This is a genomic window from uncultured Methanobrevibacter sp., assembly GCF_947170395.1.
Lineage (GTDB): Archaea > Methanobacteriota > Methanobacteria > Methanobacteriales > Methanobacteriaceae > Methanocatella.
In genome coordinates this window covers 1-57,671 of the sequence record NZ_CAMVTE010000008.1, presented here as the reverse complement: position 1 = coordinate 57,671, position 57,671 = coordinate 1, and the positions used below count along the sequence as shown (strand labels likewise).

At 35.9% G+C, this 57,671-nt stretch carries 25 protein-coding genes (1 of these 25 running past the window's edge); 10 read left to right on the top strand and 15 right to left on the bottom strand.

Going from position 1 to position 57,671, the window contains the following annotated elements; translation table 11 throughout:
* The 4 genes from Q0W04_RS03415 to Q0W04_RS03400 all read left to right on the top strand — a co-directional run.
* A protein-coding gene (locus tag Q0W04_RS03415; protein ID WP_298500470.1) for a bile acid:sodium symporter family protein crosses the window boundary here: on the top strand, positions 1-897 show its 3' portion. The gene continues 45 nt to the left of window position 1, outside the view; 897 of the gene's 942 nt are visible here — the last part of the coding sequence; the start codon falls outside the window, past its left edge; the stop codon is at positions 895-897.
* Positions 898-1,069: 172 nt separating this feature from the next.
* A complete protein-coding gene (locus Q0W04_RS03410; protein WP_298500468.1) occupies positions 1,070-3,055 on the top strand; it encodes an ABC transporter transmembrane domain-containing protein in 1,986 nt (661 codons plus the stop codon).
* A 318-nt stretch (positions 3,056-3,373) separates the two neighbouring features.
* A complete protein-coding gene (locus tag Q0W04_RS03405) occupies positions 3,374-19,645 on the top strand; it encodes an Ig-like domain repeat protein (protein ID WP_298500465.1) in 16,272 nt (5,423 codons plus the stop codon).
* Positions 19,646-20,087: 442 nt separating this feature from the next.
* Positions 20,088-20,636 (top strand): DUF2115 domain-containing protein, encoded by a 549-nt coding sequence (locus Q0W04_RS03400; protein ID WP_298500463.1) that lies wholly within the window; start codon positions 20,088-20,090, stop codon positions 20,634-20,636.
* Between the two features lie 350 nt (positions 20,637-20,986).
* Here the strand turns inward: Q0W04_RS03400 and dusB are convergent, their stop codons facing one another.
* Both dusB and Q0W04_RS03390 read right to left on the bottom strand, forming a co-directional pair.
* Complete coding sequence (gene dusB / locus Q0W04_RS03395; RefSeq protein ID WP_298500461.1) at positions 20,987-21,967, bottom strand: tRNA dihydrouridine synthase DusB; 981 nt, start codon at positions 21,965-21,967, stop codon at positions 20,987-20,989.
* Positions 21,968-22,014: 47 nt separating this feature from the next.
* Positions 22,015-22,860, bottom strand: a complete 846-nt coding sequence (locus Q0W04_RS03390) for a DUF1002 domain-containing protein (protein ID WP_298500459.1) — start codon at positions 22,858-22,860, stop codon at positions 22,015-22,017.
* Positions 22,861-23,056: 196 nt separating this feature from the next.
* On the opposite strand from Q0W04_RS03390, the gene Q0W04_RS03385 reads away from it, so the two are divergent.
* The 3 genes from Q0W04_RS03385 (at position 23,057) to Q0W04_RS03375 (ending at position 37,181) form a co-directional block, all read left to right on the top strand.
* A complete protein-coding gene (locus tag Q0W04_RS03385) occupies positions 23,057-27,904 on the top strand; it encodes a cobaltochelatase subunit CobN (protein WP_298500457.1) in 4,848 nt (1,615 codons plus the stop codon).
* A gap of 174 nt (positions 27,905-28,078) precedes the next feature.
* Complete coding sequence (locus tag Q0W04_RS03380) at positions 28,079-32,701, top strand: right-handed parallel beta-helix repeat-containing protein (protein WP_298500455.1); 4,623 nt, start codon at positions 28,079-28,081, stop codon at positions 32,699-32,701.
* A 184-nt stretch (positions 32,702-32,885) separates the two neighbouring features.
* A complete protein-coding gene (locus Q0W04_RS03375; protein ID WP_298500453.1) occupies positions 32,886-37,181 on the top strand; it encodes an Ig-like domain-containing protein in 4,296 nt (1,431 codons plus the stop codon).
* 261 nt (positions 37,182-37,442) lie between these two features.
* Here the strand turns inward: Q0W04_RS03375 and dnaJ are convergent, their stop codons facing one another.
* From dnaJ to Q0W04_RS03360, 3 genes are all read right to left on the bottom strand, one after another.
* Positions 37,443-38,585, bottom strand: a complete 1,143-nt coding sequence (gene dnaJ, locus Q0W04_RS03370; protein WP_298500451.1) for a molecular chaperone DnaJ — start codon at positions 38,583-38,585, stop codon at positions 37,443-37,445.
* A gap of 140 nt (positions 38,586-38,725) precedes the next feature.
* The gene (gene dnaK / locus Q0W04_RS03365) at positions 38,726-40,600 is read right to left on the bottom strand and encodes a molecular chaperone DnaK (protein WP_298500449.1); all 1,875 of its coding nucleotides are present in this window, start codon (positions 40,598-40,600) and stop codon (positions 38,726-38,728) included.
* A gap of 45 nt (positions 40,601-40,645) precedes the next feature.
* Positions 40,646-41,197, bottom strand: a complete 552-nt coding sequence (locus tag Q0W04_RS03360; protein ID WP_298500447.1) for a nucleotide exchange factor GrpE — start codon at positions 41,195-41,197, stop codon at positions 40,646-40,648.
* Positions 41,198-41,654: 457 nt separating this feature from the next.
* Between Q0W04_RS03360 and Q0W04_RS03355 the strand changes: the two genes are divergently transcribed.
* Positions 41,655-42,221: an ArsR family transcriptional regulator gene (locus Q0W04_RS03355; RefSeq protein WP_298500445.1), complete on the top strand. Its 567-nt coding sequence runs from the start codon at positions 41,655-41,657 to the stop codon at positions 42,219-42,221.
* Between the two features lie 50 nt (positions 42,222-42,271).
* On the opposite strand, the gene hypF is transcribed toward Q0W04_RS03355, so the two are convergent.
* Positions 42,272-44,512 (bottom strand): carbamoyltransferase HypF, encoded by a 2,241-nt coding sequence (hypF, locus tag Q0W04_RS03350; RefSeq protein ID WP_298500443.1) that lies wholly within the window; start codon positions 44,510-44,512, stop codon positions 42,272-42,274.
* Between the two features lie 52 nt (positions 44,513-44,564).
* Here hypF and larB point away from each other — a divergent pair, with 52 nt between their 5' ends.
* Positions 44,565-45,326, top strand: coding sequence for a nickel pincer cofactor biosynthesis protein LarB (gene larB, locus Q0W04_RS03345; protein WP_298500441.1), 762 nt, complete (start codon positions 44,565-44,567; stop codon positions 45,324-45,326).
* On the top strand, positions 45,319-45,888 hold the full coding sequence (locus tag Q0W04_RS03340) for a GNAT family N-acetyltransferase (protein ID WP_298500439.1): 570 nt from the start codon (positions 45,319-45,321) through the stop codon (positions 45,886-45,888). Before larB ends, Q0W04_RS03340 begins: the two co-directional genes overlap by 8 nt.
* On the opposite strand, the gene Q0W04_RS03335 is transcribed toward Q0W04_RS03340, so the two are convergent.
* The 9 genes from Q0W04_RS03335 to Q0W04_RS03295 form a co-directional block, all read right to left on the bottom strand.
* Positions 45,878-48,457 carry a CDP-glycerol glycerophosphotransferase family protein gene (locus tag Q0W04_RS03335; RefSeq protein WP_298500437.1) on the bottom strand — a complete coding sequence of 860 codons (2,580 nt, stop codon included), beginning with the start codon at positions 48,455-48,457 and terminating at the stop codon, positions 45,878-45,880. The genes Q0W04_RS03340 and Q0W04_RS03335 overlap by 11 nt on opposite strands.
* Before the next feature lie 12 nt (positions 48,458-48,469).
* Positions 48,470-48,985, bottom strand: coding sequence for a hypothetical protein (locus tag Q0W04_RS03330; RefSeq protein ID WP_298500435.1), 516 nt, complete (start codon positions 48,983-48,985; stop codon positions 48,470-48,472).
* An 8-nt stretch (positions 48,986-48,993) separates the two neighbouring features.
* On the bottom strand, positions 48,994-50,472 hold the full coding sequence (locus Q0W04_RS03325) for an ABC transporter ATP-binding protein (RefSeq protein ID WP_298500434.1): 1,479 nt from the start codon (positions 50,470-50,472) through the stop codon (positions 48,994-48,996).
* Positions 50,473-50,485: 13 nt separating this feature from the next.
* On the bottom strand, positions 50,486-51,253 hold the full coding sequence (locus tag Q0W04_RS03320; RefSeq protein WP_298500432.1) for an ABC transporter permease: 768 nt from the start codon (positions 51,251-51,253) through the stop codon (positions 50,486-50,488).
* Positions 51,254-51,273: 20 nt separating this feature from the next.
* Positions 51,274-51,564: a phosphoribosyl-ATP diphosphatase gene (hisE, locus tag Q0W04_RS03315; RefSeq protein WP_298500430.1), complete on the bottom strand. Its 291-nt coding sequence runs from the start codon at positions 51,562-51,564 to the stop codon at positions 51,274-51,276.
* A complete protein-coding gene (locus Q0W04_RS03310; protein WP_298500428.1) occupies positions 51,565-52,371 on the bottom strand; it encodes a CBS domain-containing protein in 807 nt (268 codons plus the stop codon). It abuts the gene before it with no gap.
* Between the two features lie 9 nt (positions 52,372-52,380).
* Positions 52,381-53,739 carry an Asp-tRNA(Asn)/Glu-tRNA(Gln) amidotransferase subunit GatB gene (gene gatB, locus Q0W04_RS03305; protein WP_298500425.1) on the bottom strand — a complete coding sequence of 453 codons (1,359 nt, stop codon included), beginning with the start codon at positions 53,737-53,739 and terminating at the stop codon, positions 52,381-52,383.
* Positions 53,740-53,881: 142 nt separating this feature from the next.
* Complete coding sequence (locus Q0W04_RS03300) at positions 53,882-56,095, bottom strand: hypothetical protein (RefSeq protein WP_298500422.1); 2,214 nt, start codon at positions 56,093-56,095, stop codon at positions 53,882-53,884.
* Positions 56,096-56,438: 343 nt separating this feature from the next.
* Entirely contained in the window at positions 56,439-57,419 is a 981-nt protein-coding gene (locus tag Q0W04_RS03295; protein ID WP_298500420.1) for a radical SAM protein, read from the bottom strand.
* Between the last annotated feature and the right edge of the window lie 252 nt (positions 57,420-57,671).

Here is a 57,671-nt window from a genome sequence, read left to right as displayed (position 1 = left end):
ATATTGTTGGCAGTAGCTATTTCTTTAGTTTATCCCAATTCATTCAAATGGGTTTTAAGTGAATATAACGGCATCAACATTATCAATCTGCTTTTAAGCATAGTTCTTTTTACAATGGGAACCACTTTGAAAGCGGATGATTTCATTAATGTAATCAAAAATCCTAAGGCAATTGCAGTTGGAATTTCAGCACAATACATCATAATGCCCCTTATGGCCTTTACTCTTGCAAGCGCGTTTTGCCTTGACACCGCTTTGACCGCCGGACTCATTCTTGTTGGGACCGTGCCTGGAGGAACCGCATCTGACGTCATTACTTTTCTTGCAAAGGGAGATGTGGCATTGTCCGTTTCTTTGACTGCAGTTTCTACTGTGATTTCACCAATATTAACCCCAATAATCACATTATTGTTAATAGGAAATCAAATTCAATTCAATCCGGTTGACATGTTCATTTCAATTGTTGAAATAGTAATCGTCCCAATAATTTTAGGTTTGATTCTGAATTACAAATTCCCTAATTTTTGTGAAAAATTAAAAGATTATTTGCCTACAGTATCCTCCATTGTGATTTGTTTAATCGTTGCAGGAGTAATTGGAGCTAATAAACAAGCTATTTTAACTTCATCTACTGTAATACTCATTGTCATTGTCCTGCAGTATTTCCTTTCAATGTTAATTGGATTTGGAATAGGACGCCTTGCAGGAATGAATAAAAAACAGATAATTACAGTAGCCATTGAAATCGCATTTCAAAATTCAGGTTTGTCAACCAGCCTTGCAAAAACCCATTTTCCAAACTTGTCCCAAGCAACAGTTCCCGGAGCGATTTATTCTGTCTTTCAGAATTTTGCAGGCTCAATTCTTGCCTATGCATTCAGAAAATATCAATCCTAACTATGGGTTCTTATAGTTATGTACAAATCTTTCTTAGCAAAACCTTCGCTTCTGTGAATGCTATTTACATTTAACTCTCAACTGGGAGTATGGTGTTTAAAAAGAAATTGTAAAATTCATTTTCCAGGGGTTATGAAATAGTATATATTATATTTAAAACTAAATTATATTCATGAGAAAGTTTTTGAAGGTTTCACTGAAATTCCAATGGAAGACAATATTGGTTATTTTCGCTTTGATAGTCATTCAGACATTCTTTCAAATGGAGATAATTGATTTGTTCAGTGCGGCTTTGACTGGAGTTAAAGAACAGAATATCGATTTGCTTGTCAAATCCGGATCATACATGTTGATGTATACGGTCATTTCAGTGATTGCCATTTATGTAATTTCATTTCTCTCAACAAAAGTGGCTTCAAATGCCGCATATACTGTCCGTGAAAAAATATTTCATATACTGATGAACCTGCCTAGTGAGGAGCTTGAGCAATTTAAAATTTCAGGGCTGGTTACACGGTCAACCAGGGGGATGTCCTCAGAACAGGGTTTTATAGTGATAATACTCACACAATTAATGCTCGTTCCAGTTACACTCGTAGCAATTATTTATGAAATAGCACTGATTGATACGACTTATGCGTTATTCTTCTTGGCATTTGTTGGAGTTCTTAGCCTGATTCTAATTTGGAGAATGAAACAAATCGTAAAAATATTTTTCAGGGCCAAAAAGACATACGGAAAACTGAACCTTATGTTTTTATCCAAAATCAGTGATATTTCTGGCAGGATTCCATTCAATAAACAGGAATATGAAGCTGAATTTGAAGAGGCATGCGAGAATTCCTATGACAAGAATGTCACCTATATTTTAAGCCAATATTATCTCGGGCCAGTATTGTTATGGGGTTTATATGCCATTGTTCTGATTACATTTGCAATGGTTAATTCCGGATACACCATTGGTTTTGAAACCGACAGTGTAGTTGATTCATTCGTTATTCTTATATATGTTGCCTACTTCGTCAGCACATTAACTTTCCTTCCGGCATTAATTGACAGGTGGCCACGTGCATATGCCACTTCCGTGCGTTTGGAGGAAGTCCTGAATCTGGAAGATAAAACCATAAAATCCAAAAGCACTGATGATCCAAAAACAATAGAGATTGTAGAGGAGGATGTATCCTGGCCGGATAAGGGCATATGGGCTGAAAGAAAGGAAATCTCTCAAAAATTCACTCTAATTTTAAAGGATGATAGGATTAAAGTAACACTATCAATGATTTTGCTTACGATATCCACATTGTGCATGGTTTATGCCCCTAAAGTTGCAGGAAAGACGGTTAATTTATTGAGTTCCAATGCGAATTCATTCAACGATGCTGGCGTCTACTTTAACCTTGCCTTGCTTTTCGTATTATATTCTGCAGGGTATCTCTTAAAATTAACTCCAAAGAGAATCATGGGGATTCTCGGTGAAAAGGTGGCCTATAATTTAAGAATGGGATTATTTGACGGAATTGATGCTGTCGGATCCGGTTTCATTAAGGAAAACTCAAAGGGTCTCATCTTGTCCAGACTAAACAACGATGTGATGAACATCCGTGAGTTCGTCTCTTCCCGATTTTCTGAAATTTATGCCCAAATCCTATCGATAGTCCTTGTAATAGTACTGATGATGACTACAGACTTTAGATTGAGCTTAATTTATCTGGTGATACTACCGATTTATATCATTTCCTTTTCTTTATGCGATTATAAATCTAAAGCCTATTATGATGGTCATCAAAAGCATTTGGGGCGATTGATGAGCTATTTTGAAAGAGGCCTCACAAATCGTGATTCATTCCATGAAAAAGGGTTTAAAAAACTAAACCAAACCGTAATTGACTATTATGCCAAATCCAGAAACGTTACTAATATTATGGATCCTGTTACAACCCTTTTGACAAATGTAAGTAATATAACTGTTTATATGGCGGGAATTTACTTTTTATCAGTTGGTGAAATACAGCTGGGAACCCTATTGGCGGTTATCATGTATGGACAGTTATTGACAAAACCTATTAAAAAACTAAGTTCATCTATGGCTTCTATTGAAACTGCATTTTCAAGTATCAAAAGGATATTTGCGATAATTGACTATCAAAAAGCGGAATGATTGGATTTTCAGTCATGTTAATGTATGAAGGTAACTTTTAAACCTTTATTTATTTTTTTAATTCAGATGACTCTAACATTAATGGGAATTGTATACTTATTGTAAATTTCGCTTTTGCTTTTTTTACTTTAAAACCATTTTTGGTATGAATTCATTTAAATCATCACTTCAAAAAAAATGGTATATATTTATTAATAATCAAAAATAAAACTATATATCAAGTATTGTACTTATTGACAATATTTATGTATGTATTATTGTACAGAACGAACGTTCTGTTTGATTACTTGATTTTTAGACAATATGGGGTAATTAAAAATGACGAAAAAAAGGATGGTAATATTGCTGATGCTACTCCTTGTAATGATTATGAGTATCGGTGCAATTTCAGCGGCCGATGCTAATGAAACCTTGCAAGGAGAAGTTAGTGATACAAATATCGCTTTGACAGATGAAGTTGGTGATACAAATATCGCAACAACTTCTTCTGATTTGAAACAAGAGGTCAATGACACTTCACCTGCTATTGAAAGTGTCAATGATGTTGATGAAATTAATGTAGATGATAGTCGAAATGAAAATCATAAGGTGGGAGATGCATCCCCTGCTTCAGATGATGTGCTTTCCGCTTCAGATGATGATTTACTTAAACACAATGAAAACAATTTTTTTTATGGTGGAACTTGGTACTATGATTTTGAAGATGCCCTTTCTGCAGCTGAGAGTAATAAAGGAGGAACAATAAAGATTTGGAGGGGTACATATAAATACACTTCCGATGATGATGATTTTCAATATAAGATTAATACGGAGGGTACATATACAATCCAGCCTTACGGCTCAGACCATCAAGTTATTTTTGACGGTGAGAATAAAGGTTGGTTCTTGCATATAACTAATGCGAATATACATGTCACCATCAGTGACATCACCTTTAAAAATGGGAAAGGAAATGATGGTCCTCTGGAAGTTGAAGATGGTGCACAATTGACCTTGTACAGATGTATATTTGAGGGAAATCATGCTTCTTCCGATGGAGTTAGTTATGGATTGGGTGGTGCCATAATTGTGGATGAAGGTTCACTTGTGGCCAACGACTGTAAGTTCATAAACAATAAGGCTGATAGACACGGTGGTGCCATCTGTATTGAAGATTCAGGTTCAGTTACACTTAACAACTGTTATTTTAAAGACAATAAAAAGGGCTCTGATGAAGCAAACGACTTTGAGGATTATAGTATAGATGGGGGTGAAAGTGCAGATTGGTCTTTTACAAATTGTCTGTTTGTAGGAAGCGGTTCTCTTGATATTGACGTGGATGCTTCTGAAAAATCAGTTTCAATAACTCCTTGGGTTGATGATAATATAAATTTGGTGGTTTTATATAAAGATGGTAAGTTTTATGATGATAATCCTGGGGCTAGTGGCCGTACTACAACTTTCACAGACCTTGAAAAAGGAACCTATACAGTTTACATGATGAAAGATGATGAAAAAAGATATGAGTATAGCGGCAGTACTTTTACAATTATAGAACCTAATTTTATTTTAGATGATGATAAAGTATTTGAAACTTTAAGTGCTGCCATAGATGCTATTCCTAATGGTGGAAGCGGCGAAATTGCTGTTAAAGGCGGAAATTACACAGGTTCTGGTAATCGTTATGTGAAGATTAACAATAAAGTAGTTACAATTAGACCTAAATCTGATTTGGATCATGTTACTTTTTCAGGAGACCGTGTTTTAGATTATACAACCCCCGCTCCAAGTTATTTCTTGACTGTAGGTTCTAATTCCAAACTCACTATTGAAGATATAACTATAACAGGCTACTTTGAAGATTCAGCATTAGAATTCACTGCTGGTTCAGAGGGTTACATTTCAGGTTGTGAATTTAACAATATTAAATATATTAATAATCAACCTGTAAATCCGATTAATGCGCAAAATTCAAATCTGGCACTGTATAAATGTACTTTCGAATCAAACGGTCCAACACTATTTAAAAGCACTATTGTAAATATAGATGAATGTACTTTCACTTCCAATTCAGGTACTCAGGGTGGAGCTATCAATGCTGATTCTTCCACAAATTTAAATGTTACCAACTCAGAATTTAACATGAATGAGGCCAATGAAGGTGGGGCAATATATGCTACTAATCTTGAACTCCATGGTAATGAATTTATAGGAAATTCTGCTAACTTGGGAGGGGCTGTTTATATAACCAGTCAGAGTGAAAGTCTCATAAACATGACATACTGTGTTTTTGATACAAATTATGGAAATTACAGGAATGTATACTTCGAATCACTTACAAGGAAATTTAATTTCGAGTTTAATGAATATGATTTGAATTTGACAATACGTTTAGATGATATTTCCTATGGTTCTGATTCTATTCTTTATGGTAACTTTGACTGGGGATCAAATTTAAATAATACTTATACTCTTTTAACAGGAGTTGCAGATGAGGAAAATATCTTTGGAGATATGGTTACTGTTGTAAATAAAAAATTTGAAATGAATCTTGGAGTACTTCCTGGCGGAACACATCAAATAGTAATGGAAGGTATGTATAATCAGGGAGACAGTAGGGACCATTTCTGGCAACAGGACTACTATTCTGATTTATACCAAAATGAATTCTATTTAATTAATCCGGCATATGCAAAAATTGGAATTGACAAGGCTAAAATATCATTAACTCTTGAAGTAAAGGATGTATTAATACCTGAAACACCTGTTTTAAATGTTTATGCCGATAGGGATTTGAATTACACTATTTTCATTCAAAATAAATATTATCAAGTTCAGGTTGTAAACGGTAAAGGCAGCATGCAACTGACCGGCCTTGATTTGGGCAATTATACTGTTGTTGCTATGCGTGACTCTGATGATAACTATGAGCTTGCAATGAATTTCACTACATTTGCAATTGCTAAAACATACAGCAACTTCCTTGTATTAAGTACAAATGTGGAATATGATACCTTAAATGAGGCAGTAGCCAATTCCAATGATGATGATACTATTCATGTTAAAAAAGGAACATATAAAAACACTGGAATAGTGATATCCAATAAGACTCTCGAGATTATTGCATTGGAAGGTGCAGTCTTTGATGCTCAAGGCGCCGACGCCAATTTCATAATAGTCAATGAATACGCTGTAGCCGATATATCCGGAATTACATTCAGAGGACTTCACAACAGAAATACCAATTATGGTGCTATAGTCAATCACGGATATCTTTCACTGACTTCATGTAATTTCACAGACAATAAGATTACAAAGACCACATTTGCTGAAAATGGTGGGGCAGCAATATTCAGTGACGGAGATTTATTGGATATTGACGGTTGTAATTTCATAAACAATGTCGCTCCTTTAAAAGTAGGTACTGCAGCAGTCACATCACTGGGTCATGAAGACGTTTCAATTACAGATTCCAAATTCATAAATAACACTGCACGTGAAGGTGGAGCATTGCACTTCAAAAACATAATCCAATTTGAAGCAGCAGTTACTTCATGTGACTTTGAACGCAATACTGCTGTTAAAGGATCTGCAATATATGTAGGCAACAATTCCAGATATATATCAGTCACTTACTCTGATTTCAAGAAAAACGACATCAAAAATAATCTTGGAGAAAAAACTCAACTTGAGGGTGGAGTAATATATGTCAACGCCGACACTAATGACGTAACCCTTGATATTAGTTTATCCAATTTTGAAGACAACTCCAACAGCAATGTTGATGGTGGAGTCATATGCCTTGACGGATCTTCAAAAGCCACCATTGAAAGTTGTGTCTTTACCAACAATAGCGGTAAGGTGGGTTCAGTAATTTTAATCAAAAACCCTTATGATAAAAAGCTCACCTTAATTATGGATAGCAGTGCGTTTACAAATAACAATGCGACAACCGGAGCCGTTGCAACATCTCCTAAAGTTACTGCATTAATCGATGAGTGTGTTTTTGCAAATAACACTGGAGAAAACAGACATATCTACAGCAATGGATTTACCGTAGTCCATGATTCCATGTTTGATGTTAAGGATGCTAAATTGAATGCACCTTCTGTTCAATATGGTGAAAGCTCAACAATCACTGGTACAGCAGATATCGGTACCAATATATATGCGGCAGCCAATTTAACAGTAGCTGGTAAAAACAACATTGCGGAAATCAAAAACAATGCATTCACATATGATGCAGGCATATTGAGTTACGGCAAATATTATGCTGTTTTAAACAATATTGTTGATAACAATAATAATATATATCAGATGGACAGCATCACTGAAATTTTCAGAGTTACCCGCGGTAGTATGGAATTAAATGTTTCAGTTGACAATATTACCTATGGTGAAACCCTTAAAGTCGTTGAAAGTATACCTTCAATCGCTACAGGTACAGTTGATTACCAACTGAACGGAAAGTATTATACAAAAGATGAAATTGAGTCATTGAAACTGGATGCAGGAAAATATACTCTTGTAGCTATCTATGACCATGATGATTTCGCATTCACATCAACTGCTGTTAATTTCGAAGTTTATAAAGCTAATCCGACCATATCTGTACCGGATGTAGATGTAAAATATAATGACAGTATTGTTATAAACATAGAATCAGATGTTGCATCAATTTATACAATAGAAATTGAAGATTACAGAAATGTCGTATTTGTCAATGGCAGCAGATCTATTGTAATAGATAAAACATTGAATCCGGGTAATTACACAATCAAGGTGACTTCACAGGAACGTGTAAACTACATATCAAATTCCACTGAGGCAATTTTGAATGTCAATGGAAATATTCCTGTATTTAGCTTAAGTATCTCAAACGCTAATATGGCTGATATTGGAACCGGCAATGTGGGAGAAACTGATTCTGCAGTTGATGTTTCCAATAATGTTCAATCCAAACCTTTAATGGCAATTAGGTATTTTGCAATTGATGATACTAAATCAAAAGAACAGCTCAGTAATTCTCCAGATAACAACCTCGGTGAGGAATATGAGGAAGGCAGATTCCTTTTCCAATACGATGAGGATGATGATTATGACTACTTTGATACTTTAGAAGATGCAGTCGATGAAGCTGTGTTATATGGCTCAGGTATCATTACAGTTAGAGGCGGAACATATCCTGTATATAGTATTGATATTGAAGGAGAAGTGGAATTAACAATCAAGGCTTATGAAAATGAAGAGGTTATCTTTGACTGTGGTGGCGAATATTACTTCATGCTTTTAACATATGATACTGAAATGGAGTGGGTTCAGGTACCTCCGCCTCCACATCCAGAGTTTGAGCAGACAGACGGTCCTACCGTCACACTTGAAAACATTACAGTAATCAATGGGGTTGCTAATTATGGTGGGGCTATTGACCTGAGAGCAGGTACTTTGGTCTTGAACAACTGTAATTTCCACAATAACCATGCTAATGATGAGGGCGGAGCCATATATATTGGTACATGGGATGCAGAATATGATGCAACTCTCATTGCAGTAAACACTACCTTTACAAACAATTACGCAGAAAGTGAAGGTGGAGCAATCTATATTGCATCCGACAATTTGGACGGTCAAACAACATCAGCTTCATTTATGTTATGTACCTTCTTAGACAACTACCAAGGTGAAGATGAAGAGAGAATGAGGAATTACTTTGCTGGTGGTAATGCTGATGAAATAATTTGTCAATATTGTATCTTTAACGCTAATGGGGAAATATACAATTTCACTATGGATAAAATCAATCAGGCTGTCTATGTAAATGGTACATCTAATGATACCTTTGATTCAGTGGTCTTATTGTACTTCGATACAGCACCTTTATACACTATTAACAACAACGGTTCAAGTGATTTCAGCATCACTTTTGAGGATGTTATGGGCGGAAACTATACAGTAGGTGTAATGAACGACCATGACTTCAATACATATATCTTTGATGTCAAATTTGAAATGAAAGTGCCGAATTTCATCATATCCGAAGATGAAGTATATGAAAACTTGACTGACGCTATTGATGCTGTTGCGGAAAATGGAGTTATATATGCAAATGCAAATTACTATCTTGAAGAGCAAATGGGAATTGATATCAGCAAATCATTCACTCTTAAGAATTTCAGAGGCCGTGATGTTGTTTTCGACGGAAACAGTACAACATGGTTCTTTACAATAGCTGAAGGATGCACTGTTGCATTTGAAGGCATATACTTTACTGACGGTGCTGTAAAAAATCATGCAAGCATTGAAAATTACGGTACTTTAGTAATCAATAACTGTACATTCGACAGTTTTGAAACAGCTGAAATTATATACAATTCAGGTTTGTTAAATCTATTAAACAGTACATTTTCACTTAACTTCGTTAATAATGCTGTTGTCTTCAATGATGGACAATTATTCATCGATACAGTTGAATTTTCAAGCAATATTGTCAATATGAGTTCTGTGGTATACACCAATGGTGCTGCAGAAATCATCTCCGCTAATTTCACAGATAACTTTAATTTAGGAAATGGTGGTGCAATCTATAACGCCAAGTCATTATCTGTTAAAGACACCGTTTTCACAGAAAATGAGGGTTACAATGGTGGAGCTGTTTATAGTGAAGGAACCTTAGAAGTTATAAACTCCACTTTTGAAGACAACACTGCAAACGGATATGGTGGAGCTATTTACAATGGAAATGAAGCAAACATATTTAATTCAACATTCACAGGATCATCCAGTGAATTTGACGGTGGTGCCATTTATAACAATAATGTAATGGTTATCGATAATTCCACATTCGTTGGAAATACCGCAACCGGCAGAGGTGGAGCAATCTACAACAACAAATCTCTGGTACTTACAAAATCACTATTCGGAATTAACTATGCTGAAGAGTTTGCTAACATTTACAATGCAGGTGATATTCAATTCAGTGAAAACATATTCGATTTCTATGATGTGATATTGGTTGTACCGGATGGTGAATACGGCATTCCAACAACAATTACTGGTACACTTAACCCTGAATTCAATATGGATCTCCAAACTGTATTGCCTGGTTTTGTCAATCAAAAAGATGCCACAGTCACTATTCAAGAAGGTGTATTTGAATACGTTACAGACATCCTGCCAAAAGGCATTTATGATGTTGTATTAAATGAAGTCATTTACGACATCTACGGCAACATATATTATGGTGAAGCAATAACTGACAGGCTTGTCATAAATAAGGCGAATGTCTACATCAATCTGACTGTAGATGATATTGTCCTTAGAAATACTGATCAGGCAGCACCGGTTTTAAAAATCAGTGCAAGTAAAGACGGATTATTGAGTATTGTTTTCAACAATAAGATTTTAAATGTCAATATTGTTGGCGGTCAGGCCACAGTAACATTGGATGCAGTCGGTGAAGGAAATTACACTGTATTTGCTGCTCGTGAAGGTGATGAAAATTATAATGATGCTGTAAACACAACCACATTTGCTGTCACTGAATATGAAGGCAATTTCATTGTCAACAGTACTGGCGGTAAATTTGATACATTACGTGAAGCCATTGAAAATTCTGCAAATGAAGACATTATTTATGTAATGGAAGGAAACTATACTGGTGCTGACAATTTGGGCTTGTCCATTTACAGTAAAAAATTAACTATAATTTCACTTGGAGATGTTGTTTTTAATGGGGATGCAACTGATTTAAACTTTTTGACTGTTGATGCAACTGCCGATGTTACTATATGTGATGTTGTAGTTTCTAGCTTTAATGTTAAAAATAAGGTGTCAATCCTTGAGAATAGAGGTGATTTGACTCTTGATGGATGTATCTTTATCAATAACACTTATGCGGATGACTGTATGACAATTGTTTACAATTCTGGAAATTTAAATATTACTGGATCCGCATTTTATGATAATATTGCAGAACATTACATTATTCAGTGTGATTCCGGACTTGTCATTAATGAATCAACATTTGAGAATAATACTGTTAACGAAGCTATTATTTCAATCCATGATGCACAAGATTCATCAAAAATTATATCAACAGAATTCATTGGAAACACATTATCATGTGCTCTTATTGATGTTGTAGGTTGTAGTGATGTTCTTATCAGTTCTGAATTTTACAATAACACTAAAAAAGGTGAAGATATTGTAGATATTGTTTATGCAAGGGATTCCAATTTACTTGTTGAAAATTCCATATTTAGGGGCAATGCTGTGAATGCGTTAATACGTGGAATGAGTAATAATAATGTTATTTCAGAATCTCTCTTCACAGATAATACCGTTGCAAATGTTGTTTTCAGTGCGGACAATAATCTATCCGTTATTGATTCTATATTTACAGGCAACACACTTTCAGATGATGGTGCATTATGTATTGCAGTAGATGTGCATGCAACTGTCAATGGATGTGTCTTTTCAGACAATAAGGCAGACGAGTACAGAAACATTTATAGTGTTTCTACTGATGTGAATATTGTCAATACAACATTTGATGCAATAAACGTTGATTTCACTGTTCATGATATTGACTATGGACAAAACGAAACAATTGAAGGTACTATTGACATCGGTACAAACATCAACTTTACCGTTAATTTGGACATTAACTCCAAGATTTATTCAGTCAATGTATCTGACAATAAGTTCACATTAAATGCAGGTATTCTTAACGGTGGAGACTATACTGTGGTATTAAATCCAAAAGATACTAATTCAAACACTTTTGTATTTGATAAAATAACCAAAGTATTCACTGTAAGCCGTATTGATCCTGGTTTAAGCGTATCAATAGATGATATTACTCAAGGTGAAAAATTAAATGTTACTTCAACTATTGCTAAGAATGCTAAGGGTAATGTTGTCTATGAATTGAACGGTAATGTCTACAGTAAGGCTCAACTTGAAAATCTCACATTAACTCCGGGTAGTTATTTAGTTACAGCTGTCTACAGAGGAGATAAAAACTACCTTCCTGCTAGTGAAATGGTTAATGTGAAGGTTAACAAAGTCGCTCCAAACATAACAGTAAATGATGTTGCAGTTGACTATGGTGATGAGATTAAAATCAATGTAACTGTCGGTGCTGCTGATTATTACACAGTATTTTTAGACAACAGATACAATGAATCAGTTTCATTATATGTTGACAATAGCGCAATATTCACCTTCCCAAGTGAAACCTTCAAAGCGGGCAGTTATAAAATCACTGTTTATGTATTTGAAAGTGACAATTATGCTGAAGAATATGCATATGCCACTTTAACACTTAATAAGGCTATAGGAGTTTTCAATTTAACAAACGATACAATTATTCAGGGTGAAAATGCAACAATTACTGTAGAAGTTCCACTTAATGCATACGGAAACATTGCATACAATGTATATGATGTGGATGGAAAATCAGTTTACAGTATCGTACAATCCTGTCTGGAAAATCTTACTGTTCCTAATTTGAATCCTGGAAAATATATTGTCAACGGTACTTATGAAGGCGATTCTTATTACAGTAACGAATCTATAATCAGTTCTAGTGAAATATTTGTCAGAGAATGTGTAGACATAATCATTACTGTAGGTAATATAACCTATGGTGAAAATGCTACTGTTACTGTTGAAAGTAATGTTGATGGCGAATACCTTGTTTATGTGGGAACTGAACCTATTGTGGTTACTGTCATAAAAGGTACTGGAAATGTATCTGTTTCCAATTTAAATGCTGGAAGTTATGTTGCTAACGTTACTGTTATCGATGGCAATTATTCAGGATTTAATGAAACAGTATTTGGCGTAGCTCCTAAATCCACTTCAGTTGATATTTCTATTGAAGATATTGTATTTGGTGAGAATGCTATTGCTGTTGTTAATGGTGAAATTGATGGCGAATACATTATAGAGATAGATAATCAGAATTACACTGTAAATGTTGTTGACGGTAAAGGAAATACTGCAATTGATGGTCTGGCTATTGGTGAAGATATTTTAGCTTCCATAACAATTGCCAACGCTAACTATGCTGCATCCAATACTACAACATTTAATGTATTCAGCAGATATAACACTCCAATTGAAATGGATATGGAGATTGTGGAAAACAATATTACAATGACCGTTACTATTAATGATAAGGCAACCGGCCTTGTTAAATTCCAGGTAACCGGTCAGGAAGAATATGTGGTATACTCTGATGTTATTGATGGTGTAGCTATTCTTGAAGATGTTCTTGAGACTGGCGATTACACAGTTGTCGCAACCTATATGGGTAATGACAGGTTCAACACTAACATTACTTATGCTGATTTCACTATCAAAGGCCACATTAAGAAGAATACTACTATTGATGCTCATGCTGATGTGGTTGGATACAGGGTTACTTTAACTGTAACTGTTGATGAAAACGCTACTGGTTTTGTAAAACTGGTTGTTGGTGGTACTGTTGCCAATATTGAATTGGAAAACGGTAAAGGAACATTAACAACTAATTTACTGCCAAACAGTTACTATATTGATGTAACTTACCTTGGTGATGATGACTACAATATGAACAGTACTGCTGTGACATTTACCGTAACAGAAATTTCCAAGGATAATACTACAATTGATCTTAATGTTATAGCTGGTGAAGACACTGCTTGGATTGTGGTTGATTTGAATGAAACCGCAACCGGATTGGTTAAATTCTATATGGTAAATAAAGAAACAGGCGAAAACGCTACTATGTACATGGATGTTGTAGAAGGTCATGTAGAAACCTTTACTAACAGTCTCACACCTGGAAACTACACTGTAGTTGCAACATATATGGGTGATTCAGTATTCAATACCAACACTACATCCAAGGGTGTTGAAATCCTCGGACATATTCTGAAAGATACTCCAATCGAGGCAACAGTTGAAACTAATGCAAATAGAGTCATATTAACAGTTAAAGTTGATGAAAACGCAACCGGATTTGTAAAGGTAACTGTTGGTGGCACTGTAGCTAACATTGAATTGGAAAACGGTAAAGGAATATTAACAACTGTATTGCCTTACGGAAGTTACAGCTTAAATATAACTTATTTAGGTGATGCAAACTACAATAAGAACTCAACAAAATCTGAATTTACACTTGTAGAGCCTGCTAAGGAAAACACTCCTATCGCTTTGGATGTTGTGACTGATGAAAACTATGTGGGAATGACAGCTACTGTTAGTGATGCTGCAACCGGTCTTGTCAAATTCCAAGTAATTGGCAGCACAGGAGAATACACACTCTATGCAGATGTAATTGGTGGAAAAGCCATTCTTGAAGATACTCTACCAGTCGGCAATTACACAGTATTAGCAACATTTATGGGAGACAGCAGGTTTAATACCAACATTACTTATAAGGACTTTACTATCGTGGGTCATATTAAGAAGGATACTCCTATTAATGCTCGTGCTGATGTGAATGGAAACAGAGTCACATTAACAGTTAATGTTGATGAAGATGCTACCGGTTTTGTAAAATTAACCATTGGTGGCACTGTTACTAATATTGAAGTGGTGGATGGTGTCGCAACACTGACAACTTTACTTGTGCCAAACAGTTACTATGTTGATGTAACTTATCTTGGTGATGATGACTTCAATATGAACAGTACCAAAGTGTCATTTACCATAACAGAAGTTGCCAAGAAAAATACTAATATTGATCTTAACATTATAGCTTATGAGGACACTGCTCTGATTATGGTTGATTTGAATAAGGCTACAACCGGATTGGTTAAATTCTATATGGTATGGAAAGAAACCGGTGAAGAATATACTATGTACATGGATGTTGTAGATGGTCATGTGGAAACATTAACTAACAACATTGAACCTGGAAACTACACTGTAGTTGCAACATACATGGGTGATTCAGTATTCAACACCAACACTACCTCTGAGGATGTTGAAATCATTGGTCATGTGCTGAAAGATACTCCAATCACAGCAAGTGTTGTATCAAGTGGAACCAGAGTCACATTGACTGCTAAAGTTGATGAAGAGGCTACCGGATTTGTTGAACTTAAATTTGGTGATAATGTATTTAACATTGCATTAAAAGACGGAATCGGAACATTGACAACTTCATTGCCTTATGGAAGCTACAGTCTTGATATTACTTATCTTGGTGATGAAAACTACAATAAGAACTCCACTAAACTCGATTTCACACTTGTAGAGCCTGCTAAGGAAAACACTCCAATCGCTTTGGATATCGTGACTGACGAAAGTTATGTTGGAATGACTGTTATTCTTGATGATGCTGCAACAGGTCTTGTCAAATTCCATGTAACTGGTGAAGAAGACTATGTGGTATACTCTGATGTTATTGACGGTGTAGCTATTCTTGAAGATGTTCTTACAGTCGGCAATTACTCAGTAATTGCAACATATATGGGAGACAGCAGGTTTAATACCAACATTACTTATGGAGATTTCACCATCAAAGGTCATATTAAGAAAGACACTCCAATCTCAGCACGTGCTGTTGTGAACGGAAACAGAGTAACATTAACTGCAAATGTTGATGAAGATGCTACTGGTTTTGTAAAATTAACCATTAGTGGAACTGTTGTTAATGTTGAAGTGGTGGATGGTGTCGCAACACTTACTACTACATTGCCTGCAAACAGTTACTTTGTTGATGTAACTTACCTTGGTGATGAGGACTTCAATATGAACAGTACTAAAGTGGTATTTACCATAACAGAAGTTTCCAAGTTGAATACTACTATTGATCTTAACATTGTAACTTATGAAGACGCTGCCTTTATTACAGTTGATTTGGATAAAGCTGCAACCGGATTGGTTAAATTCTATATGGTATGGAAAGAAACCGGTGAAAACTCTACTGTGTACATGGATGTTGTAGATGGTCATGTCGAATCTTATACTAACAGCATTGCACCTGGAAACTACTCCATAACTGTAACATACATGGGTGATTCAGTATTCAATACCAACACTACATCTGGAGATGTTGAAATCCTTGGACATATTCTGAAAGATACTCCAATTACAGCAAATGTTGCTGCAAACGGAAACAGAGTCACATTAACTGCTAAAGTTGATGAAGAGGCTACAGGATTTGTCGAACTTAAATTTGGTGATAATGTATTTAACATTGCATTAAAAGACGGAATCGGAACTTTAACAACTTCATTGCCTTACGGAAGCTACAGCTTAGATATTACTTATCTTGGTGATGAAAACTACAATAAGAACTCCACTAAACTCGAATTCACACTCACAGAGCCTGCTAAGGAAAACACTCCAATTTCCATGGATATTGTGACTTATGAAGATGAGGTGTGGATGACTGTTAGTGTTGATGATGCTGCTACTGGTCTTGTTAAATTCCAAGTAACTGGTCCAGAAGAATTTACACTTTATGTGGATGTAATTGATGGTAAAGCGATTGTTGATGAGGTTCTTTTAATTGGGGATTACAGCGTAATTGTAACCTATATGGGAGACAGCAGGTTTAATACCAACATTACTTATGGTGATTTCACTATTGCAGGTCATATTAAGAAGGATACTCCTATTGATGCACATGCTGTTGTGAACGGAAACAGAGTTACATTAACTGTTAATGTTGATGAAGATGCTACTGGTTTCGTAAAACTGGCCATTGGAGGTACTGTTACTAATATTGAAGTAGTGGACGGTGTCGCAAAACTGACAACCACATTACTGCCAAACAGTTACTATGTTGATGTAACCTACCTTGGTGATAATGACTTCAATATGAACAATACCAAAGTGACATTTACTGTAACCGAAGCTTCCAAGAAAGATACTCCTATTGACCTTAACGTTACAGCTGGTGAAGACGTTATCTGGATTACAGTTGATTTGGATAAAGATGCAACTGGATTGGTTAAACTCTATATGGTTTGGAAAGAAACAGGCGAAAACATTACTGCATACATGGATGTTATTGATGGTCGTGTAGAAACATTAACTAACAGCCTTTTACCTGGAAACTATTCTGTTGTTGCAACATACATGGGTGATTCACTATTCAATACCAACACTACATCCAAGGATGTTGAAATCATTGGACATGTGATGAAAGATACTCCAATCTCAGCAAATGTTGCTGCAAACGGAAACAGGGTTACTTTAACTGTTACTGTTGATGAAGAGGCTACTGGATTTGTTGAACTTAAATTTGGTGATAATGTATTTAACATTGCATTAAAAGATGGAATCGGAACATTGACAACTTCATTGCCTTACGGAAGCTATAGCTTAGATATTACTTATCTTGGTGATGAAAACTACAATAAGAACTCCACTAAACTCGAATTCACACTCACAGAGCCTGCTAAGGAAAACACTCCAATCTCCTTGGATATTGTGACTTATGAAAACGATGTGCTGATGACTGTTACTGTTGATGATGCTGCTACTGGTCTTGTCAAATTCCAAGTAACTGGTCCAGAAGAATTTACACTCTATGTGGATGTAATTGATGGTATAGCAGTTGTTGAAGAGGTTCTTTTAACTGGCGATTACTCAGTAGTTGCAACATTTATGGGAGACAGCAAGTTTAATACTAACATTACTTATGGTGATTTCACCATTAGTGGTCATATTAAGAAAGATACTCCTATTAGTGCTCATGCTGATGTGATTGGTAACAGGGTTACTTTAACTGTGAATGTTGATGAAGATGCTACTGGTTTTGTAAAATTAACCATTAGTGGAACTGTTGTTAATGTTGAAGTGGTGGATGGTGTCGCAAAACTGACAACCACATTGCCTGCAAACAGTTACTTTGCTGATGTAACTTATCTTGGTGATGAAGACTTCAATATGAACAGTACTCAAGTGACATTTACAATAACAGAAGTTTCCAAACAGAATACTACAATTGATCTTAACATTTCAGTTTATGAAGACACTGCTCTGGTTATGGTTGATTTGAATAATGCTACAACCGGATTGGTTAAACTTTATATGCTCTGGAAAGAAACCGGTGAAGAATATACCATGTACATGGATGTTGTAGATGGTCATGTAGAAACATTAACTAACAGCATTTTACCTGGAAACTACACTATAGTTGCAACATACATGGGTGATTCAGTATTCAACACCAACACTACATCTCAGGACGTTGAAATCATTGGTCATGTGATGAAAGATACACCAATCACAGTTGATGCTGTTGTGAATGGAAGCAGAGTTACATTAACTGCTGAAGTTGATGCGAATGCTACCGGATTGGTTAAATTTGAAATAATCGGTGATGAAGGCAATTCAGTATATGTTGATGTAATCGACGGAAAAGCAGTTATAGAAGGAGTATTGAAAGATGGAAATTACACTGTAATTGCTATTTATATGGGTGATTTCATATTTAATGCAAATGTAACTTCATTAGACTTTACAATCAATGCTCCAAAATCAGCAAACATCACAGTAGATGTCCCAAGCGACATCAAGGCTGGTGAGGATATTCCTGTAACCGTTGATATTCCTGGAGGCAGTGGAAACGTAAGTGTCATTGTTGACGGTGTTGAAACTGTTGTTCCTATTGTTGACGGTAAGGCAAACTACACTATTCCTGCTCTCGATGTTGGAAATCATACTGTTGTAGTATCCTATCCTGGTGATGATGCTCATGTAGCTACTACAGTCGCTAAATCCATTAGCGTTTCTGCAATTGCAAGTGAGTTTACAAACATCACAGTATCCGGTAGTGGTGTCATTTCTGTCAGTTTAGTTGATGAGACCGGTTCTCCGATTGCAAATGCCAACTTGACTTACACTATAAACGGTAAGCCATTCACTGGCATGACTGACTCCAAAGGTGGTGTTGTAATCACTGTTTCTGAAAATAGTGTTGTTGAATTGAAATACGCTGGAACAAGCACAATATTGCCTGCCAATGCTACAATTACCTTAAAAGATTTAATTCCTATAAGAACAAATACTTCTGTTTTAGGTAATAACTACACACAATACGCAATTGAGTACTATTCCGGTGAAAGAGGACAGAACTTTACTGTAAAACTTGTTGACTCTATGGGCAATCCGCTTGCTAATCAAACAGTGCTGATAGGTTATAATGGTAAGTGTTTGTTCAGGATAACCAATGCTACTGGTCATGCATCTGTGCAAATCAACTTGGTTGCTGCACAGAGACTAACATTTGCTGTGGCATTTTTAGGTGATGATGACTATAATGGAACTATGTCAGTATATCTGATTACCATTAACAAAAAACCGGTTACTATGACTGCTGCTGATAAAACATATAAGGCTACAGCAAAAACTAAAAAGTACACTGTAACCTTAAAAACAATCAAAGGCGCATCAGCTGACGGTAAAACCTACTTCACAGCAGGTAAAAAAGTCACCATGAAACTTAATGGTAAAACCTACACAGCAAAAACCAATAGTAAAGGTCAGGCTACTTTCAACCTTGATATTACCAAGAAAGGTAAATTCAACGCAGTAATAGAGTATGCCGGTGACAATACATATGTTGCAGTAAGCAAGTCCGTAAAAATAACAATTAAATAAGAGATTTAATATATCTCTTATTCTTTTTCTTTTTTTAGTATCAGCATTAATTTGATGACTGTTCTTTTTGAATTATTGCTTCTGGCAAATTATATTCTGTTTTTGAATCAATCATGATGATTGTTTCATTATGTGTTTTCTATATATCTTTAATGGCCAATAGGACCTAATATAGCGAGGGCATTGTATTTACAAGAAACGATTCGAAAATGATACTTTGCATTGTTATCAGTTCTTTAATCATGCTGTACGTGGATTTTTAATTGGTGTTTTAGTATGTACTTGCGGAAATTTCATTGTTTTGTCTCAAATCCATCAGAAGTTTTTAAAATGATTACTTGAACTTCTTTTATTATTGTTGTGCCGATAAACATTTAAATACAAATTTTAAAAATATATTATATATGGCAGATGTGCTACTTTTATAGAATTGGGTGAATTTATGAACGATTCCTTGAATATGTATGATGATTTTGCAGACGTTGTTAGCTCAGAGGAGTTTGTATCTGCAGATGAGGTCTTAAAAGTTTTAAAAAAATATTCTTCAACAATATCTGTATTTGATTTGATGGAGGTTAATGCCGAGATGATTGAAGAGTCAAAGTATGTTCAGGACAGTTATAAGCAAAAAAGTCACGGCATATATGCAAAATATTTTTTAGGCCGCATCCGTGACATATCAAGCGATAATCATGAGTATAATAAGAATATTGATAAGGGAGAGTTCATAGATTCGGTTGCTACATTAAAGTCCTATCATATCAATGAATCAATAACTTCAAAAACCAAATTCCCATTGATATATGGGATTGTATCATTATATACTACGTTTATTTTGGAAGAACCGATTCATCCTGTGGGCACTCCGTTTCCAGGATCTTTGGAAGTGGAGGAACATGATGGAAAGTTCTATTGTCCTGTTAAGGATGCGAATATGGAATCGCCAAATGCGGTCTGTAAAATGTGCATTGCAGAGCAATTGGAGTTTTAGATTGTGTGAAGTTAAAATGAATTTAGGATTTTCACCCATAGGTTTGGCATTGGTGATAATGCTGTTTGTATTCTTTTCAATTATATTGATTGGAGATACTATAATTTGACTGATTCTTGCAATAGCTTTCATTTTAATGGTCCTGTATGAAATATACTGGGTCCGATATTTTAGAAGTTCAAAAACAATGAAGGACATGTATAGTGACTTCCTAAAAATTCCTGTTCTGGGTAACTCTTCCGGTTTTTTGCTTTTGGAATCTGTGAAAAAAATGTATTTTTAATAATTTCAACAATAGTTCTGGTGATTGGTCATATTGGAATTCATCTGAATCATCAAAAGGAGGCGAACTAATAGGCAATCATCTGTCTGAATTCTTCCAATAAGTCATATAGCTCTTCTTTTGTATTCATTTTAAATATTTTTGGTTTTATTTCAGAGCTTCTGTATGTGTTTTTCAGATAATATGCAGTGTGGGTTCTCATTTTATGGATTGCTATTTTTTCAGTTTTTATTTCGGATAACAGCTCGGCATGCCTTTTAATCATGGCTATCTTTTCATCTATCGTTACTTTTTGAGGTTCGATTCCCTCATCCAAATAATCTATGCATTGCTTTATCAGCCATGGATTTCCGCGAATCGCCCTTCCAAGCATGATTGCATCACAGTTGGTTTCATCAATCATTTTTTTGGCATCATAGCATGTCCATATGTCTCCGTTTCCAATTACTGGAATTGAAAGTGTGTCTTTAATGTCTTTGATAATGCTCCAATCGGCCGGAACATCATATCGGTCTTCACGGGTACGTGGATGAACCGTAATTGCTGATGCGCCTGCATCTTCAACGATTCCTGCAACTTCCAGGGCATTGACATGTCCAGGGTCCCATCCGCTTCTTATCTTAACAGTTACTGGTATTGGGACGCTTTTTACCACGCTTTCAACAATGTCTCTGATTTTATCGGTGTCTTTTAGAAGCGCACTTCCGGATTGGCTTTTTATTGCCACTTTGGTTACGGGGCATCCCATATTGATGTCAATGATGTCCGGTTTCATTGTTTCGCAGATGAATTTTGATGCAATTTCAAACGATTTTGCTTCAGCTCCAAAAATCTGCTGTGAAATGGGGCGTTCTCCATCTGTCATATACAACATTTCCTTTGTCTTTTTGTTGTCATATACGATTGACTTTGCCGAAACCATTTCAGTTTCGATAAGTCCGCAACCCATTGATTTAGCGATTCTTCTAAAAGCGGAGTCACATATTCCCGCCATTGGTGCTAAAACGACTTGGTTGTCTATTTTGACATTGCCTATTTTCCATTTCATGTTTTCAAAAATAGTTTTTATAAAAAAATAATATTGGGACTATTTAATTAAAATAGCCCATCCAAGAATCCTTTCACTGAATCACTGTCAGTTGCATTGCCTAAAACATCTGATACCTGTGATTCATAGTTGTTTATGTCCCCTTGCGCATTTTGAATTTGTTCGATTGTTGTTGCAAGGTTTTCAATATCACTATCTGTAATATTAATATTATTTATGATAGTGTAATTGTTGATTATGTTTACTATAGTTTGGTGATCTGTAATGTTTTCCTCTTTAACTGTATCCTTTACATCATCAACCAATTTTGATAGGTCTTCTGAGCTGACGTTTGAATTTTCAACAATTTCTGCCTGGGTGTAAATTTCATTGTTGGCAGCTTCCTTTACTGAATCCGGAATTTCAACGTTTGTTGCGACTTCATATGAATTCATGATTCCTGCCAGGGCAGATTCACCGGTTGCTGTGACCGGACTTGTAACGTAAACGTGTCCTTTAGTAATTCCGGCGGATTTTAATGCTGATAAATACATGTCTCCGGTAATTGTGGTGATTTTTGATTTGTCCACACTCACTTCGAGATTGTCGTTGTCGTTCAAGTCAACGAGAGCTGATGAAAATATTTGGTTTGATCCGTAAGTTTTACCAGTTATTGTACTTGCAATTTTATTCACTTCACTAGCTGTGATTACTTTTGAATTTGCACTTCCCAAATCGGCATGTGCCTGATTTTTGAAAAATGTGTCAACAGTATTCTTATAGTTTGAATTTGCATATGTGGTCTCACCGTAGGTAACTACCACAGAGTCGACTTGGCCTGAAAATCCGACTGGGATAATCATTCCAACTACAATTATAGATAAAATTACTATACCAATAGTACTCTTGCGCATATTATCACCTCTTTATAATAGCAAACTTTAATTAGTCAATTAAGTATTTAAAGGTATCCTTTTTGTGTATATATTTAATTTTGTTTAGTAAGTTTTATATGTTTTCAAATCAGATTTACAAATGTAGTAAAGATTATTGCTATGTTTATTAAAAAGCGTAAAGGGAGGTGAAAATACGGTAAAATTAAATAATAGAGTGATATTTGCATTAATGATTTCTATATTGCTTCTGTTTTCTGTAAGCGCAGTTTTTGCAGGAAATAATGAAACAGTATCTGATGTGATGAGTGTTTCCAATGATTTTGTGACGAGCAATAATATTTCAAATGTTGATGAAGTATTGAATTCTCCATCGGATGAAGGGGTATTGACAGCAAGCAATACGATTAATGTTCATGTTACTGATTCTTATAATGAAACTAGCAAGACTTGGAGTGAAGACGGGTTTAATTTAGCTGGAGCCACAGTTAAAGTCTATAATTCAAAAAACAAAACGATTTCAACATTGATTACGGATGCGTCCGGTAATGTTGTGATTAAGAATTTGGGCTCTGACATATACAGTTTGGAAATAAGTTATTCAACCTATGAGCCTATAAAATTAAAGGATATTGACTTTAAAAAACAGAGCGGTTCGGTTAAAATCGATGATATCATGTTCGTTCCGGATATATTGCTTCTGGTGGACTATAACTCCCACAATGAAAAGGTGGACGTATTGATGAACATGTCCAGAAGAGTGGCATATATCAGTACCACCGATTTCGATAAATCCAGAGCATGGCTCGTTGAATATGCAAATTACATGCATATTGACATGTTTTCAGAGTCTGCATACAGTGTTTTGACAGGACAGTATCTAAAGGAGCTTTTGGCAAGGTCTCCCGCCAATGCAAAATATAATGTTGCATACACATTCAGTGTATTCTCACAGCAAATCCTAAACAACACAGGTTTGCACGTTGTCGGGGCTTCAGCTAAAAACAATACCTACGATACCATTGAAAACACTTATATAGGTTCTTATTTCCAGGCCCGTGACATTGAAGAGTCAGATATCCTTCAAAGCAACATGAAAAATTATCTTGCTTATGTCAAATATCTTATCAATCCGTCAGAATATGAAGATCCTACACTTGATGAAGATAACGCTCCTCTGATGTCTCCTGAATGCGGATTTTATCATCCTGATTTGGGAATGTATACTCTGGTGCCTGAAGGAAAACTGATTAACCAATGGATTCGTGAAAATCCGGGTTATACCCACAGTTCCGACGGCAGTTTGAATTGGATGACTGAAAACTATGTGGTCTGGCTAACCACTGTACTGGACCCGACTGCACTGTTTAAAAAGTTTGAAAGCGATTACATTGCCAAATTCCATCCTACAAAACCATTCATAGCTATTGCTTCATATTATGGTGGCGAGGAAGTTTCAGATGCATTAATCAGAGGTTATGAGGCTAATGGCAGACCTGCATTCAACGTGTTCAAGACAGGAACTCAACCGCCTATGTCTTCAATTCTAAATACAATCAATAATATCTCTGAAGTTGGGCTTGCTGCTGTAAATTCATTGTGCAGCTGGTCTCTGGACTATGCCAATGGTACTGCAGAGCCTGATTTGACTGATATTGATTTGCATGTGCTGAAAGGAATTGTTGAAATTTCAGAATACAGTTATAAAAGCGAATTGGGTCTTCAGGTTGAATGGACATACATGGTTACATATCCAAGTTTTGAAGGAGTATTCGGTCAGGTGGCCTTATCTTGGGTTGACAGTTTGGGAAAATCCCACGTGATTCAGGAAGGTGTCGACAAGATGGTTCAGCTGAACTGTAAATGGGCAGATTTGCATGATTTGGAAAATTCCGATAAGAAAATTGCTGTCATGCTTTATAATTATCCGCCTGGTAAGGCAGAAATCGGTGCTTCATATCTGGATGTATTTACAAGTGCATATGAGCTATTGCTTCAACTGTATGTTCAGGGATATGACATTGGCGGATCTATTGAGTATTCCAACTACTATAACAATACTTATGAATGGTTAATCAAATCAAATGAAGGTCATAAAATCAATAAAACCCTTACAAAGCTTATTTCAGTATATAATTTAACTCAAATAATTTTTGACATGAACAATAAGGGTTCATGGGCTTCAGGTTTGCTTGAAAAGTATGTTGAAGAAAATTGGGACGAACTGATGGCTCATCATCAACTGATTTCACTTGAGGACTTTGAGCATTTGACTTCAGACGTCAGGGATGATTTGTATAATGATCTTATTGGCTATTGGGGAGACAATTTGGGTCCTGCAATGGTTTATAAGAACAAGTATATTGTAATTCCGGGTGTCTGGTTCGGTAACGTGTTCATCACATTCCAGCCAAGTAGAGGTTGGGAGGAAGTTCAGGATTACCACAGTCTGGTCATTCCTCCGCATCAGCAGTATGTTGCATTCTATAAATGGATGGAAAAGACAGCCAATATCAATGCAATTGTAAGTATGGGTACTCACGGTACTTTGGAATGGCTGCCGGGTATTAACCTTGGTGCATTCCCTGGAGACTGGACTTTTGAGCTGTCACTGATTCCTACAGTATATCCTTATATTGTATCCAACCCTGGTGAAGCGATGGTTGCAAGGGACAGGAGTTCAGCATTGCTGATTACTCACATGACTCCTGCAATGGTTTCATCCGAGTTGTACGGTAACTACACTACCCTAAAAAATTACATTAATTACTATAAGGAACAGATGGCTGTTAACGTAACATCAAATGCTGAATCATACATGAAAAAGATTTTGGATTTGGCTCCTGCATTAGGTTTTAGAAACATTTCAGATAATGAAACCTTCCAGGATTATATTGATGAATTGCACCATTATCTTGATGCAATGGAAGATGATTTCAATACTTTCGGTCTTCATACCATTGGTAAAGTACTGACAGGTTATGAACTGGCTGAGGAGGTCATTACGATTGTTACTTCTCAAACCAAGATTTATGACCAATTGGTTGCATTCCTATATCCTGAACTGGCAGGAATGAGTTTCTATAAGGAAATGCAAGGTGATTTCAAATATTCCAAAGAGGTTCAGGCAGTAAAGGATTTCCTAAAAAATTATTCCAATCGTCTGGTTAACGGAACTTCCGTAAAAGACCTGAACAGGGAATTTGGCATCAAGGAAGGTTCTGCATTGTATAACTCAACACTTTACTGTGAGGATGTCATTGCAAACATTCAAAGGAACAATGAATGGAACGCAATCCTGCTCTCTTTAAGTGGTCGTTATGTTAAATCAGGACTGTTTGCCGACCCTTCATATGGGGACTCAATACCTACCGGATATGACGGTTATGCATCTGACCCTACAAGAATGCCGTCTCATGCGGCTTATGAATCTGCCGTCAACATAGTAAACATGCTTCTGGCAAACTACTATGAACAGCACGGCAAATGGCCGGAACTGACTTCATTAATCCTATGGGGTACTGAGATTTCCAGGACTGAAGGAATCGGTGTGGCCGAATTCATGTACCTTTTGGGTTGCAAGCCTGTATGGGCAGACAACGGTAAGGTGCTTGGTGTGGAACAGATTCCTCTGAAGGATTTGAATGTAACCTTGAATAACGGTTCTGTTGTAAACAGGCCAAGAATAGACGTATTTGCAAGTATGGTTACAAACAACAAGGATTGGATTACATGGATGCTGACTTCAGTCAATCTGGCATTGAATGCTACCGGTGAGGATGAAACCAACAATTACGTTAAAAAACATTATGCGGAAAATCCAATTCTCGACAGGCTCTTTGGTCTTCCTGGAAATGTATTGGAAGGAACCGGTATGTCAAACCTTATTCCGAATACTGCAGATTGGGATATTTCCAGCGTCAATGAATATGCCATGGACATTTACCTAAGCAAGGTATCCTATTCATGGACTCTTGACAGCAAGGGAAATATTGTTGTAAACAACCAGAAGGAGAACTACAAATATCTGCTTGAAAGAGTGGATGTTATCACCCAAAACTTTGACAGTTCATGGAGATTATTCGATTCTGATGATTACTATGACTGGTTCGGTGGGTTGTATAATGCTGCAAACGTATTGAAAAACAGAACAGGCAAATCAAGGCCTGACACTGCATTTTTCGATATCAGGAATAAGAACAATTATATTTCAAGAACTTACAAAGAGGAAATAGACTTTGAAGTAAGAAGCATATTGTTAAATCCTCAATACATCAATTCATTGGTCAACTCCCCTGCGGGTATGAATGCTTATGCATCAAGATTCCAGAACTTCTATGCAAGTACAGTTATCGGCGGCGAAAAGATCAATAAAGAACTTGGTAATCAATTGGCAGACACTGTTTTAGGCATTAATGCCGGTGTAAGCAATGCGCAATTGGCTGCAGGTTCCCAGTCTTCCACTGCATGGATGATTTATATGGCTCAGCAGGGAATCTGGGACGGGGATGCAAGCACAGTTCAGAAATTGGTTGATTCATATATGCAAAGCGTAATCGACTATGGTGTTGCATGTTGTCACCACACATGTAAAAATCTAGCCTGGAATGCGGAAATCATTCAGTTGAGTTCACTGACTCCGGCTCAAAAGCAGAAATTTGCAGAAATTCTTGCTCAGGCAACCAATACTGAACCATTATATCAGGATCCATCCGATAATGGTAATCAAGGCCAAAGCAACGGGAATCAAAACGCAAACACATTAAGCAACAATACTTCCCAGCAACAGTCTGATGGTTCAAACAATGGGGGTAGAACTGCATATGGTCTTGATCCGTCTGCAAGCGGTGATGCGAAATCTGCTAGTGATTCACAATCTTCCCAGGATTCATCATCCGGTGGAGGTGCAAAGTCCTATGAACTTTCACAGAAATCTGCATCTAAATCTGCAAGTTCAACAGAGTCCAGCATGCCTATATTCGTGATTATTGCGGTTATTATTTTAATTGCAATATTCCTGGTAGGATACTGGCGCAATAATGAAGACGATGAAGATGATTATTAATTTAATCATCAACTTTTTTTTATTTTTTTGACTTTTTTTTGAGAAATTCTGCTTTTTCAGTAATTTTTAAATAATATATCTTTTCATAAATTAACAATATAATAGAAAATTTTTAAAGTAAAATTTATTAAATTTTCGATGATATTTGTAAAAATAATATGATGAGGTATAATAATGATTAAAAAAATTAATATTTTTTTAGTTTTATTGCTACTGATAGTTTCCATAAGTGCGGTTAGCGCCGCCAGTGATGGAAATATCACTGATTTGGGTAGCAATGAAGCTAGTCAGGCCACTTTGGAAGTGCCTGTTGATAATGATATTAGTTATAGCTCTTCTAATCTGGATGATGCTGTTGCAGATGCAAATGCTTCAGCCGCACCTTCCTCGCATACTGTAACTGAAAGCACTTATGCTAGATATTTCAGTTCTTATGACGGAAAACTGGTATCTTCTGACGTAAATCCGGGAGATACAATTGTATTGCAGGGAAGTTTCACAGGCAAATCATTCGTTTTTGAAAAGCCGGTTAATGTAGTTGGGGGTACTTCAAACAAATTGGTCAATTCAATGATTACTCTTTTAAGCGGTGCTTCAGGAAGTTCTATAGCTAATTTAAACATTGTAAATACAAATGCTACAACCTATGGTATATTTTTAAACACTGCCAGCAACTGTTCAGTTAGGGATTGTACAATAAAGAACACCGGAATGTCTTCATATTGTATTTGCATTGCTAATGGAGCAAATTATAATAACATTACAGGCAATGACCTGACAACATACGGAATTACATATGGTCACGGTAGCTTTACAAGATCCACTCCTACATTGATTCTAAGCGGTTCACATAATAACTACATAGCCAATAACCATATTGAAGCTGATGATGCTAATGGAATTTACCTGTCAAGTTATTCCGGCGGACCTTTGAAAGGCGGTGAATCAAATTACAACACCATTTTCAACAATACAGTTCACTATAACGTATTGCCTACCTCGTGGGCTTATGGTATTCAGGCAATGGGTAAAAATAATATAATTAAACAGAATACTGTAATTGGAGGTTATAGGGGTATTTCAACCGCCTCCAGTGGTAACATTATAATCGATAATAAGATTATTAACCTTACCGGAGCAGATTATAATCACCCTGGTGTTGAAACCGGTGGGGAATATGGAATTGTGGCTTCATATAATTCATATGTGGCCAACAACACAATAATTGGCGCTAAAGTCATTTCCACTGGTGCTGGAATCACAGCCATTGACAATTCAATTGTGGAAGATAACTTTGTTAATGTAACATTAAAAGGTAGAGGTATTGTCGGAGGTGGAAATAATGTAATCATTAGAAATAATGTTATTTTCACTGTATCTGGTTCAGGAGTTTATCAAAGCGGTGAAGATTCTGGTTTGATAGTCGATGGTAATAATATCACTTCTGATTCCGGAGCAGGTATTTTAATTGAAAAATTAAGTTCAAAAAGAATGCCAAAAAATGTTACTATCGCTAATAACATCATATCTACTAACAACAAATATGCTATTGATGTTGCTGGAGTGCAGGCTGATACTTCCAATATTGATTATGAATCCAATAAAGGAGGGTTAATCAACTCTCCTGCTGGTGTAATAGATACATCCAAACCAATTTATATATTTAAAGGAACCACACATACAATCACTCCTGAAAATATCCGCAAATACATTAACGACAACGGCGGTTTAACATCAGAGATTAAAGACGATGATATCTTAAACTTTGCAGGTACATTCAGCAATGAAGTTATATATGTTACAAAAGCGGTCAAAATCACTGGTAAAAACCCGATATTTTATAACTCCACTTTCAAAGTAACTTCCGGCGGAGTATTGATTGAAAACTTAACTATTATCAACAAAGCGGCTGAAAGAGTAAACGCTTGGGGTATTTTCATTAATCAGGCAACTGGTGTTAAAGTCACAAATAACAAAATCAGCGTAAGCGATCCAAAAGCGGCTTATGCAGTTTATGTTTTACAATCAACGGATATTGAAGTGTCAGACAATGAATTGGCTTCTGAAGGAGATTATTTAACTTTCACATTACTTTCCTATGCATGTGAAGACTGTTCCTTTGAAAATAATGTGATAAAAACAATAGGTACTGGCAAACCATACCAATTCTCACCTGAAAAATGTATTGACGGTAATGAACTTGTAATCAATGGTAAATCCTATTGTTTGGACGGTAATGAACTGGTTATTGACGGTAAATCATATCGTATTGATGACAATGGGTTAACAATTAATGGAACTAGTTACTGTCTGGATGGTAATGAGTTCGTCATAGACGGTACTGCTTACTGTATTGACGGTAATGAATTTGTCATTGACGGTACAAGCTACTGTTTGGATGGTAATGAGCTGACAATTGACGGAGTTTCTTATCAGTTTAAAGATAACAAATTGACAATCAACGGAACTACTTACTGTCTGGATGGTAATGAAGTGACCATTGGTGGAAATACTTACTGTCTGGATGCCAATGAAGTAAACATTGATGGAAAAGAATACTGTTTGGACGGCAATGAGCTTGTCATTGACGGTGTTCACTATCAGTTCAACAACAAAAAGTTAACAGTCAATGGCACTAGCTACTGTTTGGATGGTAATGAAGTGACCATTGGTGGAAATACTTACTGTCTGGATGGTAATGAGCTTGTAATTGATGGTAAATCCTATTGTTTGGATGGTAATGAGTTAGTTATTGACGGTACTCGCTACTGTGTAGACGGTAATGAATACTGTATGGATGGTGCACATGTTGTTTCTGAAATTTATCAAACTTACGGAATCCTATTGTTATACTCATCAAATAATTTAATTTATGGAAATGACGTGAATGTCACCTCAAAACTCGAATCCCAGCAAGCAACCAAAGGCAGCAACTCCTCTCAAAATTCCATTGTAGGTATTGACATATACTTTAACAGCCATAACAACACTGTTTCATACAATGATGTTTACCTAAAAGCTAACGATAATTATATTTATGGAATGGGTGTTTTAGGTTATTACACCGGACACAGCGCTCCTGTAGGTCAGGGTGCTACTAACAATTCATTCGTTGGAAATCAAATAACTATTGATGGAGTTTACTGTGTTGAAGGTATCATTATCGGCGATGAATCCGAAGATACCTTTGTAGAAGACAACGTGTTGAATTTAAAATCCGATGCTGTAGTTTATGGAATCTATTTTGAATTGTCCCATAAATCCACTGTTAAAAACAACGGACTCAATTTAAATTCACAGGCAATCTACGGTATTGAAGGATACGGTTCCAATAATAACAATGTATTGGACAATACAATTGATGCAAATGCTAAAGATGTATACGGAGTCATATTCCTGAATGGAAACAACAATATCATTACTGGCAATAAAATTAATGCCAACGGTAATGGTGAAGCTATTGATACTGCAATTCTGGACTCTATTAAACCGGGCAATGCAGGAATTATACTGATGGCTAATTCCACCGGAAATTACATTGCAGATAACGAAGTAAAATCAACTAAAGGTTATGCAGTTTCTTTAGATGATGAAGCGATTAACAATGTCATTGCCGATAACTATCTGATCTGTGAAAAAGGCGTTGCCAATAAAGCTATAAACAATGCTAAAAACAATAACGTTTCAGACAACTACGTCTACATTGCAAACGCTTCTGTTGAAGACGTCACTGTTAAATATAGAGGAACCGGTGAATTCAAATTAGTCACAGATAAAAAAATGGATGGGGCTATTGTCAAATTCTATGACCTTGACGGCAAATATCTGGTTCAGTCAACAGTGTCAAATGGCGTAGCTGTTGCAAAATATAAATTTGATGCATCCTATACTCCAGCCCAATATCTGTTTACAGCCAAAATCTTCAAGGAAGACTACAAGGCATCTTCTTTCGATATTAACGTTTTCGTATCTAAAAGCAACATGAAAATTAATGTTGCTGCTGTAAGCATTGGACAGGGAGATAAAGGGAATGTTGTTGCAAAAGTTTTGGATGAATTTGGAAATCCAATTAGTGGCGTATCAGTAGTATTTAAACGTATCAATTCAGCAGGAAAAGCTGTAAATATGGGCAGTGCAAAAACAAACAGCAATGGTGTTGCTACACTATCATATTCCGTTGGAGCATCATTGACTTTGAGAACATACTCCATGACTGCTGAAGTGGCAAATCAGGATAACTATAATGGTGCAAAAACCACTTCAAAATTAACTGTCAAAGAAAAGATATCTTTTGTTGGTGCTAAAAACTATAACGTTTACTTTGGAAATACCGTAACTTACAAGATACAGATTAAGGATGCAAACACCAAAAAGGTTCTTTCAGGCAAATCCGTAACCTTCAAGATAAACGGTAAAACCAAAACAGTCAAAACAGACAAAAAAGGCTATGCATCATATTCTGTCAAATTGAATGCAGGATCATATACTATAACTGCTACCTGCAACGGTTATTCATCATCCAAGAAAATAACCTTCAAACCTACCTTGACAGCTAAGGATGTTTCCCAGAAAAAATCCAAAACAACAAAATTCACCGTAAAGCTGGTGGACAAGAAAGGTAAGATACTGAAAAACAAGAAAATTACCTTCAAGTTCAAAAACAAACAGTATTCCGCCAAAACAAACAGCAAAGGTATTGCTACATTATCACTTAAGAACTTAGGCGTTGGCAAAAATACAATTACTTCCAGCTATGGCGGATGCACAATTAAAAACAAAATAACAATTAAAAAATAAAGGTTTAACCTTTATTTTACTTTTTTTTAAATTTTCCTTGAATTATATTTAAATATCTTTAAATTTATAAATATTTATCAATAGTCAATTTTTTATTTGTTTATTTTACAGGCTATTATTAAATTTATCTATATTTAAATGAGGTGAAAATATTAAAACAAAAACTTTGGTTATTTCATTAATCATGATTTGTTTAGTGATGTTGTCTGTCGGTACAACCTTTGCTGCAGATGACGGCGCTGATGTAATCGCAGCTGATGATGAAATAGCTGTTGATGGGGGAGAACTTGCTGTAGAGCAAGATACTCAAATAAATGCTCCTGAATCAGAGGTTGTAACACCTGATAATTTTTACAATTATTTTGATAAGGACGGGTTGTTACGAACTAATGTCACTTCCAAGGAATTGATATTTGAGGGTACTTTTGAAAATTATGATTTTAAAGATTTGGATATTGATCGCACAATAACCTTAACAGGTAAAAATGCTACATTCAATGGTATTTCTTTATTAATTACTGCTAATAATGTGACAGTTTCAGGCTTTGAAATAAATCAAGTCAATTCAACTGATGCTATTTTAGTCGGCGCTTCTGATGTAACCATTGCAAACAACACTGTTAATTTCGTTGACAGCCGTGCTCCTGAAGGTGTTGCGATTTGTGCAATCAATTCAGATAATTTAAACTTGTTAAATAATGTTGTTTTCTATGGTGGAAATACTGACGGAACCTATAAAAACAATGGAATTTTCATTACAAACTCAAGCAATGCCAGAATTAAAGGCAATAAATTTGAGTTCCAGTTAGTTTCCGCTGCTGTGGATTGGCAGGAAGTCCCTGCTGGTTCAGGTAATTGGGTAGGTACTCCTTTCAGTGAAGGTGTCGTTGTAGATTCTTCTGAAGGAGTTATAATGGATGACAATTACATTGATATTTGGTATCTTGGAGTTGCAGGATGGTTTGACACTATTTATGCTGTTGACTTTAGAAACTCCAGTAATGCAGTGATTACAAACAATAACATTACAGTTAAAGGTCACAGTTACACTTATGGTTTGATTATTACAGATAATAACTTCACTATTGAAAATAACACCATTAAAGTAGAATCTGATAATAATTATGCTAACGGTATTGATATTGAAGGTCCTGCAGTCGGTGTTGTATACAATAACGATATTGATGTTAAAGGTGTCCAATCCGCTTATGCGATTTACTCTGGCATGAACGGTAAAAGCGTTTACACTTATTATACCTATAATGTCATTTCCGCTGAAGCTTACAATGTATTCGGTTTCTCTTTAGGTGATGTATATGCTAAACTCACTAACAACTCTATCAATCTTGTAGGTAATTATACAACCGGTATTGCTTATAATGGAACTTATTTGTATGCACAAGGTAATGTAATCGGTTTAGTATCTTCTGAAAAAGGCAATGAAACAGTTTCTGAAAGTTTCGGTGTTGAAACTGTTGGTATTAAAGCCACCAACCCTAACGGTTATGCATTTATTGAAGGCAATTATATTATTGGTCAGGGTAAAGGTATTTCTCTAACTGGCGGAACTGCTACAGTAAGTGAGAACAATATTACAGTCAACGCCAATAAGGATGCTGATGCATATGCTATTTATGCTAAAGACTTAGGTGCACAATTGTATGTTTTTAACAATGTAATTGAATACGTTGGCGCTACTGAAGGTGCCGGAATTAATAATGCAATTTATATTTCTAACTGTGAAAGACCTATGATTTATGTAAATAAAATTGTCTTGTCTTTAGTTTCATCTTATGTTCCTTGGTTTGAAATTCCTGCCGGATCAGGTAATTGGGTAAGTTTCCCAATCAGTGAAGGTATTGTAATTGATTCATGTTATTATCCTGTAGTGATGGGTAATGCAATAAACGTGACATATAATAATGTTGTAGGCTCTTATGATACAATTTATGCAATTAGTGTTAAAAATTCTAATCTCACTACAATTAATCTAAATGACATCACTGCAAAAGGTCACACCTATATTTATGGAATTCAGGCAAGTGGTGATAATATCACTATAGAACTTAACAATATTACTGTAGAATCCGATAATTATTATGCTAACGGTATTGATATTGAAGGTCCGGCTAGCGCTACAGTATACGGCAATTATATTGATGTTAAAGGTGTCCAATCCGCTTATGCAATTTATTCAGGTATGAACGGTCAGAGTGTTTCATCAGAATATGATTCAAATGCCATTTTTGCTGAAGCTTACAATGTATTCGGTTTCTCTTTAGGTGAAATTATGACTTCAATTTCAAATAATCTCATTGATCTTGCAGGTAATTACACCACAGGTATTGCATTTAACGGAACCGTGTTGACAGCCCAAAATAATACAATTATCTTAAATTCATCCGAAAAAGGTGATGAAAGTGTTTGGGAAAGCTTCGGTGTTGAAAGTGTGGCTATTAAAGCTCTTAATGGTAATGCTACCATAGTAGATAACTCTATCATCGGTCAAGGTAAAGGTATTTTATTAACCGGTAACGGTGCTTTAGTACAAAATAACACAATCGATATCACTGATATGGACGGTCTTGACTCATACGGCATCTACGCTGAAGAATTGTCTTCATTGAATATCACAGGCAATGATGTTAAATTCACAGGCCATACTGAAGGTTTAGGCATTAACAATGCACTTTATGTTGCTGATGTTTTAGGCGCTTCAATTACAGACAACAAATTCAATATGTCTTTGGTTTCCTGTTATGTTCCTTGGGCCGAAATCCCTGCAGGTTCAGGAAATTGGGTAAGCTCTCCTGTAAGTGAAGGTATTGTTGTGGAAGATTGTGAAGGTGCCGGATTTGAAAACAATGTTGTTGATGTAACCTACAATAATATTTCAGGTCTTTATGATACTATTTATGCAGTTGACTTCAAAAACTCTGATTATGCAATGATTTCTGGAAATAACATTACCGCTTTAGGTCACACTTACATTTACGGAATCATTATTTCAGGTCAAAACTTCAACATTAACAACAACACCATTCAAGCAGTATCTGATGAATATTATGCTAACGGTATTGACATTGAAGGTCCTGCCAGCGGTGTAGTTGACAGCAATGTGTTGGATGTTAAAGGTGTCCAATCCGCTTATGCTATTTACTCCGGTATGAATGGTCAAAATGTTACAGCAATGTATATTGACAACGTCATCTTTGCTGAAGCTTACAACGTATTCGGTTTATCTTTAGGTGATGTTGAAAGTGAAGTATTGTCCAATTTCATAACCCTTTCAGGTAACTACACTACAGGTATTGCATTTAGAGGATCTAACTTAACAGTCAATAATACTTTAATCGTTGCGGCAGGTTCTAATATCGGTGATGAATATGTATGGGAAGCATTTGGTGTAGAAACTATCGGTATTAAAGTTCAACAGGGTACTTCCGAAATTACAAATAACATAGTAGTCTCTACCGGCTCATATCCAATAGACGTTTTCAACAACAATGCTTCAGTGCACGACAACATGTTGAAAGCTGCTAGATTTATTGGTGACGAAGGTGTCAGAAACGCTGCTAATGCAGAAGTTTACAACAACACTCCTGAAATCGGTGAGAAAAACGCTACTTCAATTGTCATTACCGAAGTTGACGGTGACTGTAACATTACAGGTGTCCTGAAAGATGCTGAAGGTAAAGCTATGGCTGATACTAAAGTTCAATATTCCGTTGACGGTAAAATCGTAGGTGTCACCACCACTGATAAGGATGGTGTCTTCAAAGCTACCGGTTTAACCAACGGTAAAATCGAATTGGTAAATCTCGGTGACAGTTTCAATGCAAATTCCACCGTTAAAATTACCTTAAAAGATATTGCTTCAGTTAGAACAGCTACAGTTGTTGAAGGTAACAACTACACTCAAAACGCTGTAGAATACAATGCCGGTGAAAGAGGTGGAAACTTTACCGTACAGCTTAAAGATATCAACGGCAAACCTCTTGCAAACAAATTGGTCTTAATCGGTTACAACGGTAAATGCCTTGAAAGATCCACTGATAAAAACGGTTATGCAAGCGTACAAATCAACCTTGCAGCCGAAAACAGATTAACTTTCGCTGTAGCATTCTTAGGTGATGACAAGTATGACGCATCAATGTCAGTATACTTGATTACCATTACCAAAAAACCTGTTACAATCAGCGCTCCTAATAAATCATATAAAGCATCTGCAAAAACCAAATCATACACAGTAACATTAAGTACTGTAAAAGGTGCAGACGGTAAAACATACTTCGGAGCAGGCAAAAAAGTAACCTTAAAAGTTGACGGAAAAACTATCACAGCAAAAACCAATGATAAAGGCCAAGCAACCTTCAAACTTAGTTTAACTAAAAAAGGTTCATATAAAGCCACTGTCAGCTACGCTGGAGATAATACATACAAATCCGCAACTAAAACAGCAACAATAAAAATTAACTAGTGAGATTTAATTTCTCACTAACTTTTTTCTTTTTTTAATAATTTCAAAAAGTGTCTTCAAACATATAGGTCATGCAATTCAAATATCTTTTTTTAAAAATTTGAATCGTTTAAATTCAATCATCAATTATTTATTTTGATAAATTTTCATGTAAAGTATCATTTATTTGACTGAATTTTCAATAATTCGATGGCGTAAATGAGGGGGTGTTTGTGGAATAATTTCAAAAAAAATAAGAAAAATAAATTAGCGTTGGCTAACTTATTTCATGGCATCTTTGACCCTGTCAAAGAGTCCTTTTTCAACATGTTTAATTTCGTCTCCGCTGATTTCAGCGAATTCGTTGAGTAATTTTTTCTGTTTGGAATTTAATTTTTTAGGAACCACGACATTTACGGTAACGTACATATTTCCTCTGCCGGAATGTCTGACTGAGTTCATACCTTGTCCCCTAAGTTTGAATACTGTTCCGCTTTGGGTTCCAGGTGTTATTTTAAACTCAACCTCTTTTCCTTCAATTGTCGGAATGCTGATCAGGTCACCTAAAGCAGCTTGAGGGAAACTGATTTGCTGTTCTAAATATAGGTGGTCTCCTTCACGGGTGAAATTCCTATGTCCTTTGATATGGACTGTAACTATTAAATCGCCTTCAAGTCCCGGTGCTTCACCGCAGTTTCCTTCACCGGATACTCTCAGGTGGTTGCCTTCGTCAACTCCTTCCGGAATTTCAATTTTAATGGTTTTTGTTTTCCTTTTGCTTCCCTTACCATGACAGTCTTCACACGGTTCGGTAATGATTTTACCGGTTCCGCCACATTCTCTGCATGGCCTTACATTAACCATTTGGCCCAGGAAGGTGTTGCTTACTTCTTTAATCTGTCCTGTTCCGCCACATCTTGGGCATGTTTGTGGATCTACGCCAGGTTTTGATTTGGACCCGTTACATGTCGGACATAACTCGCTTCTGGTAATCTTGATTTCCTTGTCACATCCTTGGAATGCCTCTTCGAGAGAAATTGGAACTTCGGTGTATATGTCTGAACCCCTTTGAGGACCTGTTCTTCCACGGTTGCGACTTCCTCCTCCAAAACCGAACATATCGAAGATGTTTCCTATATCGAATCCCTGGAAAATGTCTTCAAAGTTCACGTTCTGATAGAAGTCTTCTGCAGTAAATCCATCCATTCCAGCATGACCAAACTGATCATATCTTTGACGTTTTTCATCATCAGACAAGACGGCATATGCTTCACTTACCTCTTTAAATTTTTCTTCAGCGCCTTCTTCATCACAAACGTCTGGATGGTATTTCCTGGCTAATTTACGATAAGCTTTTTTAATTGTCTTTTCATCCGCAGATTTATCCACTCCAAGAACTTCATAATAATCTCGCTTGTCTGCCATTTGTTCACCTTAAAAAAATAATTTTAAAAAAAATAGATAGAAAAAATAATAGTTTTATCTATTGTTAGTTTATTGATTGATTCTGATTTCTGATTTTAATATATTTTTCCTAACAATGTAATAAAACTTTATTATTTAATCTAGTCTTTTACTTCATAGTCTGCATCAATTGTGTCATCATCGTTGTTGTCTTGAGCACCTGCATTAGGGTCAGCTCCAGCTTGTTGTTGAGCTTGTGCTTCTGCTTGTGCTTGTTGGTAAATTTTTGCACCAATCTCTTGAATTACATTTGATAATTCATCAGACTTTTCTTTAATGGCAGCAACATCATCGCCAGCTATAAGTTCTCTTAATTCAGCTACAAGTCCTTCGACTTTTGTTTTTTCATCTTCAGATACTTGATCTTTGAGTTCGTCTAAGGTTTTTTCTGAAGTGTAAATTAATGAGTCTGCGTTGTTTCTAATTTCGATTTCTTCTTGTCTTTTTGCATCCGCTTCAGCATTCATTTCCGCTTCTTTGATTTTTTGTTCGATTTCTTCATCGGACAATTTGGTGGAAGAGGTAATGGTAATTGCCTGTTCTTTACCGGTTCCTTTGTCTTTAGCGGTTACATTGATAATACCGTTAGCGTCAATATCGAAAGTTACTTCAATTTGTGGAACACCTCTAGGTGCAGGTGGGATTCCTACGAGTTGGAAACGTCCAAGTGAAGTGTTGTCTGCAGCCATTTTTCTTTCTCCTTGCAATACGTTGATGTCTACAGATGGTTGGTTATCTGCAGCAGTGGAGAACACTTGACTTTTCTTGGTAGGAATGGTAGTGTTTCTTTCGATTAATGTAGTGGATACTCCACCTAAGGTTTCAATACCTAAGGATAATGGAGTTACATCTAAAAGAACGATGTCTTTAATTTCACCAGCTAATACTCCTCCTTGAATAGCTGCACCCATGGATACACATTCCATTGGGTCGATACCACGTTCAACTGGTTTTCCTATGAATTTTTCTACAAATTGTTGTACGATTGGCATTCTGGTAGGTCCACCAACTAAAATGATTTTGTCAATATCTGCTTTGTTCATTTTTGCATCATCTAATGCCTGTTGCATTGGTTTTCCGGATTTTTCCACAATGCTGTCAACCAGTTCTTCTAATTTTGCTCTAGTAAGTGAAATGATTAAGTTTTTAGGAGTTCCATCGCTTCCCATTGCAATAAATGGTAAGTTTACTTCAGTGGTTGTAGTGGTGGATAATTCGATTTTTGCTTTTTCAGCAGCTTCTCTTAATCTTTGTACTGCTTGGTCGTTATCCATCAAATCGATACCTTCTTGTGCTTTGAATTCATCTGCAAGGTATTTGATTAATACGTTATCCATATCGGTACCACCGAGTTGGGTGTCTCCGCTGGTGGATCTTACTTCAAATACTCCTCCACCGAATTCCATGATGGTTACATCCAAGGTACCTCCACCTAAATCGTAAACCATAATGTTCATGTCTTCTTCATCAGCTTTGTCAAGACCGTATGCGAGACTTGCTGCGGTTGGTTCGTTTACAAGCCTTACTACATCAAGACCGGCAATGGTTCCTGCGTCTTTGGTTGCGGTCCTTTGGTTATCGTCAAAGTAAGCAGGTACGGTAATTACAGCTTTTTGAATAGGTTCTCCGAGGAAGGTTTCAGCATCTTTTTTAATTTTTTGCAAGATGAATGCGGAGATTTCTTGTGGAGAATATTGTTTTCCGTTTACAGTCACTTTGTGGTCAGTACCCATGCTTCTTTTGATGGCACTGATTGTGTTTTCAGGGTTGGTAACTGCCTGTCTTCTTGCAGGTTCTCCAACTAACATTTGACCTTCTTCAGTAAATGCAACATAACTTGGGAAGGATTTACCGTATTGACTTGCTCCTTCAGCTGAAGGGATTGTGGTTGGTTTTCCTCCTACAAGTACTGATGCTGCTGAGTTACTTGTACCTAAATCAATTCCAATAATTTTTTCTTTTTTAGTATCAGACATAATTATCACCAATTTTTTTTATTATATAATTAAATAAACGTAATATTATTTTTTACAAACAATAACTTTTGAGTATTTGAGAACTTTATCCTTATACATATATCCTTTCATCAGTTCTTCTATGACATATCCGTTTTCAACATCATCTGATTTTTGAACCATCAATGCCTCATGTTTGTTCAAGTCGAATTTTTCGCCTTTTGCGGAAATTTCTTCCACACCTTCTTTTGCTAAAATGTCTTTGAACTTGTTGTAGGTAAGTTCTATTCCTTCTCTTAAATTATCATCGTTTTCAACTTCTAAAGCTCTTCCGAAGTCTTCATAACAGTCAAGAAACTCTTTTATAATGTTCTCATTGGCAAATTTAATGATTTCCTTATTCTGTTTGTCGGTAATTTTTTTGAAATTCTCAAAATCTGCCTGCAGTCTTTGAGACAGTGAAATGTATTCCTGAGTTTCAGCTTCCTTTTTTTCAAGATCTTCTTTGAGTTTTGCAATCTCTTCATCCTTGAGGGCTAACTCATCGACGACCTCTTCGGTTGGTTCTTGAAGATCCTCTTGGCAAACTTCAGTTTCACTCTTTTTTTCGTCAGTCATATGGACACCTTTTTTAGGGTTGTTTGAAAAACCTTTGTAATAACTCTTAATCGAGAATTGAACTTAATGCTCTTTAATATTTGGTTTTGGGAATTTATGGACATATAGGAAAATGGTTCATCAAATCAGAGTTATTACTTCAAGTTTTTCGGAACCAAAATATTAAAGTAACAAAAAGTTATCTTTCTCTTACTATATTATAGTAACAAAAAGTTATATAAAGGTTTCGATAATGAAAGTGTTTGTGATATTCGATTTAAATCATTTATTTGCATTGAATCTTGCTTATGTTATTTTATATTTTAAAATATGGGATTTTTGCATATTTCAGATTTTTAAAAATTGTTGGGTTTGGTATTCTCTATTTTTAATGCTCATTTGGGGGGTTAATCCTTTTCTTACATGTTGTAACAAAAACATAGGGATTTATATATTATCTTTAATATAATGTATAATCATGACAGATAGTAACGACATTCGAAAAAATAATAGAAATGTCAATTCTTCTAATGGCCACATAGAAATTAGAGGAAACTATAACGACCACTTAGGAGAGATTGATAAAGAGGATATCCTCGATGTAATGGGTTGTAAAACCAGAAGAGACATCATTAACCTTTTAAGGGAAGAGCCTATGTTCGTCAGTGAAATATCTAATGAACTCGACATCGGTCAAAAGGCAATCATAGAACATTTGCGTGCAATGGAAGAGATAGGTATCCTGAACTCTTCATATAAAAAAATCCTGAGAGGTCGTCCGCGTAAATATTATGATTTGCAAAATGAGGTTAACATTCACATTACCATTAACAGAAACACCTTTGACGTAAACCTTTCAGAGGACATGTTAAACACCCTTCAGCTTCCTTCAGGTGACGAATGGTCAAAATTATTGGATATTGAAAAGAGAATAGATTCAGGCCAGCTTGAAGCGATAGATGAGCTTAAAAATCAGATAAGATTATACGGCAACCTTAAGGAAAGGGCCGAATATATTCTTGAGAGAACTTTAAATAACAGATAAAAACTTTTTTGTGGTCATTAATTCAATGGTTTATTTGCATAAACCATTTTTTATTCTTTTTTTGAAATAATTGCCTGTCCGAGTGAAACGGATCCGTCTCCAGCACAGGTGTTTAGATGTTGGATGAATTTGCATCCGTTGCCTTCAACATGATTTTTGACGGCATTTGTGATGGCTTCGTTATAAAATACTCCTCCGGTAGCGCCTATATCCTGAATATTCTTTTTATCAGAGACCCTGACTGCAAGTTCTGCCAGACCTTTTGCAACTGCATTCTGTCCTGCATATGCGACATTTGCCTTTTTTTCTCCGTTTTGATATAGTTTAACAACTTCCTTTAGGATTTCTGTTGTGTTTAGAGTATTATTTTCAATCAAATATGGGATTTCCAAATCTTCGGTTGCATAATATGCGCAGGATTCAAGTTTCATGGAACATTCCCCTTCGTATGTTCTTTCATGACATACTTCAAGGGCAACTGCCATTGAATCCAGTACTCTTCCGGTACTTGTTGTTGTTCCCACATTCAATCCGGATTCGAGCTGTTTGAAAATCATGCCGATTTCCCTTTCGCCATATTTGAAATAATTTGCATAATTATTAATTAGTTTTTCGTCATTTAGAATACTTGCAAGCATCCTTGCAGGATATCTGGTTGCCACATCTCCTCCGGGCATCAGCTGAGGTTTCAAATGGCCCAATCTTTCAAAGCTATTGATGTCGGTATAAAGGATTTCACCGCCCCAGCTTGTGCCGTCACTTCCATATCCCACTCCGTCAGCGGCAATGACTATTATTTCATCAATGGAATGGTCATTTGCAAGAGCTGCTGAATGGGCATGGTGGTGCTGGACAGGCAGCACTTCGCAGCCATATTTTTCCGCCAGTTCATGGGCAAGCCTTGTTGTAAAAAAGTGGGGATGCATATCACATGCAATAACATCAAATTCATTGATTTTGGTAATTCTTTCCATATTTTCAATGGCTTGGCGCAGAAACTCCAATGTCTTCGGTTTGTTGGTGTTTCCGATATGCTGCGAAGGATAAACTATATTGTCCTTGGCTATTGAAAATGTCACGTCAAGCTCAGGGCCCAATGCAAGCACATTAAGGTCATTTACCTCATAGCTGATGGTATATGGTTCGGGAGTGTATCCCCGAGACCTTCTTATGAATGACAGTTCATTGTTTCTGAATCTTATGACTGAATCGTCACACCTGTTTAGAATTCTGCGGTTGTGAACAAGGGAATAATCATTGACTCCGCCTATAATGTCTTCGTTTTCAATCATCATCGGCTCTCCGGGGATATTTGCCGAAGTCATTACGTAGGTGTCAATTTCGCCTTCATCAAAAAGCAGATAGTGCATTGGTGAGTATGGAAGCATGACTCCTATGTTGTGAAGTCCCGGTGATAGGCTGTCCGGGAAAGGGTAGTTGTCGTTTTTCTTTAAAATAACGATTGGCCTTTTATTTGATGTGATTGTTCGGATTTCCTTTTCAGACATCTGGGCGTAGTTTTGAACTGATTTTAAATCTTTGCTCATGACCGCAAATGCCTGATTTGGACGGTTCAAACGTTTTCTCAATTCCTTTATTGCCTCATCATTATATGCATCAACAACAAGGTGTGTTCCGCCAATCCCTTTAATGGCCAGTATTTTCCCGTCTTTAAGAACGTCCGCTCCCATTTTAATGGGATTTTCCGTATAGATTTTATTCTGTTTGTCATAAAACGCCATTTGGGGTCCGCAGTCAGGACAGCAAATAGCCTCTCCATGATATCTTCGGTCAAGAGGTTGCCTGTATTCGACAAGACACTCGTCACATAGCGGAAATTCATCCATTGAAGTCCTGATTCTGTCATATGGAACACTTTCAATGACTGTAAACCTCGGTCCGCAATCTGTACATGCATTGAATGCGTATTTGTATCGCCTGTCTTTTGGATTTCTTATTTCCTCAAGGCATTTATCACAAATTGCAATGTCGGGCGGAATTACGCTGATGCCGGAATATTCATCACCGCTTTCAAGAATCTGAAAATCAGCATAACAGATTTCGTCAACATCATCAATGCTCATGGAATCTATTTTGGCTATTGGTGGCAGTTCCTTCGGTAGTCTTTCAATAAACAAATCGGTTTTGTCGCCCTCAATTATGATTTCAACCACATTTCCAAGGTTTCTCACGTGTCCTTTAAGGTCCAATTCGGATGCAAGACGATACACGTAAGGCCTGAATCCCACACCTTGAACTATACCTTGGGTTAAAATCTTTCGGGCTTTCATAAATATATTATTTAAGTTAAATTTTATATAAAATTTTATCCTAATTAGTAATATGAAAGAAATACTTGAAAGACTGATTAATGGGGAAATTGATATAAACGACGCTGAAAATCTCCTGAAGGCAGATGCCATTTTGGAACTTGACGGGATTGCTCAATTTGACAGCAAGCGCAGCAGTCGAACAGGTTTTCCCGAAGCGGTCTTTTCTCCAAGCAAGGATTATGACGATTTATTGCTGATTATTGAAAAGTATCTGGAAAACAATGATGATGATTTGATAATAACCAAGCTGTCCGATGAAAGGTATGAGAAGATTTTGGACGATTTGGGTGATAACTCATTTATCCTTGATTACAATAAAAAGGCCCAGATATTGGTTATAAGAAAGCAGGAAAGGACAAAAGAAAATATTGCAAAGATAGGCATCATTACTGCCGGCACTTCCGACATTAACATAGCCGAAGAGGCCCGTGTAATTGTAGAGGAAGGGGGATGTGAAGCGATTACCTCATATGATATAGGAGTTGCCGGAATTCACAGGCTGTTTCCCCAAATTGCGCATATGGTTAAGGAAGGCGTCAGGGCATTTATAGTATGTGCCGGAATGGAAGGTGCGCTTCCTTCAGTTGTTGCAGGGCTTGTGGACGTTCCTGTAATTGGTGTTCCGACCTCTGTTGGATATGGTGTAGGAGAAGGCGGCCGTGTGGCTTTGGATGCGATGCTTCAGTCATGCGCTCCGGGCATAGCTGTTGTCAATATTGACAATGGTTTTGGAGCAGGTGTTTTTGCATTGACTATTGTTAACAGTGATTGATTTGATTTACGAGACTTTTGATAAGCAAAAACATGACGTTTCACAGGTTGCCAAGTTAGTTTATGATGTTGACTATAGAACTTTCGACATGTTTTTCAAATCCGATAAGGATGCAATCGATGCGATTTCAAAATATTTATCCAAAAAAAGTTTAAATAATTATTTTAAGGTCATTTTGGATGAAAATAACAAGATTATAGGTTATGTAAGCATCTATCTGCATGATGACAAGCATGAATTTCACTGGAAATCCCCAAAGCTATTTTTGGTGGATATTCTGGATCATTTTGTTTTATGCGACATTGAAGAAGGTGATCTGTACCTTGCCGAAGTGGCCATCGATGAATCCCAAAGAGGATGTGGCCTTGGAAGAAAGGTAGTATGTGATGTAATCAATTATGCAAGGTCTAAAAACTATTCTCGCGTAATTCTCGATGCCGACTTTAGAAATAAAGGCGCCAAAAAACTTTATGAATCTATAGGATTTAAGGAGTTCAATAAAAAAAGAGTTAAGATAGGCAGTTTTGAAAGGGGAATGCACAATATGGAGTTCAGTCTCTAGGCGGAATTTTACTAATGGCTTCGTGCACTCTTTTACAGTTGTTTTTGTCAGTGAATATGAAGTAGTCTTCAACGTTTTTAATGTGCTTTTCCTTCATTTCACAGTCGTTTTCAATATATTCTCCAATTACCTCAACCAATTCATCCTCACTGGAACATACCTCACCGAAACCCATGGTTTCATAATTGAAGTAACTTTCTTCGAGATTGAAATGATAATCTTCACCGTAATGGTAATATAAAACCGGTTTTTTGAGATATGCAAAATCAAAGGCCACAGATGAATAGTCGGTGATTAAAATGGCTCCGGTTTTGAACAGATCCTGATAGCTGCCTCTTTCATAATCAATTTTAATGTATTCGTTTTCATCAAAAAGCCCTATGAATTCGTAAACATGAGGATGCGGTCTGAAAATTATTTTATAATTGTTGTCCTTTAGTGTTTGAATCAGTTTTTTATTATTTATAAGGGAATTGTATGTTTTCAGATAGTTGGAATTGCTGATTGTGTATTTGTTTTCCTGATTCAGATATCTTCTCCAGGAAGGCATCAGCAAAATAGTTTTTGTCTTTTCATCTTTCAGATTGTCAAATCTTGGAAAACCCAAAAGTTGGATGATGTCCTCATCATAGTTATAATAGTATTTGAACAGTGAATCGTATTCCTTTTGGGATGCTGTTAACATGAAATCAAGGTTTTTGTCAAATTTATTAAGCCAGCCGGAAATGTTGTTAAGGGTTATTCCGTGCTGTAAAAATAATGTGCTTGATTTGAGAAGGCCAGCAAAATTAGGGTAATGGCCCCAAAAAGCATAGATGTAGTTGTTGTCTGGATGGGAAGTAATGATTTTTTCTGCAAAAAGACCCAAAATCCTATGTTTTATTGAATGATATCCTATTACGGGACCTATCTCTTTCATTTTTTCATAATATGGTGTGTTCTTGTCGATAATAAAGTACTTTTTAATGTCCTTATCGTCCTGTTTTATTGAATATTTGAAAAGATGCATTCCATTGTCGTCAGCTATTGTTGGAAAATCCATGTAAAACCAAATTCGCTTGTTCTTTAAAAACGGGTATAATGCCATGTATATCATGCGTATTGGGATTGCGGTTTCAAATCCGGGGGTCCTGTTTTTCAGCATTCTTGCCAGGGTTCTGATTTCATTTTTTATCCAGTCTGTTCTGCTTTTTCGTGCAATGTGAATTTGATTATTTTTTAAGGTGCTGAGGTATTTTTTTGTTTTTGCATATCCTCCGACTTTTGAGAAGTTGCAGGGTCTTGAAAAGTCAATGTTTAACTTTTTGTTGATGTTTGTCTCAAATCTGATGGCATATTTTTTATTTCCATCCAGTTTGTAGCGAAATTCAAATGTATGGTTGGAGAGGTATTTTTCATTGAGATAATATTTTTCCCTTTGTGGAAATTCAAGTGTTTTTGTTTTCACTTTTTCATCATTGACATAGACATTTATCTTTTCATATTCTGCTATTGAGTTGATGTTTGCAAGGATATGCAATTCATCATCGAGGATTTCATAGATGTCAATGAAAATAGTGTCTAATTTCAAATACTTTGTCAATTTAATGAAATCGTTTTCAGTATAGGAATAATCGTTTTTAAGATACAGCAGAAATGTTTTAATTTTCTCATCAATGTGGTCTTTATTGTAGATGTTCTCGTCATCTATGTATTTTAGAATATCCCTCATTTCACTGCTTACTTTTTTTATTTCCTTTTTGGTCAACTTTTCGTTGATTGATTCGTTTAGAATGATTTCGTTAAAGTAGTAAATGATAGTATTTTGGATGAAATCCGGAATCTGGGTGAAGTTTTCAACGGCATTTTCAATCAGGTTTTTTAGAAAATACTTAACTTCAGAATCATTCACTTCCTTTGCATTTGGGATAATATTCAACAATGCAGCTTTAGGTTTGACTTTATTGTTGTAGTAATTGCATTCCCTGCAGATTCCAAGGTTAGGATTTTCAATTAATATGTTGTTGATAAAGAAGATATCTTCTGAAAGTTTCAGCTGATTTGAGAAATTGACATTTTTGAGGACGGACCTTCTAAAAAAGCAGGGGTTTGTCTGTATTTGTATGAACTCGGGATTTTCAATTAGGTTGACCACACCGGTTTTTTCATATTTCAAATCAAAATAAGGGAAACTGTTTTCAGATTTCAGAAAGATGGTTGGTATTGAAACGATATCTATCTTTCTGTTGTTTTCAAAAAAGTCCAATACATTTCTCAATGCATTTCTTGAAAGGTAATCGTCTCCATCAAGAAATTCAATGTATTCTCCCTTTGCAAACTGAAGTCCCAAGTTTCTGCTTGCGCCCTTGCCTTCATGCTTTTTGGAGATATATTGAATGTTTTCAGGATATTTTGATGCATAGTCCTTGCAGATTTCATTTGTCTTGTCTCTGCTGCCGTCATTAATGAGTATTATTTCAACATTGTTTTTAAAATTCAATGTCTGATTTACAATGGATTTTATGCATCTTGAAATATCGATTTCAGAGTTATACGCCGAAATGATAATTGAAAACTTAAAGCCATCCATATTCTCATCTTATTAATCTTGTTTTTGCTTGTAATTAGGAGTCAGTGAATCCATGATGAATTTGATATTGTCCTTTAGGGTATTGTTGTTCTGTATGTTGGTGCTTTCAATTCTAAAGGTATGATTGTATTTGGTAAAGTAGATTATTTGATTTGTTGTGTTGTCATCACTGTCAGTTTCATAACTGATGCAGGTGTATGATTCATTGTCTATTTTAAAAGTGCCCTTTTCCACTTTGCTAAATGATTCGTTCATTTCTAACATGTCAATTTCGATGTCTGAAAAATCTTTGATTGTGTTTCCTTTGCCCATATCTTCAACGTTTATTATCTCATTAGTATTTCTGTTTATAAGCTGGGCATAGGCTCCACCGGTATCATCGATATTGTATGAATCGGGTATGGTAATGAGAAAAGCGTTTACCTTAACGTTTGCCTTTCCGATTGTGGTTGATGTGTCGGCAACCAAATATAGGCATGAAACTCCAATAATAAATATTATTAAAATATAAATCCATCTTTTATCCATGTTATGACCTATTTCTTATTTTTGTTTTTCTCTTTTTGATAGTCTCTTCTAGCGCCTTTGACATATGCATCACATACATCTTCGGCTTCGCCGTACATTTTTATTTTACCGTTTTCAAGCCAGATGCATCTGTCACAAATCTTTCTGATTTGAGGAATTGAGTGTGAAACGAGCAGTACGGTTACGCCGTCCTTCATCATTGAATTGATTTTATCAGCACTCTTTTTCTTGAATTTGATGTCTCCAACAGATAGGATTTCATCGATGATTAAAATATCGGGATTGATTTGTGTAGCTATTGAAAAACCAAGCTTGGTTCTCATTCCTGAGGAATAATTCTTGATAGGGTAGTTTATAAATTCTCCCAATTCCGAAAACTCGACAATCTCATCGTATTTTTCCTCGAGAACGTCTTCACTGATGCTCAGCAAAGCTCCGTTTAGATAAATGTTATTTTTACCGGTATAGTTTTTATCAAAACCTGCACCAAGTTCCAGCAATGGTGCAATTTTTCCATAGGTTGTTATTGATCCTGATGTAGGTTCGTAAATTCCGGACATGATTTTCAGCAACGTACTTTTTCCGGCACCGTTGAATCCAAGAATACCTAATTTATCCCCTTTATACACTTTAAATGAAATGTCGTCAATAACTTTTATTTTTTCATGCTCTTCCTTGTTTCTTTTGATGGTTCTGATAATGAATTCCTTTATTGTGTCGATCTTGTCTTTAGTGACTTTAAATTCCATGGTCAGATTTTTAACGTCAATGATAACTTCCTTGTCAATGTCTCTGATTGCCATATGCAGCTGTGATTTTGTCTTGCACGGATTGTATTTTTCGCTTCCTTCATATTCGCTGACGACATCATATTTTCCGGGGCCCAGACCTTTGACATCCACCTTTGCAAATCCTTTTCTGTCAGTTATAACTTCATGAGTTTCACCGTTAATGGTAATCTTTACCTTTTCGTTTGCAAGGGAACGGTACCTGTAATCCCTTAATTTTGCATAGAACTGCCCTTCGTTGTGTATATACATTTTCATGTTTGGGACATTTAATGAACAGTGCTTTTCATCTATTTTTTTAGGTTTCGGATTTTTAGGTTTTCTGGCAGCCTTATGGATTGTCAGCACACTTTCAATGATTTGCGAATATTCACCATTCGGAAATTCGATTTTCAGTACATGTTCTTTTGGAGGCAAATCAACAAGCCATTTTACAAGCCCTGTTTCATCGGTAACAAATTCATATTCGTCACCTGAAATCTTTGCCTTTATTGTTTCATTGCCGATAGGTTCATTATTCTCATCATAAGCTTCAATATGGAAATAGTTTTCATCACCGTCGTAAATTGTTTTGCCCGGTGCAAGCAGGGTCATGTTTTTGTATTTAGGTTCAATTTTTACAATAGGTCTTTCCTTGGTTTCAAGAATGGGATCTTCTTTTTTATTAAAAATGTTCTTTAATTTTTCTATTAAACTCATAATAAAACCTATCTTATAATTCTAACGCTAATTTTTTATTGTATATGTTGAATAAGAGTATTCCTATACCTAATGTTGTAAATGCAAACACTGCCAGATATGTCAATGTGGAAACATCCGGGAATAATCCATAAATCACACATTCCCTAAATGAGGCAATTGCGCAGTAAACAGGGTTCAGCGTAAATATTTTTTGAACTGTAACCGGTACGATTTCCATCGGATAGAAAAGTGCAGAGGCATACATCAGTATCAGTGCAAATACGCTGTATAGGTGTTCAACATCTGTGAAATAAGTATTTCCAACAGCCAGTATCAGCCCGATTCCAAATATCAATACAACTAAAAAGAACAGCGGAATCACTGCAAAGATTGTAGTTATGTGGAATTGAGCGCCGGTAACCAGCATAACTCCAAACAGTATGATGAATGAAATTAGGAAGTTAATGAATTCATAACATACCTTACTTATTGTAAACATGTATTTTGGAACATAAATCTTTTTAAGGATGGATGCATTTCCCTTAACGGATCTCATCGCTCCCTGGGTTGCGGATTTGTAAAAATCATAAATTACTCTTCCAGATAAGAAATAAACAGGATAATTTTCAATTTGACGGCCAAACAGCATTGAAAAGATAGCTGTAAATACAATCATGATTAACAGCGGATTAAGAAAACTCCAGGCTATTCCCAAAACTGAATCCTTGTACTTGGAAGTCAAATCCCTTTTAACCAATTGTTTGAGTAAAAATTTTTTCTCAGCATATGTGTCAAACATGTCTGCACCGCTTTAGTTGATTATTTTCTTCTTCTTGCAAATTCGTCAAATATTTCATCGATTTCCACACCTTTGTATGCTAAAATGAGCAATGTGTGGAAAATCAAATCCACTGATTCGTAAACAAGATTTTCATCGTTTTTTGCAGCAAGCAACACTTCGCCAGCTTCTTCAGCTATTTTTTCAAGAATCTTGTCTTCAGCCTTTTTGTCGCTGTCCTGCATGATTTTGGAAGTGTATGAATCAATCGGGTTGTCACGTCTTGATTCTAGAACTTCATATACTTCCCTTATAATCTTTTCATCAGCCATTTAATTGTCACCTTTTGATTCTTGATCTTGCATGCTTTCGGTAAGTGCAATTAAAGGATGTTTATCGTCATCAATGATTTCAATGTCATCAAATGTTTTGATTCCGGCTTTATCGGCAGTTTTTTCCATTCCCAATTTGATGTCCTTGCCCAAATCAATGACATATGAGTCAACGGTTTCATAACCCCTTTGCGCTGATGCAACAGCTCTGTGGTGTCCGTCAACAAGAATCCATCGCTCTCCTGTTTTCACAACAATTGCAGGTTCTGCCAATCCTTTTTCAAGTTCATAAGCTCTTCCTTCAAGCTCATCAGCATAGACTCTGTCCTGTGTAGGTCTTAATTTATTGGTTTCAACGTCCATATGTCTTAAAGTAGTGTGGATGCCGTATAACTGTTCCAATGTCTTTTTAAAATAGTCCACTTTGTTTGGAGTTGACCTTTCGATGTGTGACCTTACCATATCAGTATTGGTAATGATTCCGACAAGCTCTCCCTTTTCGTTTACAACAGGCATGCGTGAAATTCCTCTTCTAAACATTACACGGGATGCGTCGTTGATTGTTAAGTTCTGATTTGCAACAACAAGTTTTGTGGTCATTATTCCCTTAACAGTTTCTGCCCTTTTTTTCGCTACGATATCGAATGCTGTTACCATTCCAACTAACTTGTTGTTTTCAACTACTGGATAACTGTTGTGATGACTTTCCTTCATTAGATTGATGATTTCATCAGTTTTTGTATCTGGTGAAACGCTAATAACGTTTTTTGTCATATAATCTTTAACAAAAGATTTCTTTCCAGCCATTTTTATCCCCTATTCAATATTTTCTTTAAGAAGTTTGACAGTTTCACCTGGATCTGCTTTTCCACGGGTCAATCTCATTACTTGACCAACCAAAAAGTTGATTGATGCTTTTTGACCTGACAGGTAATCTTCAACGGCTTTCGGATTTTCATCAATTGCCTGTTTTACTGCAGCAAGTACTTCATCATCCTTTACAACACCCAGTAATCCCATTTCTTCTGCAATTGCTTTAGGTGATTTTTCATTATTTGGCATTTGTTCGATGATTCTTTGCCCTGCTTTAACTGTAATCTCCTTGTTTTGAATCATGTTCAATAATTCGATTATGTTTTCTGCAGTTATTTCGCTGTCTGCAAAGTCTAATTTATTGTAGGATAAAACTCTTTTAAGTTCATCTCTCATCCATTTGCCGGCAAAAACAGGTTCAATTTCTTTTACAACTTCTTCATATGCAATTGCCAAGTCGATTTCTGAGGTTAAAACTTTAGCGGTCTCTTCATCAATCTTGTACTCGCTAACGAATCTTTTAACTTTGTTGTGAGGGGCTTCAGGCATGATGTCTAAAACCTTTTCGATGGATTCGTCAGAGATTTCCATCGGTGGCAAATCAGGGTCAGTGATGAATCTGTAATCGTCAGCATCTTCCTTGAATCTCATGTGCTTTGTGGATCCGGTTTTACCGTTATCGATATATGCACGGGTTTCCTGTTTGATGAATCCTCCTCTTTTAAGAGTGTTTTTCTGTCTGATAAGTTCGAAATTCAAAGCCTTATATGCACTTTTAATAGAGTTGATGTTTTTCATTTCCACTCTGTTTCCGCCATTGATGGAAATGTTTACGTCTGCTCTCATTGTACCTTCTCCACGAGCAGCTCCACTGTATTGTAAAACACGTATCAGTTCTTTTAAAAAGTTCCTGGCTTCTTCCGGAGATTTGATGTCAGGTTCAGTAACAATTTCGACCAGTGGAATTCCGGAACGGTTGAAGTTAACAATACCTAAATCAGGTTTGTATTGGCCAGGGTCTTCTTCAACGTGAATTTCCCTGATTCTGATTCCGTTCAATTCTCCTTTGATTCCAATAGGAACTGAAGTCCTTTGGTAACCTGAAGGCAAGTCAGGATAATCATAGTGTTTTCTCATAAAGTATGTAACGCCTTGGTCAATTTCACAGTTTAACATTAACGCAATCATTAACGCATTTTCCAATGCTTTTTCGTTTGTAGGATGTGGTTTGGCACCTGGCTGGTTTAAACAAACAGGGCAGATGTTTGAATTTGCAGGTGCGTCCTGATAATTTGTAGGACAATCACAGAATAATTTTGATTCGGTTTCTAGTTGTACGTGGATTTCAAGTCCACACATCATATCGACATCGTCACTAATAATAATTCCTCCAATTGGGTAATTTTTATATTATAATAATATTTATTTAATGTAATTTATAAAGATTTTTGAAAATTGGAAAATCCGTTGGGCATCAAACCAAAATGAAAATTTTAATTGATGGCTATTTAATTTTTTTCACGACATTTTTAAAATTAAATATTTGGGTATCCAACTTTTCTTTTAAAATTCTGTTTTCTTCTTTAAGTGAATCCAGCTCTTTAGTATGGTAGATGGATGATTTGTTGAACGGTAGCCATTCTATGTTAACTGAAATGATGTCTCCATTATTTACTTCCTTTTCAAATTTAATAGGATCATCATGATTGACGAGCGTGTTTGTTTCAAGCATGTTTTCTCCATCAACTTCGAATTTGGTGCAGTCAATGTAAATCGGGAATTTCTTGCCGTTTTGTGCTTTTGCAAATTGGCCTTTGAGTTTAATGTCTATTTTACCGTCATTAATCACTTTTAACTTAAGATGTAATTTGCTCCTTTCGGTTTTTATTACGTGTCCGGTTCCTTTTTCGTCACAAAACCAGTCTGGTGTTGTCTCATCCAATTCAATGTCTGTGGACTCCAAGATTTCCAGGTTATTGTTTTCAAGCCCGAAATTTTTCAAATCCACCCTTAATGTGTGGTAATTATCGAGCATTTTATCGATTTCAAATTCCCTTTCATCTATTTCTGCAGGATATGATTCCAACCAAGATCCGATGGAGTCTCTTCTTAATGTATTGTTTATATTGATGTATTCAATGACTTTCAGCATGTCTATTGCTGAGTAAACGTCCTGAAGGGGATGATTTGGGTCTTTGTCAATTTTATCTCTAATTTTTCTATAGGATTTCTTTGTGAAATACTTCTCATATTCCTTAATGAAATTTTTGGAATAAAAGATGTTTTTAAATTTTTTCTCGCAATCGCCATTTTTAAGGATATTTTCTTCGTTTTCAATGTCCTCATCCAGTTTAGGACCTTCAATAAATGAATAATCTTTAGGAGTATAAGGATATTTCTCATTTATTTCGGATGCATATCTTATTGTCTCTTCATTGATTTGGCGGTTGCCTTCAACATTGAAGTATAATAAATCAGGGCAATGCCTTAGCAAAATGAATGTGTGAATTAATAAATCGTCATCACATTCAGGTGTTGTTATCTGCAATTTGCATAAATCAGGATCGGCCAGTGGTGAAATGGTAATCTTATTGTGCAGATATCCTTCAATAAATTCCTTGCCGTAATGATATCTGTTCCTTGTTTCAGTATATAATATAGAGGATAACTCTTTAGACTCAGAATTTGAATCGTATTTATCACACAGTTCTTTAAATTTCCTGTCAATTAATGTTTTGGTTGAATTAAAGTAGGTATTACCATATGATTTTGATTTTTTAAGAATTGCCTCACCATAATCCTTTAAAGGCTTATTCGGATATCTTCTTCTGATTTCTCCGCAATGGCCGGAAATTCTGTAGTGTGGCTGAGCGAATCTGAATATCGGGAAATTTCTAAGCTTATGAAATCCTAGCTGACTGTATTCTGTAATATTAATGGAATCCTTCATGCTGTATGGGATTGTCTGTTTTGCAACGGTATTGTTCAGTTCAAAATCAAAATGTTCAGCTATTTTCGATGCGATTTCATAATCTTCACTGAATACGTCTTTTTGGTTTGAGAATATTTTCAGATTTTTCAAATTGATGTTGGCTGATAACCATATTGCTGCATTCACTCTTGAATCATATCCTCCGCTTAAATCAAGGGTTATGGAATTGGTGGTGTGTCTGATTGACCTGAACAGTTCAACGTATTTGTCAAACCACTTGTCCAATATCGCCACACCTTCTTCACAATCAAGTGAAATTGTTTTTTCCTGATAGTCGATTTTTTCAAATGAAATTTCTGAGGTATTTTTATTGATATGTGCTGTATAATTTCTTGGCAGGACACAAATCTCATCAATAAGTGTTTCGTCAGGAAATAGAGGCACAATCCCTGCACTCAAGTAATAATTTGCAAAATCACGATTCAATGAAATCGGATACTTGGATTTTGATAAAAATTCAATGAGTTTTAAAAAGGAATTGGAGATGGCAAAATAGTTTTCAGTTTTGTATATGTATATTCCATAAGATCCGGTCTGGTCCTGGAACACGGAGATTTTATCATCTTTTACATCAATAAATACATATGCTCCGCTTCCGTTAATGCCCTTTTCGCTTCTGAATTCATTTTCAAATGCAATTTCATTGTTCTGGATGGTGTATCCGAAAAATCTATTCTGAATTGAGTTAATGTTATCTGAATCAATTATGAAGAATTCTTCATTCAAATCGATATTATTTCTAGAGATGATGATTCCTCCTTATGTTTAGATTGGGCATTATATCCTCACTATTTAAATAAAATTTATATATATTATGTATTTATTTCATGTAATATATAGGTTGGTTTTAGGCATTCTGATATGGTAAATGGGGGTGTTTTTTTAATTTAGCTATAGTTTTTCATTTTATTGGCATAAAATCTTTTCAGGAAGTTTGTGGTGTTTTTACAATGTTGTCTTCCATTTTATTTCCCGGTTTTTAAAATTTGAAAAATTAGTTTATTGGTTTAGGGTTTTTAATGCATCTTATTTGTTTTTTTTTAAAGAATCGTTGGATAAGTATTGGTAACTAGTATTTATTTTTTAATGATTCCTTGACATAGCGTTTAATAAATTTATCTAATTCTGGTGATATTTCACTTTTCTGAGGGTCTAACATATTTTTATCGGTAAATGTTCCTTTCAAGTCCCGTCCGGCCCATTTGACTTCTTCCTCTACTCTTTTGCCGTATTTTGTTCCAAACATTTTGAAAAGAGGGAACTTTGTAATTCCGTTGGCTCCGCTTAAAATCAGTATTCCGATATTTGCCAGGTTGTCTATCCATGTTCCGCAGATTATTTCAATGTCCGGAAATGCCAATCTGACCTGTGCTACAACCTGAGCATAATAAAGTGAAGCAGGCTGTGAGGAGTTTGCGTAAATGGTTTCCTTGTGAGGATTTAGAGAATAAAATATTACACGATCTATTTTGTGGTCTTTGATATAATCGATAATATAATTAACGTCATCTAGGGTTTCGCCAAGGCCTAAAATTATTGTTATTGCTTTTTTAAAGCCCAAATCACCTGCAACATCTAACATATTGCTGATATCATCTAACTTTTTGGATGGGCACACTCTTTCATGAATCTGCGGATTTGCCACTTCAACAGCACCTGTTATTCCTTGGATTTCTGAGCCGTATTCTGCCAAATCGTCGGTAATTCCCGTATTCAGCCATACTCCCTCGCCGGTAATGTCCTTGATTGTTGTGGCGATATCCTTGATTTCCTGTGTTGTGAACGATTCGTATCCTCCGGATAAAAATTCGATATTCCAATCCAGACGTTTGCACATTTCCGCTTCTGCATAAATGTTGTTGATGTTTCTTCTGGCCTTTTTAGGGTCCTTAATTTTATCTTTTTGAGTGGACATGTAGCAGAATGCACAGTCTCCCTTGTCACACCACCAGGAGAGGAATACTGCTCTTTCAAGAGTTATCAGATTTCCATGCCTATTTAATGTTGTTTCATTGGCTTTTTTAATCAGGTCAAATAAGTCTAAATCCATGTTTTTATATAAGTTTCTTAAAGTTTATATATTAGTTAGTAGTAATTATTTTATAGAATTTTATTATTTTGCAATAATTTTCCAAAAAACCAAAAGGTTTATATAGTATCCAAATAATAACTATTATTACTGTTTAAAGTCTTTGATTTTTAGACATGGGTTTTATTTGGTTAAGTGAGATGGGTGTTCATATGCCGTCGTAGCTCAGTAGGTAGAGCGTTCGGCTGTTAACCGATTGGTCACAGGTTCGAG

What these genes read in the sequence shown, in the direction of transcription:
- Q0W04_RS03410 (WP_298500468.1), top strand. Translation starts at nt 1,070, where the DNA reads ATGAGAAAGTTTTTGAAGGTTTCACTGAAATTCCAATGGAAGACAATA.
- Q0W04_RS03405 (WP_298500465.1), top strand. Translation starts at nt 3,374, where the DNA reads ATGACGAAAAAAAGGATGGTAATATTGCTGATGCTACTCCTTGTAATG.
- Q0W04_RS03400 (WP_298500463.1), top strand. Translation starts at nt 20,088, where the DNA reads ATGAACGATTCCTTGAATATGTATGATGATTTTGCAGACGTTGTTAGC.
- dusB (WP_298500461.1), bottom strand. Translation starts at nt 21,967, where the DNA reads ATGAAATGGAAAATAGGCAATGTCAAAATAGACAACCAAGTCGTTTTA.
- Q0W04_RS03390 (WP_298500459.1), bottom strand. Translation starts at nt 22,860, where the DNA reads ATGCGCAAGAGTACTATTGGTATAGTAATTTTATCTATAATTGTAGTT.
- Q0W04_RS03380 (WP_298500455.1), top strand. Translation starts at nt 28,079, where the DNA reads ATGATTAAAAAAATTAATATTTTTTTAGTTTTATTGCTACTGATAGTT.
- Q0W04_RS03375 (WP_298500453.1), top strand. Translation starts at nt 32,886, where the DNA reads ATGATTTGTTTAGTGATGTTGTCTGTCGGTACAACCTTTGCTGCAGAT.
- dnaJ (WP_298500451.1), bottom strand. Translation starts at nt 38,585, where the DNA reads ATGGCAGACAAGCGAGATTATTATGAAGTTCTTGGAGTGGATAAATCT.
- dnaK (WP_298500449.1), bottom strand. Translation starts at nt 40,600, where the DNA reads ATGTCTGATACTAAAAAAGAAAAAATTATTGGAATTGATTTAGGTACA.
- Q0W04_RS03360 (WP_298500447.1), bottom strand. Translation starts at nt 41,197, where the DNA reads ATGACTGACGAAAAAAAGAGTGAAACTGAAGTTTGCCAAGAGGATCTT.
- Q0W04_RS03355 (WP_298500445.1), top strand. Translation starts at nt 41,655, where the DNA reads ATGACAGATAGTAACGACATTCGAAAAAATAATAGAAATGTCAATTCT.
- hypF (WP_298500443.1), bottom strand. Translation starts at nt 44,512, where the DNA reads ATGAAAGCCCGAAAGATTTTAACCCAAGGTATAGTTCAAGGTGTGGGA.
- larB (WP_298500441.1), top strand. Translation starts at nt 44,565, where the DNA reads ATGAAAGAAATACTTGAAAGACTGATTAATGGGGAAATTGATATAAAC.
- Q0W04_RS03335 (WP_298500437.1), bottom strand. Translation starts at nt 48,457, where the DNA reads ATGGATGGCTTTAAGTTTTCAATTATCATTTCGGCGTATAACTCTGAA.
- Q0W04_RS03330 (WP_298500435.1), bottom strand. Translation starts at nt 48,985, where the DNA reads ATGGATAAAAGATGGATTTATATTTTAATAATATTTATTATTGGAGTT.
- Q0W04_RS03325 (WP_298500434.1), bottom strand. Translation starts at nt 50,472, where the DNA reads ATGAGTTTAATAGAAAAATTAAAGAACATTTTTAATAAAAAAGAAGAT.
- Q0W04_RS03320 (WP_298500432.1), bottom strand. Translation starts at nt 51,253, where the DNA reads ATGTTTGACACATATGCTGAGAAAAAATTTTTACTCAAACAATTGGTT.
- hisE (WP_298500430.1), bottom strand. Translation starts at nt 51,564, where the DNA reads ATGGCTGATGAAAAGATTATAAGGGAAGTATATGAAGTTCTAGAATCA.
- Q0W04_RS03310 (WP_298500428.1), bottom strand. Translation starts at nt 52,371, where the DNA reads ATGGCTGGAAAGAAATCTTTTGTTAAAGATTATATGACAAAAAACGTT.
- gatB (WP_298500425.1), bottom strand. Translation starts at nt 53,739, where the DNA reads ATGATGTGTGGACTTGAAATCCACGTACAACTAGAAACCGAATCAAAA.
- Q0W04_RS03295 (WP_298500420.1), bottom strand. Translation starts at nt 57,419, where the DNA reads ATGGATTTAGACTTATTTGACCTGATTAAAAAAGCCAATGAAACAACA.